47 protein-coding genes (2 of these 47 running past the window's edge) are annotated in these 57,671 nt (G+C 40.0%); 18 read left to right on the top strand and 29 right to left on the bottom strand.

The window, feature by feature from the left end; all coding sequences use genetic code 11:
- The 9 genes from argJ to EGN73_RS12660 form a co-directional block, all read right to left on the bottom strand.
- Positions 1–13, bottom strand: the beginning of a protein-coding gene (gene argJ, locus EGN73_RS12700) for a bifunctional glutamate N-acetyltransferase/amino-acid acetyltransferase ArgJ (protein ID WP_219290338.1). 1,202 nt of this gene lie to the left of the window's left edge; only the first 13 of its 1,215 coding nucleotides appear in the window; it begins with the start codon at positions 11–13; the stop codon falls past the left edge of the window.
- A gap of 11 nt (positions 14–24) precedes the next feature.
- Positions 25–1,068, bottom strand: a complete 1,044-nt coding sequence (gene argC / locus EGN73_RS12695; protein WP_219290336.1) for an N-acetyl-gamma-glutamyl-phosphate reductase — start codon at positions 1,066–1,068, stop codon at positions 25–27.
- Positions 1,065–2,261: an aspartate aminotransferase family protein gene (locus EGN73_RS12690; protein WP_219290334.1), complete on the bottom strand. Its 1,197-nt coding sequence runs from the start codon at positions 2,259–2,261 to the stop codon at positions 1,065–1,067. The genes argC and EGN73_RS12690 overlap by 4 nt, the downstream gene beginning before the upstream one ends.
- Positions 2,262–2,264: 3 nt before the next feature.
- Positions 2,265–3,089, bottom strand: coding sequence for an acetylglutamate kinase (gene argB / locus EGN73_RS12685; RefSeq protein WP_219290332.1), 825 nt, complete (start codon positions 3,087–3,089; stop codon positions 2,265–2,267).
- Between the two features lie 495 nt (positions 3,090–3,584).
- Entirely contained in the window at positions 3,585–4,457 is an 873-nt protein-coding gene (locus EGN73_RS12680) for a pirin family protein (protein WP_246611568.1), read from the bottom strand.
- A 79-nt stretch (positions 4,458–4,536) separates the two neighbouring features.
- Complete coding sequence (locus tag EGN73_RS12675; RefSeq protein WP_246611567.1) at positions 4,537–5,067, bottom strand: Crp/Fnr family transcriptional regulator; 531 nt, start codon at positions 5,065–5,067, stop codon at positions 4,537–4,539.
- Positions 5,068–5,184: 117 nt separating this feature from the next.
- Entirely contained in the window at positions 5,185–5,595 is a 411-nt protein-coding gene (locus tag EGN73_RS12670; RefSeq protein WP_219290326.1) for a hypothetical protein, read from the bottom strand.
- Positions 5,596–6,133: 538 nt separating this feature from the next.
- Complete coding sequence (locus EGN73_RS12665) at positions 6,134–7,006, bottom strand: alpha/beta fold hydrolase (protein WP_219290323.1); 873 nt, start codon at positions 7,004–7,006, stop codon at positions 6,134–6,136.
- A 110-nt stretch (positions 7,007–7,116) separates the two neighbouring features.
- Positions 7,117–7,695 (bottom strand): Crp/Fnr family transcriptional regulator, encoded by a 579-nt coding sequence (locus EGN73_RS12660; protein WP_219290320.1) that lies wholly within the window; start codon positions 7,693–7,695, stop codon positions 7,117–7,119.
- 720 nt (positions 7,696–8,415) lie between these two features.
- Here EGN73_RS12660 and EGN73_RS12655 point away from each other — a divergent pair.
- The 3 genes from EGN73_RS12655 to EGN73_RS12645 all read left to right on the top strand — a co-directional run bounded on the left by EGN73_RS12655 (position 8,416) and on the right by EGN73_RS12645 (position 15,375).
- Positions 8,416–10,830, top strand: coding sequence for an ABC transporter permease (locus tag EGN73_RS12655; protein WP_219290318.1), 2,415 nt, complete (start codon positions 8,416–8,418; stop codon positions 10,828–10,830).
- A gap of 377 nt (positions 10,831–11,207) precedes the next feature.
- Positions 11,208–12,602, top strand: a complete 1,395-nt coding sequence (locus EGN73_RS12650; protein WP_219290316.1) for a S8/S53 family peptidase — start codon at positions 11,208–11,210, stop codon at positions 12,600–12,602.
- A gap of 1 nt (position 12,603) precedes the next feature.
- Complete coding sequence (locus EGN73_RS12645; protein WP_219290313.1) at positions 12,604–15,375, top strand: CHAT domain-containing protein; 2,772 nt, start codon at positions 12,604–12,606, stop codon at positions 15,373–15,375.
- Positions 15,376–15,520: 145 nt separating this feature from the next.
- Here EGN73_RS12645 and EGN73_RS12640 read toward each other — a convergent pair whose 3' ends face one another.
- The 5 genes from EGN73_RS12640 to EGN73_RS12620 form a co-directional block, all read right to left on the bottom strand.
- Positions 15,521–17,107 carry a PQQ-dependent sugar dehydrogenase gene (locus EGN73_RS12640; protein ID WP_219290310.1) on the bottom strand — a complete coding sequence of 529 codons (1,587 nt, stop codon included), beginning with the start codon at positions 17,105–17,107 and terminating at the stop codon, positions 15,521–15,523.
- Positions 17,100–17,837 (bottom strand): ThuA domain-containing protein, encoded by a 738-nt coding sequence (locus tag EGN73_RS12635; RefSeq protein ID WP_219290308.1) that lies wholly within the window; start codon positions 17,835–17,837, stop codon positions 17,100–17,102. The genes EGN73_RS12640 and EGN73_RS12635 overlap by 8 nt, the downstream gene beginning before the upstream one ends.
- Positions 17,838–17,906: 69 nt before the next feature.
- The gene (locus tag EGN73_RS12630; protein ID WP_219290305.1) at positions 17,907–18,626 is read right to left on the bottom strand and encodes an HAD family hydrolase; all 720 of its coding nucleotides are present in this window, start codon (positions 18,624–18,626) and stop codon (positions 17,907–17,909) included.
- Between the two features lie 54 nt (positions 18,627–18,680).
- On the bottom strand, positions 18,681–19,769 hold the full coding sequence (locus EGN73_RS12625; protein ID WP_219290302.1) for an MBL fold metallo-hydrolase: 1,089 nt from the start codon (positions 19,767–19,769) through the stop codon (positions 18,681–18,683).
- A 113-nt stretch (positions 19,770–19,882) separates the two neighbouring features.
- Entirely contained in the window at positions 19,883–21,790 is a 1,908-nt protein-coding gene (locus tag EGN73_RS12620; protein WP_219290299.1) for an ATP-binding protein, read from the bottom strand.
- Positions 21,791–22,136: 346 nt separating this feature from the next.
- On the opposite strand from EGN73_RS12620, the gene EGN73_RS12615 reads away from it, so the two are divergent.
- Positions 22,137–23,267: a Gfo/Idh/MocA family protein gene (locus EGN73_RS12615; protein WP_219290297.1), complete on the top strand. Its 1,131-nt coding sequence runs from the start codon at positions 22,137–22,139 to the stop codon at positions 23,265–23,267.
- 16 nt (positions 23,268–23,283) lie between these two features.
- Here EGN73_RS12615 and EGN73_RS12610 read toward each other — a convergent pair whose 3' ends face one another.
- The 11 genes from EGN73_RS12610 to EGN73_RS12560 form a co-directional block, all read right to left on the bottom strand.
- Positions 23,284–24,300, bottom strand: a complete 1,017-nt coding sequence (locus EGN73_RS12610) for a response regulator (protein WP_219290294.1) — start codon at positions 24,298–24,300, stop codon at positions 23,284–23,286.
- A gap of 5 nt (positions 24,301–24,305) precedes the next feature.
- Complete coding sequence (locus tag EGN73_RS12605; RefSeq protein ID WP_219290291.1) at positions 24,306–24,737, bottom strand: response regulator; 432 nt, start codon at positions 24,735–24,737, stop codon at positions 24,306–24,308.
- Between the two features lie 112 nt (positions 24,738–24,849).
- The gene (locus tag EGN73_RS12600; RefSeq protein ID WP_219290288.1) at positions 24,850–26,046 is read right to left on the bottom strand and encodes an MFS transporter; all 1,197 of its coding nucleotides are present in this window, start codon (positions 26,044–26,046) and stop codon (positions 24,850–24,852) included.
- A 22-nt stretch (positions 26,047–26,068) separates the two neighbouring features.
- Positions 26,069–26,470, bottom strand: coding sequence for a response regulator (locus EGN73_RS12595; RefSeq protein ID WP_219290285.1), 402 nt, complete (start codon positions 26,468–26,470; stop codon positions 26,069–26,071).
- Between the two features lie 22 nt (positions 26,471–26,492).
- A complete protein-coding gene (locus EGN73_RS12590) occupies positions 26,493–27,842 on the bottom strand; it encodes a sensor histidine kinase (protein ID WP_219290282.1) in 1,350 nt (449 codons plus the stop codon).
- Positions 27,839–32,230, bottom strand: coding sequence for a PAS domain-containing protein (locus EGN73_RS12585; RefSeq protein ID WP_219290279.1), 4,392 nt, complete (start codon positions 32,228–32,230; stop codon positions 27,839–27,841). Before EGN73_RS12585 ends, EGN73_RS12590 begins: the two co-directional genes overlap by 4 nt.
- Positions 32,231–32,338: 108 nt before the next feature.
- Positions 32,339–32,908: a YdeI/OmpD-associated family protein gene (locus EGN73_RS12580; RefSeq protein ID WP_219290275.1), complete on the bottom strand. Its 570-nt coding sequence runs from the start codon at positions 32,906–32,908 to the stop codon at positions 32,339–32,341.
- Positions 32,909–32,957: 49 nt separating this feature from the next.
- Entirely contained in the window at positions 32,958–34,628 is a 1,671-nt protein-coding gene (locus EGN73_RS12575) for an amidase (protein WP_219290272.1), read from the bottom strand.
- 92 nt (positions 34,629–34,720) lie between these two features.
- Positions 34,721–35,146 carry a (4Fe-4S)-binding protein gene (locus EGN73_RS12570; RefSeq protein ID WP_219290269.1) on the bottom strand — a complete coding sequence of 142 codons (426 nt, stop codon included), beginning with the start codon at positions 35,144–35,146 and terminating at the stop codon, positions 34,721–34,723.
- 57 nt (positions 35,147–35,203) lie between these two features.
- Positions 35,204–36,604 (bottom strand): aldehyde dehydrogenase family protein, encoded by a 1,401-nt coding sequence (locus EGN73_RS12565; RefSeq protein WP_219290266.1) that lies wholly within the window; start codon positions 36,602–36,604, stop codon positions 35,204–35,206.
- Positions 36,601–38,241: an acetolactate synthase large subunit gene (locus tag EGN73_RS12560; RefSeq protein WP_219290263.1), complete on the bottom strand. Its 1,641-nt coding sequence runs from the start codon at positions 38,239–38,241 to the stop codon at positions 36,601–36,603. Before EGN73_RS12560 ends, EGN73_RS12565 begins: the two co-directional genes overlap by 4 nt.
- Before the next feature lie 313 nt (positions 38,242–38,554).
- Between EGN73_RS12560 and EGN73_RS12555 the strand changes: the two genes are divergently transcribed.
- Complete coding sequence (locus EGN73_RS12555; protein ID WP_219290260.1) at positions 38,555–38,719, top strand: DUF1328 domain-containing protein; 165 nt, start codon at positions 38,555–38,557, stop codon at positions 38,717–38,719.
- A gap of 300 nt (positions 38,720–39,019) precedes the next feature.
- On the opposite strand, the gene EGN73_RS12550 is transcribed toward EGN73_RS12555, so the two are convergent.
- Together EGN73_RS12550 and EGN73_RS12545 are read right to left on the bottom strand one after the other, a co-directional pair.
- Complete coding sequence (locus tag EGN73_RS12550) at positions 39,020–39,844, bottom strand: fumarylacetoacetate hydrolase family protein (protein WP_219290257.1); 825 nt, start codon at positions 39,842–39,844, stop codon at positions 39,020–39,022.
- A 55-nt stretch (positions 39,845–39,899) separates the two neighbouring features.
- The gene (locus EGN73_RS12545; RefSeq protein ID WP_219290254.1) at positions 39,900–40,361 is read right to left on the bottom strand and encodes a YdeI/OmpD-associated family protein; all 462 of its coding nucleotides are present in this window, start codon (positions 40,359–40,361) and stop codon (positions 39,900–39,902) included.
- Between the two features lie 87 nt (positions 40,362–40,448).
- Here EGN73_RS12545 and EGN73_RS12540 point away from each other — a divergent pair, with 87 nt between their 5' ends.
- The 11 genes from EGN73_RS12540 to EGN73_RS12490 all read left to right on the top strand — a co-directional run bounded on the left by EGN73_RS12540 (position 40,449) and on the right by EGN73_RS12490 (position 51,212).
- On the top strand, positions 40,449–41,717 hold the full coding sequence (locus EGN73_RS12540) for a hypothetical protein (RefSeq protein ID WP_219290251.1): 1,269 nt from the start codon (positions 40,449–40,451) through the stop codon (positions 41,715–41,717).
- Between the two features lie 6 nt (positions 41,718–41,723).
- Positions 41,724–42,281, top strand: a complete 558-nt coding sequence (locus EGN73_RS12535; RefSeq protein WP_246611566.1) for an SAM-dependent methyltransferase — start codon at positions 41,724–41,726, stop codon at positions 42,279–42,281.
- A gap of 174 nt (positions 42,282–42,455) precedes the next feature.
- Entirely contained in the window at positions 42,456–43,349 is an 894-nt protein-coding gene (locus EGN73_RS12530) for an NAD-dependent epimerase/dehydratase family protein (protein WP_219290248.1), read from the top strand.
- Between the two features lie 177 nt (positions 43,350–43,526).
- The gene (gene hisH, locus EGN73_RS12525; protein ID WP_219290245.1) at positions 43,527–44,120 is read left to right on the top strand and encodes an imidazole glycerol phosphate synthase subunit HisH; all 594 of its coding nucleotides are present in this window, start codon (positions 43,527–43,529) and stop codon (positions 44,118–44,120) included.
- Positions 44,121–44,308: 188 nt separating this feature from the next.
- Positions 44,309–45,022 carry a 1-(5-phosphoribosyl)-5-[(5-phosphoribosylamino)methylideneamino]imidazole-4-carboxamide isomerase gene (hisA, locus tag EGN73_RS12520; RefSeq protein WP_219290242.1) on the top strand — a complete coding sequence of 238 codons (714 nt, stop codon included), beginning with the start codon at positions 44,309–44,311 and terminating at the stop codon, positions 45,020–45,022.
- Between the two features lie 218 nt (positions 45,023–45,240).
- Positions 45,241–45,996: an imidazole glycerol phosphate synthase subunit HisF gene (gene hisF / locus EGN73_RS12515; RefSeq protein WP_219290240.1), complete on the top strand. Its 756-nt coding sequence runs from the start codon at positions 45,241–45,243 to the stop codon at positions 45,994–45,996.
- Between the two features lie 26 nt (positions 45,997–46,022).
- A complete protein-coding gene (hisIE, locus tag EGN73_RS12510; RefSeq protein WP_219290238.1) occupies positions 46,023–46,634 on the top strand; it encodes a bifunctional phosphoribosyl-AMP cyclohydrolase/phosphoribosyl-ATP diphosphatase HisIE in 612 nt (203 codons plus the stop codon).
- Position 46,635: 1 nt separating this feature from the next.
- Positions 46,636–47,052, top strand: a complete 417-nt coding sequence (locus tag EGN73_RS12505) for an OsmC family protein (RefSeq protein WP_219290236.1) — start codon at positions 46,636–46,638, stop codon at positions 47,050–47,052.
- Positions 47,049–47,288 (top strand): hypothetical protein, encoded by a 240-nt coding sequence (locus EGN73_RS12500; RefSeq protein ID WP_219290233.1) that lies wholly within the window; start codon positions 47,049–47,051, stop codon positions 47,286–47,288. The genes EGN73_RS12505 and EGN73_RS12500 overlap by 4 nt, the downstream gene beginning before the upstream one ends.
- Before the next feature lie 133 nt (positions 47,289–47,421).
- A complete protein-coding gene (locus EGN73_RS12495) occupies positions 47,422–48,318 on the top strand; it encodes a PDC sensor domain-containing protein (protein ID WP_343207107.1) in 897 nt (298 codons plus the stop codon).
- Positions 48,315–51,212, top strand: a complete 2,898-nt coding sequence (locus EGN73_RS12490; protein WP_219290227.1) for a PAS domain-containing hybrid sensor histidine kinase/response regulator — start codon at positions 48,315–48,317, stop codon at positions 51,210–51,212. Before EGN73_RS12495 ends, EGN73_RS12490 begins: the two co-directional genes overlap by 4 nt.
- Before the next feature lie 83 nt (positions 51,213–51,295).
- Here the strand turns inward: EGN73_RS12490 and EGN73_RS12485 are convergent, their stop codons facing one another.
- Entirely contained in the window at positions 51,296–52,600 is a 1,305-nt protein-coding gene (locus EGN73_RS12485; protein WP_219290225.1) for a dihydrolipoamide acetyltransferase family protein, read from the bottom strand.
- 83 nt (positions 52,601–52,683) lie between these two features.
- On the bottom strand, positions 52,684–53,949 hold the full coding sequence (locus tag EGN73_RS12480) for a competence/damage-inducible protein A (protein ID WP_219290223.1): 1,266 nt from the start codon (positions 53,947–53,949) through the stop codon (positions 52,684–52,686).
- Positions 53,950–54,360: 411 nt separating this feature from the next.
- On the opposite strand from EGN73_RS12480, the gene EGN73_RS12475 reads away from it, so the two are divergent.
- Both EGN73_RS12475 and EGN73_RS12470 read left to right on the top strand, forming a co-directional pair.
- Positions 54,361–55,149, top strand: a complete 789-nt coding sequence (locus EGN73_RS12475) for an SDR family NAD(P)-dependent oxidoreductase (protein WP_219290220.1) — start codon at positions 54,361–54,363, stop codon at positions 55,147–55,149.
- Between the two features lie 644 nt (positions 55,150–55,793).
- A protein-coding gene (locus EGN73_RS12470; RefSeq protein ID WP_219290217.1) for a glycosyl hydrolase crosses the window boundary here: on the top strand, positions 55,794–57,671 show its 5' portion. The gene runs 1,272 nt beyond the window's last position; 1,878 of the gene's 3,150 nt are visible here — the first part of the coding sequence; the start codon lies at positions 55,794–55,796; its stop codon lies beyond the right edge, outside the window.

Below are 57,671 nucleotides of genomic sequence, written 5' to 3'. Positions count from 1 at the left end.
TATTTTTAATCATACTCATGGATTTTAAGGCTTGAGAGGTATCTGTTTTAGTCCTGTCTGCTGGTCTATACCCAGCATCAGGTTCATATTGTGCACGGCTTCTGAGGCAGCACCTTTTAGAAGGTTGTCAATGACCGCTATGGAAATTATCCTTTTTGTTCGGCTGTCCCAAAATGGATAAATGTCACAATAATGGCTTCCCCTGACATCTTTAAGAGAGGGGGCCTTGTCCCGGATCCTGATGAAAGGATGCTCTTGATAGAAGTCATCGTACACTTTTCTCAATTGCTCTGAATCGATTTCATTTTTAGGCTTGGCATACGATGTTACTAGAATGCCCCTGTCTACCGGAAGTAGGTGGGGGGTAAACTGTACCGTCACTCCTTCTTCGCAGAGGGTTGAAAGTTGTTCTTCTATTTCTATAGTATGCCTATGGCTGCCTATACCATAGGGCTTGAAATTTTCATTGACATTGGAAAAATGAGTGGTATCACTGGCCTTGATGCCCGCACCTGTAAGCCCTGATTTTGCATCGATGATCAGCGTATCATTTTCTACAAGCTTATTGGCAAAAAGTGGAGCAACACTTAGGATAGAGGCAGTTGGGTAGCATCCCGGATTGGCAATCAATTGGCTGCTCTTTACTTTCTCTCCGGTCAACTCCGGTAAACCATATACTGCATTTGAAAAACCTTCCTGAAAGCTGTGTTTTTTTTGATACCAAGCTTCATAAACTGCAGGGCTTCTTAATCTGAAATCACCGGAAAGATCAATGATTTTTGCATTTTTATCTTTCCATCTGCCTACAAATTCCATAGATACCCCATGTGGCAGGGCAAGAAAAATGATATCCAGATCAGCAGTGTCTATAATATCAGCTTTTTCCAAAGTAAGGTCCACAATATTCAAAAATTGGGGATGAAGTTCCGAAAATGCTTTTCCGGCATGACTTTCTGAAGTAATATGTTTGATCTCTACTTCCGGGTGGGAAGCAAGTAATCGGGTGAGTTCAGATCCTGTAAAACCGGAAGCGCCAACTATGGCTATCTTATGTTTATTTCTTTTCATGATTTGGGGATTTGAAATTTTTTGATTTCCACACTTAAGATCTCTATGAATTGCTCGAGATCCTCCATAGGGATATTCAAGGGGGGGACCAGTCGAAGGACATTTATAGCAGTAGCATTGGCAATAATGCCAGCCTTGAGAAGGTTTTGCACCAGTTCGGTAGCAGGAATTGCAAGCTCTACGCCCAGCATCAGGCCTTCTCCCCGAACTTCTTTGATCACTGGGTTTGTCAGCTTCAATTCCTCCAGCTTTGCTTTGAGCCAGAGTCCTTTGTCATGAGCACTCTGGAGGAGGTTTTCTTCCACTATTACTTTTAAAGTAGCCAAGGCGGCTGAAGTCGCCAATGGATTACCACCAAAAGTAGTCCCATGGTCCCCAAACTGTATGGCTTTTGCAATTTTCTCATTGCATAAAAATGCCCCTATGGGTGTACCTCCACCAAGTCCTTTGGCCAAAGTCATGATGTCAGGTTGGATTTCATATATGTCTTTTGCAAACCATTTTCCAGTACGTGCAATACCCGACTGGATTTCATCAAAAATCAGGACAACATCTTCTTTTTCACAGAGCTCCTTTACCGATTTAAGGTAAGAAACATCAGCCGGCCTGATACCACCTTCCCCTTGGATCGGTTCTATGATTACTGCTGCCAGATCTTTGGAGATCTCGTTTTTAAGGGCTTCCAGATCATTGAATGGAACTTGGACAAACCCTTGAGGCATTGGTCCGAATCCTTCCTGATATTTGGGTTGCCCTGTAGCGATGGTTGCCAAGGTTCTTCCATGGAAGGAGTTGTGCATGGAAATAATTTTACCGCCCCGACCTATGCTGTGCGCATATCTTCTGGCGATTTTGATTGCCCCTTCTACTGATTCAGCTCCACTGTTGGTGAAAAATACCCTATCAAGACCAGAAAGATTGACCAATAACTCTGCGAGGGCCACTTGAGGTGGACTCACAAAGAAATTTGAAATATGCATCAGATCAGCTGCCTGTTCCTGAATGGCTTTGACCACCTTTGGATGACAATGCCCTACATTGTTGACGGCAATTCCTGCCAGCAGGTCTATGTATTTTTTGTTTTCAATATCCCAGAGATTTGATCCTTTTCCTTTGATGAAGGTGATAGGAATCCTTTTGAAGGTAGGAAGGTAAAACTGTTGATCTTTGGTATGTAAATCTTGGTTATGCATAGCTTAGTGAGTTAGTGTGGTTCCGGTGATTTCTCCTTTTGTAAAGAAGTCTGCTAATTTTTCCGGTTTGGTTCCATTCAGAATAAGGACATTGTGTACTCCTTTTCTTAAAGCCCTTTCGCAGGACTGTACCTTAGGAATCATACCTCCCTGTACTGTGGATCCGTATAAAGAAGGAATATCTTTGAGACAAAGGGATGCGATAATGGAATCAGGATCCGGATAGGAGGCGTATAGCCCATCCACATCTGTCAATGAAATGTAATAATCTGCTTTTAGCGCAGCTGCCATTTCTCCAGCGAAGTCATCGGCATTTACATTCATGGATTCACCTTCGTAGTTGGAAGCAACACAAGCAATGATGGGGGTAAATCCAGTTCCAAGCAGGTTGTCCACTAGTTTGGGATTGATTTCGGTAATTTCACCGACCCTGCCCAAATCCACTTTTTCCAAAATACCTTCAGTGGTTTCAACTTGAAGCGTTTTTGCTTTGGACCTGACCATTCCTGAGTCAAGTCCGGAGAGGCCGACTGCATTTATTCCTGCATGACTGAAAGTATTGACCAGATTGGCATTTACTTCCCCAATAAGTGTTTTTTGGATCACCTCCATAGCATCAGGTCTTGTTTTTCTTTGACCTAAGACAAATTCAGATTCGATATCTGCTTGGTGGAGTGCTTGGTTGATAAATGGACCACCTCCATGAACGACGCATACTTTGTGGCCTTTTTGTGTCAATTGGTAGATGACGTTTGCAATTTGCTTTTGTAAAGAAGCATTGATCATTGCGTTCCCACCATACTTGATGAGAAGCTTTGAGGCTTTCATAATTTTTTAGGTTTTATTTAGCTTTTGATTGAATATTTCATTCTTTTTATCAGAATAAAATTTTGAAAAATCGTTATATACATTTGTTTAATATCTTTTAACAAATACTATTCCATGGAGGGGAAATAAAGTTGCAAATATTGGGTTTGGGGCAAATTCCTTTAAATGATTTAATTCAGTCTTAAAATATAACTATTTCAGAATGAAGATCTTCATACTTTTGCTATAATGGCAGGTTTTGGAATGGTAATTACAATTTTGACATGCTGTCCAATCCTCAATTCGGGGAAGAGCTTGAAAAAACCTGAGTTTATACAAATACAAAAAATCATTCAAGTAAACACAGTCTTCAAAAATAGAAATAGCCCAACTGATTGGGGAAAAAATAGGGTCAGGGATTGAAAATTACCTGACCCTAAACCTTGGCTGATTTTTATCCTTTCAAAGATATTAACTGTTTTCCAAGAGGTCTTTTTGAATGAGACAGTTCTCCTGTTACTCTTCCAGATATCCGAATTTGCCCATATTGAAATCATCGATTGCCTGTCTGATTTCGTCATAGGTGTTCATTACAAATGGCCCGTGGGCTGCTATAGGTTCATTCAATGGTTCACCGCTGAGGATTAAGACCATTGACTTTTCCAAAGCCTCTACTGTGAAGTCTGTACCTTCATTTTCAAACAGGACAAAATGGTCCGTGGGTACAGTTTCTTGCCCATTGACTTTAATACTGCCTTCAATGACCAGAAGTCCGGTATTGAAATGCGCGGGGAAATCAAATTCAGCTTTTCCTCCAAATTCCAATTTGGCATTCATCATGTGGACAGGGGAGAAGGTTTCCGCGGATCCATTTACCTCTTTATATTCTCCTGCGATCACCTCAATGAAGCCACTTCCATCCGGTAATTGATATTTGTTGATTTTATCATTGGAAATCCCTTGGTATTTTGGTTTGGACATTTTGTATTGAGCAGGCAGGTTTACCCACAATTGCACCATTTGAAAAAAGCCGCCTTCCTGGCTGAATTTTTCCTCATGGTATTCTTTGTGAAGTACACCGGACGCTGCTGTCATCCACTGTACATCTCCTTCCCCAATGACTCCACCGCCACCGGAACTGTCGTGATGTGCCACTTTTCCCTGATAGGCCACAGTGACTGTTTCAAATCCTCTGTGTGGATGAACACCGACTCCTCTCGGGGTTTTGGTAGGCGAAAAGTAATGTTTGGAATTGTAATCCAACATGATGAATGGATCCATTCTCTTCATATCCATCCGATATCCGGAAGGTATGAAATTATGTACCCTAAAACCATCTCCAACAAAATGTGGGTCCTTAGGTGCTGCTACAATTTCTACTTTTTTCATGATAACCTCCATTTTTATTACACTTCAAAATTACATCAAGTAATAGCCGATTACATTGATGTATGGTAAGATCGGAAGGTTACCGAAAATTTTTATGGGCAAGTTGTTTTCTTACCCTGCTCAGACTTTCAGGGGTGATACCCAGATAAGAGGCAATCATCCATTGGGGAATTCTTAAAGTCAGGTCAGGGTAAAGTTTGATGAAGTCCAGATACCTTTCCTCAGCATTTGCCCCGATCAAAAGGTTGATTCTGTTTTGCAGTTGGCGGATATGGTTTTGAAGAATATATTCATTGTGAACCCTGAATTCAGGGCTGATGGAGGAGACTGTTTGGATAAAATTTAGATCGAAAATTACCAATTCACTGTCTTCCAAGGCATCGATGTAATAGCTCGATGGCAGACCGAAATAAAGACTGCTTCTTTCACTTATCAACCAATTTTCAGGTGCAAATTGGATGATATGCTCTTTGCCACTGGCATCTATGGAGAAAAGTCTCAGCAATCCCGACTCCACAAAAAAAATATTTTGGCAAATCTCTCCTTCACCCAAAAGTACATCACCTTTTTTGATCGATTTTCTGCTTATTTGAGCTTCTATCAAATCCATGTGTTCGGGTTTGATTTTGACTTTTTGTATTAGGTAGCTTGAAAATGGACTATACATAATTTGGTGAATATATTGATCTACTTCGGATCTAACTCAGATACAAAAATTGATATGTTGTTAATTTATAAGATCTTTTTCCCTCATCTCAATCAACAATTCCTGTCCAAAAGTGAGTTTTTTTGCTGTGGAGGAGTTTGGAGGGATGGCTTTCCAAAAAGGAGTGATTTCATCAATGCTCTTACCTAATTGAAGTTCTTCAAAAGCCGCCTCAGCTACGATTCTTAAGAATATTCCAGTGGTAACAGGACAAGTGTATTCTGCATGATATTCCAAAGCCAAATCTTTCCGTATAGTTTTGATATCGACAGAAGTTCCTTCAGGAATCTGCTTCAGATAGTCTGCAATTATTTTAGGAGAGGCGATTAGCATTAAGGCATTTTCCGGAATATCGGCGAAAGCTTTTTCGATCCTTTTTACTTCCGGTTTCTTATCAACCTTAAATTTTTCAATCCAGGATTTCTTTGCCATGTTTTTTGACCACTAATTGTACAAATGAATATGAATCAATGTCCTTTTGATAATACTATCAGTTGAATTTAAATTTTTCCAAAGTTTTATTGAAAGTAAACACAATTTACAAAACTGAACTTTGGAAAAGTTACCCTATCTAGGGCGTGCTGAAAAACGCCAACTGGAGAATAAATGCTTTAAATTTTGATGAATATCCCGTTTGTCAAGTATTTTCTTTTTAAGTAGGTGCACGCTTATTCAATGATATAACTTGATTTCCGTGCTCCTTAAAATTTCAAAATTCGAAATTTTAAGGCTAGTCTCAGGCATACCATCTTCTTCATTGGGCTCACTCGAAGTATAAGCATACATCTTCATTCGCCCGCTTTGAATCTGGCATACCTGAGACTTTTTCAGCAAGCCCTATCTAAACGACATTTAAATATGAATTTAAATCTAGTAAAAATTAGTGTTTTTAATGACCTAAAAAAGAAGTAGAATTTTGGATAAGAATTACTCGAAAGCGTAGAAAGGAATTTTTTTCGGACCTTTAGGTTCAGTTACATTTAAATCTTCGAATCGCTGCCACTACATCTTCCGGCCGCTCTTCTTGTGGGAAGTGACCTGAACCTTCAAGTTGATAAACATTTGCTTTAGGGAATCCTAATTTGAATTTTTCCAGATTTTTGGGTGTGATGATTGGATCTGCCAAACCCCAAATAAAGAGCATTGGTTTGTCTAGTAGTTTTTCTTTTTGCTCCCACAAGGTTTCGAACCAGTCCTGGTCATTTAACAATGACATCGCAAACGCCAGTGTTCCATTTCTTTCCGAAGATTTGGAAAAAGGTTTTGAGTAGTGCTTTAGTATTCTTTTCTCAGGCTTGTTGTTGGGACCAAAAGATTTGGGGAGGATATACCTTGGTGAAAAATTAAGTTTACGGTATAAGAAAGGAAGTAGTGGACTCCTGAGAATCTTGACAAATTTTTCATATTCAGGGTCTCCTTTAGAACTCCATAGCCAAGAATTCAGGATTATAATCCCCTTCACCCTCTCAGGATATTTTAATGCAACTGCGATTCCAATCGGACCACCAAAATCATGGAGTACCAATGTGATATTTTGTAAGTCTTTCTCAACAATAAATTGTTCCAGAGTCAAGGCATGATTTTGTGTGCTGTAATCGTAATCCTTTGGCTTGTCGGATAGCCCAAATCCGATATGGTCTATTGCAATACACCTTGCATCTCGTTGGAGTTCTTTGATGACCTTCCTGAAATCAAAACTCCAAGAAGGGGTGCCGTGTACAAATAGCATGACTTCTCCTTCCCCTTCATCAATGTAGTTCATGTGATGTTCATTGATCTGAAATTTACGGGGAGTAAACGGGTATTCGGTTTTATCCAGCCAGGGATGCTGTGCAACTGCCATAGGGTTTATAATTAACGTGATAAAAAGGACCAATAGACTGTATTTCATGTTTTGGTATTTACATGCAAGGTCTTATCAGAATAGGGAAAAATTCTTGGTTTATACCAAGATTAAATTTTGATCGAATTGATGAGTTTGCTGAAATTGGTGGGGTCTATGCCTAAATAAGAAGCCAGGTATTTTTGAGGGACCAGTTGTAAAAGATGAGGGCTCCGGGTGCAAAAAGATCGGAAACGTTGTTCCATATTCTCAGATTGCATTGCCAATTGCCTGTCCAAAACACCTGCTAAAATCAATTCCGTCATTTTTCTAAAAAGTGTTTCGATATCCCTATGATTCAAAAAAAGTGTCTGAAGGTCTTTGTAGCTAAGTGCTAAGACCTCCGTGTCACTCAGACACAAAAGGCTGTATTTGGAAGGTTTTTGCAAAAGAAAAGAATCGGGAATTGCACAAAAGTCAGATGGATAAGTAAAAGCCATGACATGCAATTTTTGACTGTTCTCAAAAAATGCCATCTGTACTCCTTTTTTTATAAAATAAAGCTCATTTTGAATGTTTCCTGTAACAAGAAGGTTACTTCCTTTTGAGAAATTTTTGTGTACAAAAAAAGTACTCAAAGTGTCAAAACTTACTTTTGAAAGTCTTGAAACGCTGTTTAGCTTTTCGAATAAGGGAGGATTATTGTTCATGGAGTTTTATTTGTAAACCCACCTCAACATATGTATTTTACATTTGAATTCATTCTGATAATCTGAATAAAGACCGTTTAAATCATTTTTCTCCTAACAATTTTACCTAATTAAAAGAAAATAATAAAATTTAATAATGTAACCAATTTGTTATTTTTCATATTTGTATCCATAAGATATTCAAGATTCCAACAATAGAAAATCAAGCATAACCTATATGACAATGAGGGAGTTAACTGTCAATTGTGCGAGATTTTACCTGCCCATTTTAATCCATTTATAAACACATGAAAAATAACCTTATTTCCATAGTCCTAATGACTTTCATTTTATTTGTTTGTAGGGATTTATGGTCAGATGATCAATTGGTGGGCACTTCCATTTACCTATGGAATAGGTGCAGGATTTAACCTAATTGTGGGTTGGCTATTAGCTTCTATGGTTTCTGCAAAGTGGATATTGAAATAGTAAATGTAAGGCTCAAACAATATGGAGTATTATGGAAAAGTAAAATGGATAATTTAGGAGAGGCTATTTTCTTAATGAATCCCTAGATCCATCCGATTTTCAAATTGGACCGAGACAAATCTGACCGACTGCGGACAATTTTGTTCGTTTTTTCCTGGGAAGCTTTGTGGTAAAAGTGGTTTTCGGGCTTTATCAGGTTGTTTTTGAATGGCACAATGATCGATATGGTAAAAATGCCCAAATCATCCCGTTATGCTGAAAAATACTTTCCTTACCGCAATTAGAAGTTTTCTGAAAAATAAGACTGTATCCTTAATCAATGTAACCGGACTTGGAGTAGGCCTTGCTACCTGTATTCTTTTGTTGCTGTATATATGGGATGAAGGAAGTTTTGACAGACACCATAAGCACGGAAAGGAGGTTTATAGGATTGGGATCAATTTTGGGGACTTCACTGCTGCATCCTCACCTGCACCAATGGCAGAAGGCTTTAAGTCAAACTTTCCTGAAGTTCTTCAATCGACCCGACTTTTCAAATACCCCATGTTGGAGTCTATGGTACTTAAAAGTGAGATTGATGGAGAGTTGAAGATTTTCCAAGAGCCTTTTGGATATTATGTGGATTCCACTTTTTTCGATGTATTTTCTTATTCCTTTATCGTAGGTGATCCAGAAAAAGCACTACAGGAGCCTAATACCATCGTACTTTCAAAGACGCTTGCTGATAAGCTATTTGTTGGAGAATTTACTTTGGATCAAACAATCACATTAGGATTGCCGGAAGGGGAGTTCGATTATAGGGTTGTGGGCGTTTTTGATGACAAAGGGCTTAAATCCCACATCAATGCCAACTTCCTGTTGTCCATGCAGAATACGGACATCGGAAGCTATGTGGAGCAGGAGAATTCCTGGAAAAATAACAATATGTTTCACACCTATATCAGGGTCAGCCCGGGTGTAGAGTCCCATACTGTTGAGTCTAAGCTGAACGGTTTTTACCAACAAAAGATGGGTGAGGATATTCAGGCATTGGGTTTTTCCAGCAATCTGTTCTTGCAGCCATTGGAAAATATCTATCTAACTTCTGATTTGGGCTTTGAAGTTGGGCCTACAGGTAGCCGCACCTTGTTGTATGTTTTTGGCTCTATTGGCATTTTTATTCTTTTGATTGCCTGCATCAACTTCATGAACCTTTCTACAGCCAAGTCCGGATTAAGGGCGAAAGAAGTAGGAGTTAGAAAAGTAGTAGGAGCTGATAAGAAGCAACTCGTTTTTCAGTTTTTGATGGAGTCATTGGTAATCAGCCTTTTCTCTCTTCTTATAGCTTTGATTCTGGTTTTGATACTTTTACCGGTTTTCAATCAGATTACAGACAAAGCACTTCAGTATGCTGACAACTGGAACGTGATGATTTTTGCATTGGGACTGACCATTGTGACAGGAATAATTGCCGGTCTTTATCCGGCGTTTTACTTGTCTGGATTTAAGCCGCTACAGATCCTTAAGGGAGTTACGCTCAGCAGTCAATCCACTGTTTCCATAAGAAAAGGTTTGGTTGTATTTCAGTTTGTAATATCAGTAACTTTGATAGGTTTGGTATTGGTAGTACAAAAACAAATGAGCTTCATGCAGCATTCCAGTTTGGGTTTTGATAAAGATCAGCAACTTGTACTGCCACTTCAGAGCAATGAAGCCATGGAGAACTTTTCTGTATTGAAAAATCAACTTCAAAACCAACAAGGAGTTTCTATGGTAAGCGGAGGGTCAGTGTATCCAGGAATTGAGGTTTTGCAGGACTGGTTGCTTTATGAAGAAGGAAAAACCGAGGACGATGTAGTGGATGTAATCATTGGAAGGGCTTCAGAGGATTACCTTGAAACATTGGGGATGGAATTGATCCAAGGGAGATCTTTTACTGCTGCGTATCCCGAAATGGGAAATTACCTCATTATCAATCAGTCTGCTGCGAAGGCATTTGATTTGGAAGAAGAAGATGCTATTGGGAAAATTTTGATCATGGAATGGCAGGGGCAAAAAAATGAATTTGAAATAGTGGGACTGGTAAAGGATTTCCATTTTCAAAGTCTCCATCAAACCATCAAACCTTTTGCGTGGATTCCTACCCAAAAGCCGAATTATTTGGTTGCCAAATTTGAAACAAATCAAACCGCCACGTTGCTTGCTTCCATAGAAAGAATTTGGAGAAACATCAATCCTTCAACCCCATTTTCCTACACTTTCTTGGACCAGGATTTTAAAAGAAACTATGAGAAAGAGCAGAAAACAGCCACGGTGATATTTTATTTTACAGGTGTAGCCATTTTGATTTCCTGTATAGGACTGTTTGGGCTGGCGGCCTTTACAGCAGAGCAAAAAACCAAAGAAATTGGAATCAGAAAAGTGCTTGGAGCAAGCACCTATAATATTACAGCCTTGGTTTCCAGAGAGTTTGTGGTGCTTGTTACTATTTCTGTATTGATCGCTGCTCCAATAGCATTTTTTGCCTCAGGCAAATGGTTAGAAAATTTTGCCTACAAAATAGATCTTGGTTGGAATATTTTCCTGCTCTCCGGAATCATAGCAGTCTGTGTAGCATATGCTACAGTGAGTTTTCAGGCTATAAAAGCTGCCTTGACCAATCCCGTGGATACACTTAGGTCCCAATAACAATTTGATTGAAATATAGCGTTTTCGTGGAGTCAAATCAATTACCTAATCTCAAGTTGAAAATCAGTATTTTTTTTAACTGCAAAGCAGAAGGAAACTGAAGACATGGTAACAAAGCGGAACTTGTCGGATATATTTTTGTCCTTTGAATAGAGTACTCACTAGCATCAATGGGAAGGGGAATCATGGGGGAATTCAAGACAGTTGGATAACAGAGTTAAATAAATTTTGGAGGACAAGAAACTGCTCAAGGGATTTCCTTGAGTTAAAAAATTAAAATTTATATATTGATTTATAATTTTAATTAAATTCCGAATGAAAGGGATTATTATTATTTTAATTTCATTTTTATCTAAAACCACCAAAATTAAACAATCATGAAAAATCCGATCAATGTCTCATTGCTTTACTTTGGGAGTGCCCTTCTGTGCCTGGTAATAGCCTGTGAGCCCCCCAAAAAAGAGGAACCGAAAGATAAATTAAAGGGTGTTGAAATCCCTTATCAAAAAAATGAGCTCGTGTTTTCTTATCAAAATGAAAAAAATGCCCATTTCCTTAGAGACTCTGTAGAAAGTTACATTTACAGTAAATTTACTGATGCAGTTAAAGTGGTCTGTAATGATTGTATCAATTTGGTAGAGCTATACAGAGCTGAAAATCTTGAACATTACATTGAAGAGATTCTGGGAATCTTTACAGATGGGCACGGAGAAATAAAAACAGCCCGACCCATAAATGTTGCAGGAACCACAGGAGATGGAAGCTTAGCAGTATCTTTAAATTATTTATTTGAAGTTGAGCAAAAAGAAAATAATACGGGTAGAAATGTTTTAAACCCTTCATACTTTACCTCTAGGAAAAACCTTGTAATAGCAACTTTAGATTCAGGTTTAGATACTGACTTTTTCCCTAAAGATTATTTGAAAAAGGTGGAAACACTGGGCAATTGTTATTCTGAAAATTCCTTGGGCTGGAATTTTACCGGCTCTGAGTTCAATGATGATTTTCACGATGAAACCGAATCCAAGCATGGAACAGTAGTGAACCTATATATGCTGGAAGAATTAATTGCTGGTAAGTCAGAAATTCCGGAGTTTTTGCCCATCAAGGTACTGGACAAAGATAATAAGGGTTCTCTATTCTCATTATTGTGTGGATTACACTTTGCCAAAAGCCAAAAGGCCGATTTGATCAATATGAGTTTAGGATTTTATGACAACATGGAGTATCAGGATTTTCCTGGCAGCAAACATCCAATTATGGGGCATTTAACACGAGGTTTTTTGGATGGTCATCAAATGTTGATGGTGGCTGCTGCTGGAAATGTTATTGAAGAAGGTCAGGAGAGAAATTTGGAAAGGAATCGTTTCTATCCAGGTGTACTAAGTAATATGGGGGAAAAAGATACTTCCAATGTTATCACGGTAACCACTACTGGAATTGATCGTCAAAATGTTAGCCCCAACCAAAATTATTCCAGTAAATATGTGGATGTCGCTATCCGATCTGATGAGGGTTATGGCTATAGGTTGCCATTTGTAAATACCCAAAATCATGAGGAACTGATTGCAGGGTCTTCCTTCGCCACGGCAATCATGACTGGTAAAATCGCTGTGCGATGGGATGATTCTTTCCGAAATATTAATTTTCAAAGAAGCCCGAAAACCGATTGGATAAATGAAGTTCTCCCTCCAGAAGGTCCTGTGAATCCTCAACTTAGCAATCAAGTTAACAGAGGAATTTCTTATATTAGGTTGAACAACCGGCAATAATGTGGACTTTCTAAGAAGCGTATTATTTATTGTTTTTATTTTTCAATTTAAAGCAGGTTTCTCACTGGCTCAGGCCGGGCAGGAACCTGCTTTTTGGTTGGATAAAGTTAACAAAGTCAATAATGATCCTACACTTTCCTGGTCTGAAAAGCTGGAAAAAGTAGAGGTAATCCGTCAACGGTTTTTGAAGGATAACCAAAAAGATGGGGTTTATGCTAAAATCATTCACCGTATAGCTGATTACAAAAGAATCTTGGGTGATTTCTCAGAAGCCATCAGCCTGATGCAGGAAGCTATCGCCATCAATAAATCCGGTGCTCCCCATGCCGAGGAGCATTACCTCTCCTTCACTTTCTGTAATATTGGGATAGCCTATCAGGAACTGGGACTACAAGAAAAAGCAGAAGCGTACTATGACAGTGCGTTTAACCTGCACAAAAAATACCCTGAAGAAACTTTTTCCCCAGCCTACATTTCATTCGACAGAAGAACCGTCTACAGCTTTAATAAGGGTGAATATCAGCGCACGGTGGACTTATTGGATTATGCACTTGGGGCAATTTACGGTCTGGAAGGCACTATTCAGGAAACTTTGTTAAAAATAAAAAAAGGCAGAGCACTGCTCGAGCTTGGAGAAATCGAAAAGGCAGAAGAAATTTTCCAAAAGAGCATCGGGATTTTTGAAAATGAACTAGCTTCGGGAGAATTGTTGGGTTTTGCCTACAACACTTACGGCATTTATCTGGCAGCTGTTAACAGACCCGAAGAAGCTGAAACTTATTTTTCCAAAGCTATAAACTTGTACCTGAAAATGGGATATCTGGGAAGTGTGCTTACTTCACTGGATGAGCTTTATTACACTTGGGCAAAAAAAGATGACCAGAAAGCCCTCACTTATCTTTACAAATCAAAAGAATATCTAGAGCCATATCCTGATTCAAGGCAAAATATGTCAGCACTCAATAACATTGGTGCTACTTTCACACGAATGGGGCGCTATGAAGAGGCAATGGAGTATTTTCAAAGGGCCCTGCAAATTGCCGTGAAAGGGTTTGAACCTGATGATCAATACCAAAGCCCCACCCTTGCCCAAATTAGAGAGACGGATAACTATTATGAAGTCGCCATGATCCTAAAAAATAAAGGGGAAACAATGTCAAAGCTGTTTCAAATGGAATTGTTTCAACCCCAAGTTCTGGATCATGCTCTTGCCTTATATAGGCTTAATGACCAGGTAATTGATTTGATGAGGTGGAACCAACAATCCGAAGGCACTAAGGCTTTTTGGAGGGGCTACACAAAACCCATTTATGAGAATGCAATTCAGGCTTCCATGATAAAGAAAGACTTTGAAGGGGCTTTTTACTTCATGGAAAAAAGCAGGGCTGTGATGCTCAATGATCAACTTAGCGAAATGGGAGCTTTAAGGTTTATCAATGAAAATGACCTTTATAAAGAGAAAGAATTAAAAACCGATGCCTTAGCCTTAAAAAATGTGCTTTTGGAGAAGGAATCTGAAAGTGAGGATTTTCAGAAAGCAAAGGTGGACTGGTTTGAGGCCCAATCAAAATACGAAACCTTCATCAAAGAACTGGAACAGAGATACCCCAGCTATTATCAATACAAATACGATACTTCCGTCCTTTCATTGCAACAGCTTCAGGAAGAAGTGTTGGCCAGAGACCAGGCTTACCTGTCCTATTTTGTGGGAGAAGAAGCCAGCTATGTTTTATTTGCGGCAAAAGATAAAGCGGGACTCAAAAAGATTAAAGCAAAAGACCTGGAGGAAAGTTCAAATCAGCTTCTGGAACTGATGTCCAACAAATCCAAACTCAACAGTGATTATGGAACATTTAAAAATACCTCTCATGGTCTGTACAGGGAATTGATCCCTGAAGAAATCAAGGGATACCCTAGGGTAGTGGTTTCTCCAGATGTTTTTTTCCTTCCTTTCGAGTTTTTGATCACAGACTCGTCTGATGACAATTCCTTTATGTTGAAAAGTCAGGCTTTGAGTTATACTTATTCAGCAGGTTTTCTAGCCAAAAACCAAAAGGGTAATAAAAAGCATTCCCTATTTGGACTAGCCCCAGTAAATTACAGTATTGACATTCAGCAGGCAAGTCTTCCCGGCGCAGATCTTTCACTAAAAAAAATCAAAGGCTTTTTCCCAAAAAATAACCTTCTCACCCATGAGCGTGCCACCAAACAGAACTTTCTTGATCACCTGTCTGATCATTCCATCATTCAGCTTTATTCACATGCAGTAGCTGATACAGAAGGACAGGAGCCTCGTCTTTACTTCTTTGATACATCTTTGCCACTTTCGGAATTGCAGCTTTTGGGAGGATTACCCGCACACTTGATTGTATTGGCAGCATGCAATACCGGTGTAGGTAAATTGGTGAGGGGAGAAGGGGTGTTTTCCCTGGCAAGGGGCTTCGCCGCAGCCGGTATTCCAAGTAGCATCACTACGCTATGGGAGGTGGAAAACCAGGCAACTTATGAACTCACAGAGTTGTTTTACAGATTTTTGAGTGATGGCCTTCCTAGCGATGTGGCCTTACAACAAGCTAAATTGGAATTTTTGGAAAATTCAGAAGGCCAAAGTTTACCCTATTTCTGGGCAGGGCAGGTTCTTGTAGGCAGATCGGATGTTTTGCAACCAGCTTCAGGCTTTGGGTCAAAAATCCTTTATCTAGCTCTTGTTTTGGGGGTGATGGTTGTATTCATTTTACTTTTCATAAAAAGAAGAAAAATAACAGAAAGCTGAGGTAACAAATCATGATTTGTCGGATATCCTTATGAAAGACGGTTAATAAAGAGTAAAGCTTCCGTCCTTCATTTGGGGGTGAACACAACTTTTGGGAAAACCTGGACTTCTGCCGCTGTTATTTTTTAGCGGCAAACCTCCCCAATCAATTAGCCGATTTTCGTTCTTCCAACACCTCTCCTGCGATCACAGCAGATGTCTTATTCCCAAAACTATTTCTGATAAATGTCAGGATTTCAGCCACCTCTTCATCTCCCAGATGTTCAAATGCTGGCATCTCCTGCTGATATTTAACACCTTCTACCTCAATTTCATCAGATATTCCAAATAAAGTTACCCGTATCAGGCGGCCTTTGTCACCCGTCACCCAAGAAGTTCCGGCAAGCGGTGGAATCAGACCATCTGCACCTTTTCCTTCAGGTCCATGACAAGTGAGGCAGTATTGTGTATAAAGCCGGGCCCCTTCGGCCAGATCATCCGGTACATCATAACTCCAGTTTTCATCCAAAAGCTCAATAGATTTTGTTTCCCTTTCGTAAACAGGGAGCTTGTCAATGAGCTTACTGCCTCTGGGCAAAAGTCTCATGATGATGATTCTGTCCGGAACCTCAGGAAGGCTATCGTAAAGCCAAGGCTGGAATCTTGGGTGCCAGTCATGGTTGCTGGTGCTGAAATAGATCATCCCATTGGAATCCACTTCTATGTCTCTTATCCTTCCGAATACCTTCTGAAGGTAAATGCCTTCTTTTGTAACCTTGGTTCCTTCTTCATCAAGTTGAAGCACACGGAGGGAACGGCCCTTCATGCTGGCCTGCAGCAGACTGTTTTCCCAATCCGGGATCTTGCCTTCACCGATATAGGCAGTCCCTGCAGTAGCAATGGTAGGGGTCCAGGCAATTAAAGGATCGAGTGTGTTATGTTGCTGTGCATAGGCATTCTCTTTATCACTATCTGCAAATCCCTGTATCTCAGGCCATCCATAATTACCCCCTTTGACGATAAGGTTTACCTCATCGTCATTGAGCGGACCATGGTCAGAAGCATATAATTTATCTCCTTTGCCAAAAACCATTCCTTGCGGATTTCTCAGTCCCATAGCCCAAACGGGGTTGTTTTCAATGAGGTTGTCGTGGGGAATGCTGCCATCGAGATTTAGTCTGAGGATTTTTCCTCCCAAAAAATCCGGATCCTGAGCCAGGTCAGTTCTTCCAACATCCCCAAGTGAGAAATAGAGTTTTCGGTCAGGACCTATGATCAAGCGCGATCCATTGTGAAAAGTAGCTCCGGGAAGACTGTCCAGAAGTATCTGAGGATTTCCTGTCCCATCTGAAGTTATATCATATTTGACCAATCTGGAACTGATCAATTCCTCTCTTCCTTCTCTGGGAATAGAAAAGGTGTAATGAACAAACAGCTGTTTGCTTTCAGGATCCACACACATGCCCAAAAGCCCATAGGATTTTTTTGCCAATACATCCGGAATGTCCAACATGAGTTGTTTTTCCTGTTTCTTGAGGTCATAGCGGTACACTTTTCCTTCCAGTTCAGTAAACCAGATTGCCCCTGACTCTGCTGTTTCTATATCCCAAGGTACGTTGAGACTGTCTACTAAAGTGCTGATTTCAAGAATGTCATTTTCAAGTTTGAGGTAGGCAATGACATTCTCCTTTCTTTCACCTTGCTTACAGGAAAGACAAAAGAATACAATGAAGTAAATCCAATACTTATTCATTTTTCAATGTCCATTTGATTCCCTCTTCCAAGTGTTTTAGAAATTCAGAGTTTTGATAATGTTTGATATCATGCCCTAATGCAGTATAAAATATTCTGGCCTTTCCAAAGTGATGATACCATGCCAAAGGGGTAAATTCACCGAATACCGTTCCAGGATAGTCTTCTTTTTTATCGTCTTCAATGGTTTGTAGGTCAGCAGCCAAAAGAATATTGATAGCAGGATTGAAGTGGTCAAAATAATAACATTCGTCTTCCCACTTCCAGACCTTGTCCAAAAAGGCAGTGGATGGGTGGCTGTCATCAATTACGTGAATGTCAAAAGCCTGAAATTCCGGATGACTCCTGAATTTCCCTCCCTGCATTTTCCAAAACCATGGCCAGTTCCTCTCGGATCCTGTACTGATATGTATGCCGACAAAAGCACCTCCATTTTCTATGAAGCTTCGAAAGGCTTCTCTTTGTGCATCGGAATAGAAAGCTTCGTTATTGGTGTTGTTGAAGATGATCAGATCCAGATTTTTGAGCTTACTTTCAGTAAAAAATTCAGGATCATCACTTACAGACATTTGGAGGCCATTTTCTTTTCCGATTTTCAAAAGCGCTTTTGTACTGGCTGTTAAATTGTCATGTACATATCCTTCTCCATTGTGGGTATAAATCAATACCTGCTGGCTTTGAATGGTGCAGGAAAGTAAACATAGGCAAAAGAGCAGCAGGATTTTTTTCATAATTGAAAAATAGCCCAAAAAATAAAATGACCCAAAGGAAAGTTTACTAATGGGTCATTTTTGCCAGGATCATGCTTCGCCGTCTGTCAGACAGTTTTCCCCTTTGAGCATTGGGATAAGTTCTCCTAAGTTTTCAACTTGAAAGTAATTCTCATGCTCTATCTGATAGTCAATGGTCTCATGTTCCCAGGTAGTGTGGTAAGGGACATGCACAGCAGAACCGCCCGCTTGCAAAACAGGTACTATATCGGACTTCAAAGAATTGCCAACCATTAAAAACTCTGAAGGCTGACAGTCTAAGTGTCTTATCAGTTTCTGGTAGTCTTCTTTGTGCTTATTGCTCATGATTTCTATATGGTGAAAATGCTTCGCCAGACCTGATTTCAAAAGTTTTCTCTCCTGATCCAACAAGTCTCCCTTGGTAGCCATGACTATCCTGTAGTCACCATTGAGCAACTTCAGGGTATGTTCTACCCCATCCAGAAGGGTGACAGGTTTGCCGAGTATTTCCCTGCCTATAGCCATGGCCTGTTCTACGAGATGCAAGTCTCCTTTCATCTCGGTGATGTTCATGATGGCCTCTATCATACTGAGGGTAAACCCTTTGACACCATATCCATAAAGGGGGAGGTTATTGACTTCAGTTTTAAACAATTCCCTGTAGGCTTCTTCCTTCGGTAGGTATTCCTTTATCATTTCGCAGAATTTCTCTTCTGCCTCCCGGAAGTAGGGTTCATTTATCCATAAGGTGTCATCTGCATCAAAGGCAATTACTCTAATATGCTTCATTTAAGATTGGATTTATTCGTTGTTTTTAATGTACGGAGTGAATAAAGAAAGGGATTAGTTTAACTCCTCTGCTAAAAGAAGATTTTGTCCGATAACCGGTTCTATCAAAAGACCCTCGATTTTTTCCCTGTTATCTATCAGGATGTCCCAAGGTTCCATCCTGGGCTCATCCGAAAGGTCAAAAGTACCAAAGTGCATTGGAATAAAATACTTTCCTCCCAAAAGATTAAAAGCATCAATGGCATCTGTGGGGCTGATATGAGATTGATGCATGAACCACTCGGGCCGGAAGGCTCCCACTCCCATCAGACAAAAGTCAGGGGTGCCCAGTGCATTCTTGATATCTTCGAAATGGGGACCTTTACCCGAATCACCCATGAAATAAATTTTCCTTCCCCTTTCCTCAATAAAAAAACCACCCCATAGGCTTTTGTTGTCGTCCCAAAGCCATCTTCTGGACCAATGTCTACTTGGAACAAAGGTGATGTTGGGACTGTCATTTCCTGTTTGAAACCTTTGAAACCAACCTGCCTCTTGAATTTCCTGCCCATCTGTCCAAGAGCGGATTACCTTTCCTACACCTAAGCCAGTTAGAAACACTGCCCTGGGATACTTTCCTGAAAGAAACTCAATACTCTGCTTGTCACAATGATCCCTGTGATTGTGGGAAATCAATATGTAATCTACTGGAGGAAAGTCTTCCAAAGGAAATGGAAGTTCGCTGTCTCTTTTCAAAAACATATTGTCCATCAAGATAGGGTCAATCAGAGTGGTTATACCGGACAGTCTGATCAAATAACTCGCATGGCCAAGCCAAATCAGGTAATCACCCTTTCCGCTCAGGGTAGCCGGATCAAAATCAACTACAAGCTTTCTGTTTTCCCTTTCTTTGGCTTCTTTGTAGGGGTTTTTACTGGTTTGCCACTTTAACAAATCACCAAAACTGGATTCAAAGGGATGATAAAGGTTTTCGAACTTTCCATTAGGGTTCTTTGGAGTGCCCGGCCATTCGTCCGAAGGGGCTATGGTTTCCAAGTCATTATTGGAGACAAAAGTCATTTTTTCATTATTGTTATTGATGGCCATAGTCCAGATAAAAACAGGTAATGCAATTGCGAAAGAAAGGCCTAAGATTCTTTTCATTTGAATTATAACCCCCAAATTCAATCCATAGTTTTAGGAAGCGCTCAAAATATAGCTGATGGCATCAGAGGGACTTTTGATTTTCTGAATTTTATCTTCCTGGAGTTCTTTAATTAAGAAAAATTAATCTTTTCCAAAGGAAGTGAGAAATAAACAATAGTTCCTTTTTCTTCCTGTGATTCAATCCAAATTTTCCCTCCCATTAATTCTATAAATTCTTTACAAAGAATCAGACCTAAACCAGTACTGGGTTCTCCACCGGTTCCTTTCCTTCCTGTTTTTCTGTCCAGATTGAATATAGTAGCAGCCTCCTTACTGTCCATGCCGATTCCATTGTCTTTGACTAGAATCAACACATCATTTGTCCTTTCCACCGCCATGACTGACACTGCACCTCCTGGTCGGGTAAATTTCAGCGCATTGGAAATCAGATTTCTGAAAACGGTATTCAGCATATTTCGGTCCGTAAAAACCTGAATATTTTCCAATATATCCTGTTGGAGGTCTATTCTTTTTTGCTTGGCGGTTTCGGATAGTAAAGAAATGTTTTCTCTTACCAATTGGTTGAGATTGATGGTTTCAGGATAATAGTCCAACCTTTTGGTTTTGGATAGGGTCCAATGCATCAGGTTAGTGAGTAGGTTCATGGCTTTTTCTGCCGATTCTGAAATCAACTTAGAGGTTTTTCCAATTTCAGCATAATTTTGGTTTTGCACTTCATCCTCAAGTATCTTACTGAATCCGATTATGGTGGCAAACGGCCCTCTTAAGTCATGCGCTATGATACCGAAAAACTTATCTTTTTCTGCATTGATTTTTTCCAGCTCTTGATTTTGCTCTGAAATCATAAGGTTTTTCCTGTTCAGTTCTTCCATTAGAGCCTGCTTTTTTTTGTTTCTTCTGTTGAGGATATATGTAAAGCCACTGAAACTTAATACAATAAGAAAGGTAGCTATCCAGACTATCCAAAGCTGGTTTCTCCTACTTCTCAATTCTATTTCATTTTGAGCCAATTTGTACTCTATTTCCTGGGTTTTGAGTTTTATTTCCAATTCATCAGCAGTGAAAATTTTCAGATTTTCAAGGACCTCAAGGACACTTTCGTACGCATTCTGGTATTCTCCCTGGGCTGCGTAAGCTTGGTGAAGTACATTGAATCCCATATATTCATAGGCCTTTATGTCTAAATTTCTGGATTCTTCTATAGCCATTTTTGCAAATTCCATTGAAGTTTCAGGTTGGTTTAGGTAATTGGGGAGGTGAAGCATGGCAAGATTATAAAAAACCAAAGGCAGGTCTTCATATAAGCCGCTATCTTCGATGATTTCAATAATTCCCTGAAACCTTCTTACTGCTTCTTCATATTGAGCGGTATAGGTAAAATAAGCTGCATGTATGATTTCAGTAGAAATTACCAGATCATACCTTTGTTTGCTTATGGCAAGCTCATTGGCCAGATGGATATAATTCATCAAAGAATCCTTATACTGTTTCCAGGCCGGATCTTTGTCAAACATCAGAGAAGTTTTTGAGTCGGGTTCTCTAAATTCCTTTTTCACTTCCACACCTTCTGTTTCCAAAAAAATTATTTCAAATAGAGTTGCAGCCATTCTATTATAAATTCGGGCCAACATCACACTATCTTTTTTTTCTAAAAAATAATCAAGCGATTCCTGTAGAGATTTCATGGCTAAAGGATAGTTTCTTGCCGCTCTATAGGTTTCACCCAGAGACCTCTTCGCGGCGTTTACTCCATCAAGGTTGCCCAAGGACTGATACATTTCAAGAGATTCGTTTAGTCTTTCGGAGGCTTTAAAATGATCTCCGTATGCATTATAAGCCATCCCTGATCTTTCAAGTGCGAGCGCTTTTTTCTCTCTGTTGCGAAGTGAATCTGAAAGCTGTATGGCTTTTTCACTGAGCTGAAGAATTATTGCAGTATTGTAATTTTTGTCCAGAAGCTTGAAAATCAGTTCCAGTCTTTTTTCAGAGGACTTTTCCTGATAAATATAGGTGTCCAAGCTATCCAGACTTTGCTTGGCCGTAGCTTTAAGAGGTTGTAATAAAAAAAGTATGATAAAAATTGCTGAGCATGCCAATCCGGCTGTTTTCGGGTTGCAATTTTTTGTGGAGATCGAGACTGATTCCCTCATACAACTTTGAGATGGATTAGATTTAAATAATGGGCTTTAATTCTCAATATATGTATAATATGCTGAGAAAATTAAGTTTTTTCTATGAATTTTTGATTCAGGCATATTTGATTTTATTCAGATATACTGAAATCAACAATGCCGAATTTTATATTTAATAAGTATATTAATGCCTTTAAAAAGTTTTCTCTAAACCAATAAACCTTATTCAACCATGAAATCAAGAAGAACATTTTTGCAGCATCTGACAATGAGTGCGGGGATTTTGCCATTAGCTTTAAGTCAAACGGGTATTCTTCAAGCCATGCCGAAACCTTACATTTCCCAAGTGCCAGATGGTCCAGTTTTAAAAGTCGCTCTAATGGGGCTTGGAAGTTATGCCGACAGAGTCGCCAAAGCCATGCAAGACTGCAAAAGAGCCAAAATCACTGGACTGATCTCAGGCACTCCTTCAAAGCTGGAGTCTTGGGGAGCTGAATACAATGTGCCAGAAAACAGCAGGTACAACTATGAGAATTTTGATGCGATCAAGGACAACCCGGAAATAGATGCCGTCTACATCATCACCCCCAATGCCCAGCATCATGGGCAATGCTTAAGGGTAGCCGCAGCCGGAAAACATGTCATATGTGAAAAGCCAATGTCCATTAATGCAAAAGAGGGGCGTGAAATGGTTGAAGCTTGCGAAAAGGCAGGAGTAAAGTTGCTGATAGGATACAGAATGCACTTTGAGGCGAATACACTCAATGCTGTCCGAATGCGAAAAGAAGGTGAGTTGGGAGATATACGTTTCTTTCAGGGGCTTAGCGGATTTAGAATAGGAGATCCAAATCAATGGAGACTGGATAAAGACCTTGCAGGTGGAGGAGCCATGATGGATATAGGAATTTATGCCATCAACGGTGCCCGGTACATGGTAGGGGAGGAGCCTATTTGGGTCACTGCCCAAGAGGTGAAAACAGATCCGGTAAAATTTAAAGAGGGGGTAGACGAAACAATTACTTTCCAAATGGGATTTCCAAGTGGTGCCATTGCTTCTTGTCTATCAACCTACAATATGAATTATTTGGATAAATTTTTTCTCAATGGAGAAAAGGGTTTTGTAGAAATGCAACCGTCTACTGGATATGGGCCCATAAAAGCTAAATCCCATGAAGGTGACATTACCAAGCCCCATGTGACGCATCAAACTACTCAGATGGATCAAATGGCCGCCATCATTCATGATGACATGGAACCTGAGATCCCGGTAGATGGACAGGAAGGATTAAAGGACATGAAAATCATTGATGCCATTATGCTGGCGGTGTCTTCCGGAAATAAAGTAAAGTTGGACTTGGTATAATGATATGATCGGTATGCTAAAGACCCGCATCGATTTCACTGGATTTTTCTGAAATTTCCCGGATAATCTTATCTACTTCCTGAGCAGAAGCAATTACATAGTCCAAAAACTCTCCATTTTCTGAAGCATTGTCTTTATTGCTTTTGATCAGGTCTATGAGCCCCATCATTCGGGCCAAAGGTGCCCTGACTACGTGGGATTGTATCCATGCAATCTCCCGTAGTTTGGCATTTTGTTGCTCAATGGCATTTAGATATCTGATTTTCAATGTGATATCGTTGGCAATTATAAGCCGTGCTTTCTTTCCTTCAAATTCAATTAGGTTTGAGTGAATTTCTACAGTAATAGGAGTTCCATCCTTTTTCAGATGTTCATAAATTCCCATAAATTCACCCTTATGTCCGTTGCTTGAAGATTTTTTTAAGGTATCCAGAATTCTACCTTTTTCTTCAGGGTTTCTGATATGTAAGATATCCATTTTCAGAAATTCCTCCCGACTATAACCGTATGTCCTGATAGTAGCCTCATTTACTTGTAAAAATTTCAAAGAATCCTCATCAAAAATATACATAGGCTGCGGACTGAGCTGAAAAAGCTCAGTGTACCTTTGTTCAGTAAGCTGGATTCGTTTCAGGTTTTTATGTCGTTCTATATTGTAGGTGATGGATTTAAAAAGAGTTGTGGCATTCAGCTCGTCTTTGAGTAAATAGTCTGAAACACCAAGAGATAGACTTTTTAAGGCAAAAGATGCATCCGTATAACCTGTCAGTACGATGAGTGGATTTTTTCTGGCCAATTTGACTGTTTCTGTGATAAGGTCTTCACCGCTTTTATCGGGAAGACTAAGATCAAGCAATACCACGTCATATTGTTTGGAAGTTGATGCCAATAAGGATTTGGCTTCCTTGAAGCTTTGGCAATGGTCGACCTGAGGGCGGGCTATCAACTCTTCCAGGTAATCCTGAACTAACATAAAATCACCCAGATTGTCCTCGATCACCAGAATATGATAATCTGATGAATCTTTCTTCATTGGTACTAGACTTTAGGTAACTTGGCAGTATTCAGCCAAAATTCTTCAATAGAGGCAATAGCCTCCTGAAAACTGTCGACTTCTAAAGGTTTGGTGATAAAGCTATTGGCATGCTTGTCATAAGATGCAAATATATCCTTTGATGATGAGGACGTGGTAAGCATCAGGACAGGGATGTGCCTATATTTTTTGTCAGATTTGATGGTTTGTAGCACTTCATGGCCGTTGAGTTTGGGAAGGTTGATGTCCAAAAGAACCAAATCAGGCTCTTTTACATGTTCAAATTTCCCCCTTTGATATATAAAATCCAGGGCCTCTTCACCATCTCTGGCAACACTGAGTTGGTTTTTGATATTTCGTTCGTCTAAGGCCTCCTTAGTGAGTAGGATATCCCCCTCATTGTCCTCGACAAGCAGGATATGTATTTCTTTATTCATTGTGGTAAATATAAAAGAATATGTCAATTTTTGTATGGAATATTAAAATACTTTTAGTAGAAAATTTTGCCATATCTCATCAATCCGGTTTCTTCAGTCTTATTTATTAAAGTCACTTACCTTTATTGATGCTCTTACCGAATTTAATAAAATGAACCAAACCCAATATGGGGCCAATGCTCAAAGTAACCAACAAAAACATAGGATGTACTGCGGTTTGAACCCAATTCAAAAGCTGTATGCTGAAGATGGTAATCCCAAAGCCAATACAATTGACAATGGTCAAGCCTGTACCTTTGTTTTGGGCTGGGGCACTTTGGGCGACTAAAGTGGAAAACATAGGGGAATCAGCTGTCACTACTGTACCCCAAAAAACCAAAAAAACTAAAAGTAGAATAGGTGATTGTTGCCAAAACATCAATGGAGAAAGGAAACAGCATGTGCCGGAAAGAAACAATGCTGTTTGGGCGATTGCCTTTGGACTGGATCTTTCAGAAAGGATTCCCCCCAGTGCGCAGGAAATCCCCCCAACCGCGATGATCACAAAAGACCAAAAGGAAAGGTCAAACCCTCTGCCGTGTATATCACTATAAGCTGTAAGAAAAACTGGAAGGAATGCCCAAAAAGCATATAATTCCCACATATGTCCAAAATAGCCGAAAGCAGCTTTTCTGAAATTGTATTCCTTGAATACTGTCATAAATAAACTGAAATCGAATTCTTTGGAAGGGCTCCGATAGGGGCCATTGGGAACAAACAATAGCATACAGGTTCCCCCGATAAGTGAACCCAAACTGGTAAGGTAGACGACGTAATGCCACTCTAGTCCCGCAGTAAATGACCGGATGAAATGTGGGAAAGCTGTGCCCATTACCAATGCCCCTACCAATAATCCAAGTGATTTTCCCAAGCCTTTTTGGTAGTAGTCTGATGCGATTTTCATTCCTACCGGATAGATTCCTGCTAGGAAAAACCCAGTACCAAACCTTGATGTCAAAGCTGTGATAGCATTAAGGGTATCAAGACTTAGAATGAAATTACAGACAGAGGCCAGAACAGAGCATAAAAAGAACAAAGAAGAAGGAGGAAATCGGTCTGCCAGCGTCAGGATGGCAAAGAGCAATGTACCGCTTATGAAACCAAGCTGAACAGCGGATGTAAGGTGTCCCAGATAGCTTGGGGCTAGACCGAAATTGGCCACCAATTCAGGTAAAATGGCGTTTCCGGCAAACCAAAGAGAAGTACACAGGAACTGGGAAATGACGATAGTGAAGAGGATATATGGAGGCGTACTTTTTTGGGATTGCATTGCTTTACCGATAGACGACAGCTTACTTCCGGATGCTTTTGATTACCTTTTCAAGGTCTATGACTTCGAGAGGTTTGGTAAAGTAAAAATCTGCCGACAACTTTTGTGCATCCATTTTATCTTTGGTGGAGGATGATGTGGTGAGAATGGCTGTTGGAATATGCATCAACTTCGGATCATTTTTTACGGCCTTGAGCACCTCCAATCCGCTTCTTTTGGGCATATTGATATCCAGAAAAATCACGTCGGGAACTTGGGCATTTTTATAAGGACCTTTTTTAAACAAGTAATCAACTGCAGCCGCACCATCTTTGACTACTGTGAGGGGACATTGATAAGGACTTTCCTCTATCAATTCCGAAGTCAGCAGAATATCACCATCATTGTCTTCGGCCAATAAAATGTGGACAATCATGTCTTTCATTCGGAGACGTTTTTTTACAATATCACAGATTTTTAGTTAAAGAAAAAGAAAAATTAGTCCCATTTCGGACATCTGACTCCAAAATTATTTTGCCGCCCAGGTTTTCCACACATTTTTTTACAATAGCCAGACCTATTCCTTGTCCTTCAAAATCTTTTTTGTGATGTAGTTTTTGGAAAAGATTGAAAATTCTGGATTGGTCCTCTGGTCTGATTCCTATTCCATTATCTTTCACAGAAAAGATCCAGGAGTCTTCGGATTCTGCGCAGGAAACTTCAATCCTTGGAGTTCTTTCGGGATGCCTGTACTTGAGCGCATTGCCTATAAGATTGTGGAAAATCTGAGAAAGCGGAACCGCATAACTTTCAACTACCGGAAGTGGATGTATGATGACTTCAGCATTTTTTTCATGGATAGATTCATTGAATATTTTCACAGATTCTTTTACCAGCATACCTACATCTATTATGGATTTCTTTCCATCAAATCTTCCTACTCTTGAGTATTCCAAAAGACCGGTAATCATTTCTTTCATCCTTGCGGCTCCGTCACTAGCAAAATAGATGTATTGCTTCCCTTTTTCATCCAATTGCTCATAATTGTGCTTTTCGAGCTGCCTCAAAAATCCTGTAATCATCCTCAAAGGTTCCTGCAGATCATGTGAGGCAGAATACGCAAATGTTTCCAATTCGGCATGTTTATTTTCCACCACTTTAAGTGCTTTCTCCAAGTCGGCGTTTTTTTGATCTAAAGTCGTTTTTAATTTTCTTTCATTATTGATGGATTTTTCTAAAAGGTCAAAAACCTTTGGGAATAATGCAGATATAAAAAAGCCAAGAAATACAAGGTTTGAAGCTACAGTGATAAACTGTGGAATATTGTGGATGGGCTCATCTTTCCAAATCATTATCTCTAAAGTGATGAGAAAGGCGAAAATTACAGAAATCAGCAAGTTGATAAAGGCAGGGTAATATGCATACTTTACGGGGAAAATAATGGTGCAAAAAACCGATGCCGCCAACATATACAAAAATCCCGGCCCTGAAAGCCCAATGATAAAGAGTAGTCCAACCCCTACAGTGTAGAGCGCAGCTATAAACATGAAATTTCTGGCAGCAAGTGAAATCCGAGGTGAAAAACCTGAAAGTAAGACCAAGCTTAAAGCTATGCTGTCAATGAGAACGACACTGGGATAATTCTCCTGTATGGCGAAAAACACCCCCGGAATATAGGCAATCAATGAAAGCGGAATAATAAAAACCAATGAATAATAGGTCAGAACCGATCTCCATTGTAAAGTAGTATCCCATCCCTCTGATTGAACGCCCAGGTTTCTTTTGATCAGTCCGGTATATCTTTTCCAAATGTTCATGTATTGTTTTTTGGATGGGAGAAATAGAAGGTACTGCCCTTGCCATATTCGGACTCTACACGGACTTCACCATTGAAATTCTCCACCAGCTTCTTGACTATACTAAGGCCCATTCCGGTGCCTCCGTATTGGTCCTTGCCATGTAGTCTCTGGAAAATAATGAAAATTCGGTCAAAATATTCTTTTTCGATCCCAATTCCATTGTCCTGAACAGAAAACTCCCAGCAATCATCGAGTTCTTTTACTTTTATGGACAGTTGGAGAGGAATGTTATCATTTGAATATTTGAAAGCATTATTGATCAAGTTATAAAACAACTGAAAGAAGGGAGTTTTGTAGCCTTTTAGTTTAGGAAGATGGTCTATATGGATTTGGGCTTTTTTCTCTTCTATGCTTTTTCGGTGCATGAGCAGTGCTTCTTCCACCACTTCATTGAGATCTATCATGACCTGATCTCCTTCGTTTTTTCCTACTCTGGAAAAATCCAATAGATCCAGAATGATCTGCCTCATTCTTTTTGCCCCATCCACAGCAAAATGTATGTATTGTTTGGCTTTTTCATCGAGTTTGTTGCCGTATTTTTTTTCCAATTGCAATAAAAATGAACTGACCATTCGGAGAGGTTCCTGTAAATCGTGGGAAGCCACATAAGCAAACTGCTCCAGTTCAGCATTTGATATTTCCAATGCCTTTGCTTGCTTCTTCAGGTCTCTGTTGAGACGCTGAAGGGATGCCTCGTATTCCTTTCTATGGGTGATGTCTGACATGGCACCTACAATACGGACTGCTTCGCCTTTTTCATCCCTTACTATCAAGCCTCTATCCTCTACATTTGCGTATGTACCATCGGCCTTTAGGTATCGGTATTCTTCTTTCCAAAACTCTGATGAAGTGTCCTTAAGGATTTCTTCCCAACTGTTGGACACTCTTAGTATGTCTCTTGGATGGATTTTTTCAATCCAACCACTTAGCATCGAATTTTCCACTTGGGGATCATATCCAAAAAGAACCCTATATCCCTCAGTCCAGTAAAGTGAATCAGTTTTGACATCATAATCCCAAATGGCATCATTGGTAGCCATGGAGGCTTTTTCAAAGCGCTCATTGGATTTGACCAATTCTAATTCCGCAACTTTCCTTTCAGAAATATCCTGAATACTTCCCGAGATTTTAACAATTTGTCCGGCCTCTCTTTCTGCTTTTCCTATTACCCTTACCCATTTTTCTTTGCCTGTAAATGTGATCAATGTCACTTCAAGATCGAATGGAATTCCCTTATCGATACAATCTGTAACAGCCTTATGGAGTTGTTCTCTGGAGGGGCCTTCTTTATATAAGTTAATGCCGGCTTCTAATGTGGGAATAAAATTTGCCGGTACCTCAATGATTTCACAGGTGATCACTGACCAAAAATTGCGGCCCGTTAGGAGGTCTACTTCCCAACTACCAAGCTTGGCCAATCGGTTGCTGTCTTCAAGTAGTAAGTTCAACTTAACCCTATCAGTGACATCTCTCCCAAAAGCATAGGCTACACCATCATCTCCAAACAATTTTGAAGATTTCCAGGAAATCCATTTGTAGTCACCTTTGAAGGTCCGGTACCTGTTGACAAAATTGTCTGCTTGTCTCAGTCCAGAAATGGTTTCCCTGTATTCCTTATTGGTAGTATTCAGGTCATCCGGATGCAAAAAATCGACAAATGGTTTTTCTGTAAGTTCTTTATCTGAAAAACCCAAAAGCTTACAAAACGAAGGGTTAACCTTTCTGAAATACCCACTGGAATCTGCTATAGCCAGTATATCAGGAGAATTGATGAAAAATTCCGTCAATTCCTCCTGTTGTTGTTTTCTTATTATCTCTGCACCCAAGTAATATTCAAGATGACTGAAATATACCTGATAGTAAAATTCCTGGCTGGCCTTATTTTTATTTCCCAGTAATATGACGCCTATTATTTCATTATTATTGAACAAAGGAATACTGGTAATCTGGGTCACTTTCAGCACTTTCAGCGCATCAATTCTTTTGAATTCGGTAGTGCCAGACTTAACTTGCCACTTGTAATTACATTTATTTTGCCATACTAGTCCAGGTAACCCCTCACCGGAAGAAAATTCAAGTTTGGTTCCTGTCTGATGATAAAAACTCTTCAGGGAATCATTGCCGTCATAGAATGTAAAGAGCTTGATGCTCTCTCTGGAATGGTTTACCAACCAGATTTCACCCAGAGTAGACTCGCTCATTTCAACTATGTAATTCAATACTTTTTCGAGAATTGACTTGGTTTTATACCCATCTTTGAAAAACTGCCCTATTTCTGCTAAAAAATTATTCTTGATCAATGCCACTTTTTTATGGGATTGCTCTCTCAGAGATCCAATCATCCTAATTGGATTGCCCTCTTTATCCCGGACAAGATAGGCTACTTCCTCTACAAATTGATAGGTGCCTTTGCTATCCAAAAATCTAAACTCATTGGTCCATTGCACTTGGTCTGATCGTTCCATGAATGCATTCCACCTGGCCTCTTCTTTATTGGCATCAGCAGGGTGAATCAGTGCCAACCAATCAGCAATCCTAAAGACACGGTTTTTATAATCATGACCGAATAATTTCTCAAATCCCTCGCCCCAAGTAAAATCATCGTTGATGATATCCCAGTCAAATATGGCTTCTTTCGTGGCTTTCTGTATAAAATGAAATAGCTCATTGCTTTTTTCAAGTTCTTTTTGGGTAAACACCAGATCTGTGATGTCTGTGCTGTTGACCAAAATCCCTCCTATATTAGGATCTTCAAACAAATTGGTGGCAGTACTTTGAATCCATCTGTATCCGAATGCCTTATGTTTGACCCTATAAGGATGAGAGGTTACTCTTTTTGTTTGGCTGAGAATTTGAAATTTTGACTTTACCCTAGTGATATCATCAGGGTGAATCAGATCAAAGGCCGTGAGTTCAACCATCTCCTCAGTTGTAAAACCCAAATAAGTCTCATGGTTGGGACTGATAAACTTGTATTTGCCTTCAAAGTCCACTACAGCAATCAGGTCAGACCCCTCCTGAACCAAGGTCTTAAATTTTTTTTCACTTTCTTGGATCTGTCTTTTGGCTTTTCTTTCGAAGGTTACATCCTTTGCAGAAAGAAAAATCCCTAAAATATCTCCAATTTCATTTTTGGCGGGTTTGTGTGTGAATTCATAAATCAAGGATTTACCTTGTTTATTGGTGACCTGTGTTTCTGTAACAAAGGTTTCCCCCTCAAGGACTTGATGGTACATCTCTGCCAGTTGGGTTCTTTTTGCAGGATTGGTGTAATTGAGGATAGAATCAAACTTCACCACATTTTTACCAAAAAACTCACGGTACTGTTCCTGGAATCTTTTATTAGAAGAAATGATTTTTAAAGATCTGTCTATCAATAAGAATGCCTCATCCGTATTGTTGAGCATCATGCTGATCTCAAAAAGATTTTGCTTTTGCTCTGTAAGGTCCACACCTACCCCATACAGGCAGGGTTGGTTTTGAAAATGTATAAATGAAGCCTTGAAAAAATGAGGTTTGAGTGTGCCGTTTTTATGAAGAATATTGGCCTCAAGGCTGGATTGTCCATGTAATAAGGCTATCTGTATTTCAGAAGTGACTTTCTTTCTTTCATTCTCCGGAAAGCAGGAAGTGGCATCCATTACGGCTATTTCCTCATCAGAATTCCCGGTGACTTCGTTGACTTTTTTGTTCCAAAGAAGCATTTTGCCATTTTGGTCAAAGACAAAAAACACGCCTTGTAAATTGTCAATCAATTCTTGGGTAAAATTGGAGTCAAGTTTACTGAAAATGGGGGTTTTGAATTTCCCTTGAAAGATCTTTTTAAGGTGGTTGCTGATTTCACTCCTTTCCAGAATAGCATCTGCAAGATCTGTTTGGATCGATAGGTTGTCTTCAAAAGCCTCTTCCCCTGCCTCTTCAGCTAAAATATATGCGTTTTTGGTTTTAAGAAATGAAAGTTTGGGAATTAACTTTTTGGTATGGCCCCTGAGTACTACAGCCAGAATTTTGATATTTTTTAATATTTGGTTTTTTTCTACTTCATGGATAAATTTCTCTGAAGGAAGTGTTAAATGTGGAGAGTCTGAAGTTGATTTTAAACTGTAATAGACCGTGCCTTTTTTTGGAATAGAATCATGATTGAAGGGCTGAAAATCCAATTCACCTGCATCTCCTAGATTTTTGGAAAGGTTAGTTTGTTCGCTTGAGGATATAGGCTGATTTAAAAAAAAGTATTGGTTTTTACACTTTTTGAGGGAAACAACCAAATCAATCAAATCCGAAAGCCTTCCCTTAGAATAGTGAATGAACGTAATAAAGGAAGTGTCTTGACTCCATCTTGCCATCTCGAAGGTATTTTGGGTACAGCTTAGTAGATGGCTAAATTATCAAATCAAATGGTTATTTATAGAAAATGAACATTCATTTTTGATTTATTGTCGTTTACTTCAACTTTATTTCTTGAGATACTTGTCATTGAGCCCCTTTCCTTCAAGAATCAAAGGTTTTACTTTTTCCAGTCGTGCTTTTTGGGTGACTTCCTTTTTAGCACCATTGACATGTTCGAGGTATTCTTTTTGTTTGGAAAGACTGAGTTTTTCAAAAGAGTCCTTGAAATTTTTATCTTTTTCGATTTCTTCTGCCAATAGTCCGTTAATTTCCAGGTCAGTGATTTTTTCGGGGATCCATTTTTTCCCTTCTTTTTCGTTTTGGATGGCCTCTTTGATGTAGGCTAGAATCAGGCTTTCATCAATCTCTTGCATGTTGGCAAATCTCCACTGCCTCAACGCTTTGGTTTTGTTTTCTTGGGCATTGATAAATTTGCCGGCCGGGTCTGACATAAAGACTCCGTTGTAAAACCAGATCCCGACGTAATTTTTGAACCCACAGATCCCGACCACATTGCTGCCTTCATGAGTATACACATCTATGCCCCATTTGATACTGTGTTCAAGTCCGGAATTTTGCATAATTCTGTTCAAATATGCTATTTCTTCATTCCATGCTGATGCTTCTTTTTTCATAGTTCCTTTTTTTCAAATTTACAGGTTAAAGATACAAAGTGTATCGGAATCATTTCGCTGAAGACTCTTTGTAGGCACTTGGTCTCTTTTTATGATAGTCAAACTGCTTTTGGTAGGCATTTGCAAGGTGCAATATTTTTGCTTCTTCAAAATAATTGCCAATCAAGGTGATGCTGGTAGGCCGGCCCTGATCATCAAATCCATTTGGAATGCTCAAGGCCGGATGGCCTGTAAGGTTGGTGATGAGCATTTGTCTGCCCCCATAAGTGGATGAGAGAATCACATCGTATTCCTTAAACAAGGCATGGATTTCATCAATCAGCTTTCTTCTGTACCGGTTTGCCTGCAGGTACTCTACCGCAGGAATCAATCTGGATTGTCTGAGTGAATTTGCCCTAGAGCTCTCGTCTTGTTCCACGAGGTCCCTATGGCCACCTTCACGGACAAGAGCATCAAAAAAGGCTCCTGACTCTGCCCTAAGGATAATGTCAAAAGCTTCGAAAGGGTAATCAGTAGGGAGCTCTATGGGTTGGATTTCCAGGTTAAGGGCTTTGAATTCATCTAGGGTCTTCAAATAGGCAGCTTCTTGAGTAGGGTTTAGTGATGATGAATTGAATTTTAATTGAGCTATTTTAAGTTTCTGAATATCAGGATGTAAGTTGTATTCAAATGAACTTGGTTTGGAGCTTCTGTCTTTTCGGTCCTGTCCTCTGATGTGGTCATAGACAATTGCGCAATCTTCAACGCTTCTACAGATGGGCCCTACCTTATCCATACTCCAGGAGAGGACCATAAAGCCATGTCTACTTACGGTTCCATAGGTCGGTCTAAGACCTGTAACGCCCGTCCTTGTAGATGGTGAAATAATAGAACCTAAGGTTTCTGTTCCAATTGCAAATGCTGCCAATCCAGCTGAAACAGCGCTTCCAGAACCAGCAGAAGAACCTGTTGCACCTTGACTTAGGTCCCAAGGGTTTTTGGTTTGCCCACCAAACCATACATCGCCTCTTGCCAAACTTCCCGTAACCAGCTTTCCCAAAAGTATTGCGCCTTGGTCCTCCAGTTTTTGGATAATGCTGGCTTTTTGGTCAATTACCTGATTTTTGTATGGAGCGGCTCCCCAAGTAGTGGGATATCCGGGAACTGAAGCGAGATCTTTGACTCCATATGGGATGCCATGAAGAATTCCTCTATATTTTCCAGATGCAATATCCTCATCAGCCTGATCAGCCTGGGCAAGTGCCAATTCTTCTGTCAAGGTGATAAAAGATAAAAGTTGGGGATCGTACTTCTTAATCCTATCCAGATAGATTTCTGTCAGTTGCCTGGAACTGATTTTTTTATTTTTGATCAAATAAGCCAGTTCAGGAATCGATAAATAAGCAATGTCCTCCTGGTTTTCGGGCAAATTTACCTGCACGGGCAACTTCCAATCCAAAACCGATGTTTGTGTTGGAAAAATATAATCCACTGGGAAGGGATCAAATGCCATTGCAGGGTCTATGTGATTTTCCAATGGAAATTCCCTCATTTTCTCATAGCCTTTCAGGTTGCCACGGAGGTAATCCATCATGGTGTCAATCTCATCTCTATTAAATTCGACCTGAATCAAACGAAGTGCTGCCCGCACATCCGCTCTTTTAAAAGTGTTTCCAGATTGGGCTACCAAAAAGCCCAAACAAAAACCTGCCAATAGCAGCACCCATCCAAATTTTCTCATGGAGAAAAATAAAGAAAAAGAATGAAAACCTGCCTTTAAAAAATCTACTAGGGCAGTTTTTTGGTATCAAAGGTTAAGATGAGGGGGCTATACTAATCTTTGAACTCAATATTTTTATGTGTTCCATCACAATAAGGCTTTGTTTTGGAGCTTCCACATCTACAAAAAGCAGTGGTCTTAAATTTCTTCTCTACTTCTCCATTGGAGAGCTTGACCTCTATATTGCCATACACCATCAATGGACCATTAGGCATGACCTCACAGGTTTGGGACGATGGTTCTTGCCGGGTTGCAGGTTTTTCCTCACCCTCCTCCATATATAACCCTAATGCTCCTGATGGACATTGCTTCACCTGATGTACAAGGTCTTCGGTACTAGCTCCTTGAATGTTGATCCATGGTTTTTCTTCAGGTTTAAAGACTTTAGGAAGTCCTTTAACACAAATACCTGAATGAATGCATTTCTCAGGCTGCCATATCACCGTTACTTCACCGTTGCTATATTCTTTCTTTTTCATGTGGTTATATATTTAATAGAAACAGGTCCTGCCTTTTGGGCAAGACCTGTCTCCAATTTACAAAAATTTACTTTTAAACACCATTAACTTCACACGGGTCATTTCATGCATAGAATAGGGGATACCGCCAAGTCCCTCGCCAGAAGCATCTCTCCCGCCAAATGGCATCCAATCTGCCCTAAAAGCAGTGTGGTCATTCACCATGATGGCAGTAGCGTTCAACTTTTGAACAGTATCCAGTGCGGTGTCTACGTTTTTGGTGAAAACCGCCGCTTGAAAATGGTATTCGAGGCTATTGGCCAAGCGCACAGCTTCTTGCCTTTCTTTATAGCTATAGATACATACTACAGGGCCGAATATTTCTTCTTTGGATACTTTGCTATTTTGGTCTGGGTTCCAAAGTATAGTAGGCTCATAGCAGGATTGGGAAATTCTTTTTCCACCACATAGGATATCTGCACCTTCTTTTTCGGCTTCTTTCACCCATTTTTCAACCCTGTCCACTTCTTCTGTCCTGATCAAAGGACCTACTTCGGTTTCTTCATCAAGAGGATCTCCTACTTTTAGGTCTTTGGCTTGTTTGGCCATTTCATCTGCTACTTTTCTGGCTATTGACTCATGCACAAAAATCTTTTGAACCGACACACAAACCTGGCCAGCATGGTAAAATCCCCCTTTGACCAATCCGGGAATCATATCTTCTAGGTCTGCATCAGCTTCGACGATTACCGGTGCTGTTCCCCCATGTTCCAATGCACATCGGGTGCCGGGAGCTAATTTGGATTTCAAAGACCACCCTACTTTTTCGGATCCTATAAACGACAGGTAATTTACACGCTTATCAGTGGCCAGCTTTTCAGCAAGGTCATTTTCTATCAAGACCATTTGCACCCAACCTTTAGGTACACCTGCTTCTTTAAGTATTTCTATAAAGGCTTTACAGGAAAGGGGAGTGGCTGACGCAGGCTTGACAATTACCGGACATCCGGCTGCAAATGCAGTCACTGTTTGATGTACGATCAGGTTGAGGGGGTGATTGAATGCCGAAAGGGAGGCTACCACTCCAATGGGTTCTCTTGTAGTAAATGCAAGTCTGTTGGTTGTAGAAGCAGTCAAACCCATAGGAATCTGCTCACCTGTAAGTCTAGCAATTTCTTCAGTAGCGATCTTGACTCCGTTGATGGCTCTGAGTACCTCAACTTTGGAATCCTGATAAGGCTTACCCCCTTCTTCGGCTGCTATTTTTGTGAGTTCTTCCACTTTTCCTTCCATGATTTTCCTCACTTTCTCCAGCAGAGATATCCTTTCATGGGCAAGGATCCAGTTTGATTGATCCAGGAACAAATCATAGGCAGTTTTCAATGCCTCTTCAAGCTCATTTTTATCCATGAGCGGAAGTTCTTTGATCAGGCTGTTGTCATATGGTGAGTAAACTTTCAGTGTTTTGTTATTGCTCATAATTTCTCTGCTTTTTCTTTTAACATTACGTTTAAAATGGGGTGGTTTAAGGAGTAATCTACAGGCAGATCTATCAGGTGTACTGCCGGGGTATTCAGACAATGATCCAGTATTTTCTGAAAATCAGCATCACTCGAAGGCCTGTGCCCTTTTGCACCATAGCTTTCGGCATATTTTACAAAATCCGGGTTTTTGTAATCCAAACCGAAATCATCAAATCCCATATCTTCCTGTTTCCATTTGATCATGCCATAGGCTTCATCATTGAGGATAATTACGGTAAGATGAAGCCCTAAGCGTACTGCAGTTTCTACTTCTTGGGAATTCATCATAAATCCCCCGTCCCCACATACCGATACCACGTTTTTGTTAGGATGGAGCACTTTGGCCATCATGGCAGAAGGAAGTCCTGCTCCCATGGAAGCGAGTGCATTGTCCAAAAGGAGGGTATTGGGTTGATGACAGGTGTAGTTTCGGGCAAACCAAAGTTTATATATGCCATTGTCCAAAGTAATGATGTCTTCTGAGGCAAGGCTGTTTCTTAGTAAATTGACCAACCTCTGAGGCAACATGGGAAACCTTTCATCATGAAAGTACTTGGATAGGTGTCCGGCAACTTCCTCCTTTACTTTTTGGAAGAATGAAAAATCCCAAGAATCTTGTTTTTTTACTTGTTCTCCAAGTTTGAGTACACTGCTGGTGATGTCTCCGACAACATTCAGCTGCGGAAAATATACCGGATCAACTTCGGCAGGGGAAAAATTGATATGGATCACCTTTTTTTCTCCCTTTTTCATGAAGAATGGAGGTTTTTCGATGACATCATGACCTACATTGATGATCAGGTCTGCTGCATCAATTCCCGCATGTACAAAATCATTTGAAGAAAGTGCTGCAGTTCCCAAATATTGAGGATGCCTCTCGTCGATGACCCCTTTACCCATTTGAGTGGTGAAGAAGAATATGCCCGTTTTGTCCACGAACTTCCCCAATGCATCGCATGTAACTTTCCGATTGGCACCTGCCCCAATAAGCAAAAGTGGAAATTTTGCCTGACTGATCATTTCCACTGCCTTTTCAATGGCCTTGTTATCAGGCTTGGGAATGACATGCCCGACCACATCAAAAACGGAATCTTCACATTCTTCCTGAGCTATATCTTCAGGAAATTCCAAGTGAACGGCTCCGGGTTTTTCTTCTATGGCCAAACGAAATGCTTCCCTGACCTGAGAAGCTATGTTGTTGGAATTAACGATCTGTTTGGTGTACTTTGTGACAGGCTTCATCATGTCCACGACATCTATGATTTGAAACCTTGCCTGCTTACTTTTTTTGATGGGTTTCTGCCCTGTGATCATCATCATAGGCATTCCGCCAAGTTGTGCATAGGCAGCAGGAGTGACCAAATTGGTAGCTCCAGGGCCTAATGTAGAGAGGCAGACTCCTGGTTTCCCGGTAAGCCTGCCATAGGTAGCAGCCATGAAGCCAGCTCCTTGCTCATGTCGGGTGATGATGAGCTTGATGGAGGATTTTTTGAGTGACTGTAAGAGGTCAAGGTTTTCTTCCCCTGGTACTCCAAAAATATATTCTACCCCTTCATTTTCCAGGGCTTTGACAAAAAGATCGGATGCTTTCATATTATATGTTTAAAGTTAAATCTGAATGGCTGGGAATCTACAAGAACCAAACCCTGTACCACCTTCCGAAATTGCTGAAAACTACAGGTTTTGGGGAATTGATGGAATGCCTACTTATATTTTTGGCCTGTTTATTGGCTTATTTCTAATGTGCAGTTGAAAGATCACCATTCTTTTAACAGGAATCATACGCAATTGATTTGAAAATGTGAAAAAGAAAATCTGGACAGATCTACAATTCTGCACAAATATCAAGACAATGTTCTTGAATTAATTTTTAAAAAAAATCTTTAACTACTTAACCAAAAACATCATGTTATCATTTGTAATTACAGCTCTTGTTATCGCCTTATTGGCTGCGATCCTAGGTTTTACCGGTATTGCCAAAGGCATTGCAGCGATTGCCAAATTTGTGTTCTATATTTTTTTAGTGATCTTTTTGATCACATTGGTAATTGGTCTTGTCAGCGGATTTTAGAAAAATCACGAATTCTAAGAATATTAAAAGCCGGCTTCAACCGGCTTTTAATATTTCAAAAACTGCGACAGATCACGCCCGATTCATTCTTGGAATCCCATAAGAAAACGAAGTGACTTTTAGTGGCCGCAGAGCACATAGGCTAACCATTACAATTGTTCGATACATCACTTCTTTGTACTTGGTACTCCGTACTTCGACCTACTCTCTAGGCTTAAATACGAATTCCGATCCCCAGTAACTACTCCAACCCTTCTTAAATCTTTCGTCTTATATCTCGTTTCACGCTTCTCCTTTTTCTCATGCCACTACATTACTCAGTGTTCCAATCCCATCAATAGTTATTTTGATGAGATCTCCGGATAGCAAGGTAAAGGAATCATCTGGGACAAGGCATGTACCTGTCATAAGATATACTCCTTTAGGAAAACTCATTTCTCTGCAAAGGAATGAGCTAAGCTCTTCATGACCACGCTTCATTTGAGAGATGGAGATTTCCCCAGCGAAAACCTGCTTATCTTCTCTTAGTATTTCCATCTGAATTTTACTTTCCGCATCGATAGGTTTGCCCGGAACCCAAAGACATGGACCGATGGCTGCCGACATGTCATAGCATTTAGCTTGGGGAAGATATAGGGGGTTTTCCCCTTCAATGTCTCTTGAACTCATGTCATTTCCGACGGTATATCCTACGATTTGATTGGAAGAATTTATAAAGAGGGTGAGTTCAGGTTCGGGTACATTCCATTTGGAGTCTTTTCTGATTTTCACTTCTCCATCTGGATGGGCTACCCTATAATAGGTGGATTTGAAAAAAAGCTCTGGACGCTCGGCTTCATAAACTTTTGAATAAAAGACATCGGCACCGCTTTCTTTGGACTCCTCCATACGTGCTTCTCTACTTCTGTAGTAAGTGACCCCAGCAGCCCAAATTTCCTGTGTGCCTATGGGAGCACTTAGATTTTTTGGTGTCCAGTTCACTTCTGTCCAAGGTTGGATTTCCTCTTGAAGTTTTTGGTAAAGGTTAGGTTGATTGACCAGGCTATCCCAGTCTTTGGTCTGTGCCATGTGGAATTTGCCATCAGCTTCGATGATGATGTCTTTTCCGGATTTGTAGATTTTCATGTTATTCGGTTAAAATAGGTTCAGTTTGAAAATTAGGGTTTATTCATCAAAGAAATTACAGATATTTTAATTTTTCCATGTATGTCACGATTTTTTCTACACGTTTTTCATCACTTTCATAGGAAATGATGGTGTTCAGGTCATTTTCTTGGATGGATTTAGGTAAGTTTTGGAAGTTTTTCCAGGCAACCGGTTCTTCTTTGATGCAGGATATCACTTGTGCATGTGTGAATGCTGTTTCTTTACCTTCTATTGATGGGATTTGCAGTTCCAGTTGTACCTTATCCCCAGCCTCTTTAAGGATAAGTTTACGGATTTTTGCATTTACTGGAAAAAAAAGCTTCCCATTTCCAAAAGGCATCAAAGTGATAGTGCCAAGATCATGTCCATCAAGCTTTATTTCGGCTTTAAGCATGCCAAAGTAGGTTTTGGGTTTTTCAAAATCATGCAATAGAATGTAAGTCCAGCCACCTTTATACTGAAATTTTTCTAAGTAGTACTCCCCTTCGATTTCCATAATTAAGAGCCGCAAAAAAAGATACATCTGATATCAAGTTAGTGATTTCGACTTGAATTTTATATTTTCAATTGTAATATTCCTGATATGTCGAAAAATCATGCTGAAACTCCCAAGCCTAAAGTCCCCAAGTGGCTGAAAAATGTACAGCGCAACTCATGGGAGCCTGAAATTTTGCTATCGGGGCTGGTGTTGATCGGGTTGATACAGTTGCCCTCTAAGATAATGAGTTTCTCTCTTTACTTTGCTACAGAAGTTTCGTACAATTCATGGGCAGGTCTTTTTCAAGCGATTCAACTTGCAGTTTATTTTTTGATTTTTGGATTGGCCCTTCACCTTTTTTTGAGAAGTGTGTGGGTAGGGTTGATAGGCCTGACATATACTTTTCCCAAAGGTATCAAAGTAGAGAAACTTGGTTATTCCTCACCATTTGACAAAAGGGTACAAAACCTTCCTACATTGGAAAGTCAGATCATCAGATTAGAGAAAATATGTAGCAGTATCTTTGCTGTCTGCTTTTTTATAATGATGGTGATCATTGGGGTAGTAGTTTCTTCTTTGGCTTTTATTTTTGTCTTATATGGTTTGGACTGGTTGTTTGAATCCGTTTTCAGATGGAATTTTCTTTATTTTATAGAACCGTATTTTGACCTTATATTATCATGGTTGCTGATTTTCGTGGCAATTGATTTTATTACATTGGGTATTTACAGGAAACATAGAATTACAGCAAAGCTTTTCTATCCAGTACATAGGTTGGTAGGTTGGCTTACTCTTTCCAGAGTCTACAGGCCTATTTATTATTTATTTGCTTCAAATGTCAGGAAGATATTCTTGATCCTTTTTCTGGCTGCTTTTATTTTGTCTACACTTGTGGGACAGCAAATTCTCAACAAAAGACCGGATGGTAGCTTTTTGAGTCAATTGTCATTTTACTCTTATGAGTCTGAAAGACTTTTCTTTTCAGGATATTATGCAGACAGAAATGAGGCTTGGGAATCTCAGATATTGGAAATCCCCTCTGCGATATTAAAAGGAAGATTTTTGGAAGTAAGGGTGAAAAATAGAATGAGTTTTGAGAAAGTTCTTGCAGGGTATTGCGGAATTGACCCTGCTAAAGCGGATGTTGAAACTAAATTGACATGTATCAATGATGCATTTAAGATTTTGATCAATAATGAGCAGGCCGAAAAAGCAGAATGGATGTTTTATTTTTTTTCAGATTCAAAAAGAAAGGGATTTGTAACCTTTTTGGATACAGAACATTTGGAATCAGGGAGGCACAATTTAGAAGTTTTTCTAAAGGGAGAAAATGAGATGAAGTTGGCAAATATTGTTTTCTTTAAAGAAAATTGATTGACGATGAAAATATTCAAAATGAGATCAGGGATTCTTCTATTTCTGGCCATATTCTTTGTTTTTGAGACCAGTGCACAGGAAGACTCACCTGGTTTTGCAGACTTGGTGCCTTTTGTCACCACTCCGATGAAAGTGGTGGATGAAATGATGGACCTAGCCCAGATCAAAAAAGGGGATGTCCTATATGACTTGGGTTCTGGAGATGGGAGAATTCCTATTCAGGCTTCCCTGAGGTATGGTATTCGATCGGTAGGTGTGGAAATAGATGCTGAATTGGTAGCGAAGGCCAATAAGGCAGCAAAGGAACACGGAGTGGAAGACTTGGTTACCATTATCCAAGGGGATTTATTTGAGTTGGACTTTTCAGATGCAACGGTTTTGGTGCTTTACCTTTTTCCTGACATCAACCTTAAATTAAGGCCAAAAATATGGGAAATGCCAAAAGGAACCCGAGTGATTTCACATAGATTTGATATGGGTGACTGGACTCCTGATGAGATCAGAAAAATTGTTTTAGATGATGGGAAAGAACATTTGCTTTATTTTTGGACAGTGCCTTGAGAGGTATAGAAGGGTGATTTGGCTATTTGTGGAATTGAGTAATTGATGAATTGTAGAATTGATTAATCAATCAAACCCTTTCACCCTCTTAGCACCATTCCTTTTGCCAATTCCAACAATTAACCTTTATTTGGGTTTTGTCTCAAGATTTTATCATTCATAAAAAAAATAATCATGCGCATTCTTTTTACAGGCGGATCTGGAAAAGCCGGGAAACATGTCATTCCGTATCTTTTGGAGCAGGGGCATAGGGTATTGAATATAGACTTAAAACCTTTGCAGCATCCGGGGGTGGACAACCTCACCGCTGACATCACAGACTCAGGTCAGATGTTCAACGCCATGACTTCCTATGCTGGCTTTGATGAACTTGAAGCAGGCACAGGTGTTCCTATATTTGATGCCGTAGTACACTTTGCAGCAGTTCCAAGAATTTTACTCCAAGCGGACAATGAAACTTTTAGGGTCAATACAGTAGGAACCTACAATGTATTAGAAGCTGCCGTCAAGTTAGGGATCAGAAAAATCATTATTGCATCCTCTGAAACAACTTATGGAATCTGCTTTGCAGATGGCAGGGTCAACCCCAAAGTGTTACCCCTTGAAGAAGACTATGATGTGGACCCAATGGATAGTTACGGACTTTCCAAGGTACTTAATGAAAAAACAGCAAGAAGTTTTCAGCTACGCTCAGGTTTTGATATTTATGCCCTCAGGATTGGTAATGTTATCGAACCTCATGAATACCAAGAGCTCTTTCCGGGTTATTTTAAAAATCCGGAAGTAAGGAGAAGGAACGCCTTTTGCTATATTGATGCGCGTGACCTAGGACAGATTGTAGACCTATGCCTTCAAAAAGATGGTCTGGGATATCAGGTTTTTAATGCAGGAAATGATGATAATGGTGCTATAATCCCAACAAAACAATTGGTCGAGGAATTCTTTCCTGGTGTTCCCCTCAGCAGGGAAATGGGTGAGCATGAAGCCCTTTTTTCGAATAAAAAAATCAAAGAAGTACTGGGTTTTAAGGAAGAGCATCCCTGGAGAAAATATGTGGATGCGGGCTGAGCTTGGTTATATTTTATCCCAGACAATTGCCAATCAAAATGATTTTGCCGCAAGATCTTCAAAATAAAGGCTACTGGCCGGGATTTATTTATAAATTTGCAGCCTTACTATTGTTAAGCCGATAAACGTAGGTTTTGGATTTTATTTTACCTGAAGCCTGAGTTTCGAAATTTATCCATGCAAGTAGCCATAATTAAATACAATGCAGGCAACGTCCAGTCTGTACTTTATGCTTTGGAGAGATTGGGAGCAGAAGCCATTCTCACTGATGACCTTGAAACAATCTCTAAAGCGGACAAGGTTATTTTTCCCGGCCAGGGAGAAGCAAGCTCTGCGATGAAGTATCTCAAGGATAAAAAACTTGATCAGCTTATTCCACAGCTCAAACAGGATTTCTTTGGTGTTTGTCTAGGTCAACAACTGCTATGTGCCCATTCCGAAGAGGGCAATACCACATGCTTGAATGTCTTCCCTGTTGAAGTTAAAAAGTTCCGTCCTGAAAATGCGCTGGACTTTAAGGTCCCTCACATTGGCTGGAACAACCTTCAGGATCTGAAGTCGCCTTTATTGCAAGGGCTGGATGATTCTGCTTTTGTCTACTATGTGCACAGCTATTACTGCGAACTCAGTACATACAGCATTGCTACTACAGATTATGTTTTGCCTTTTTCAGCCCTTATGCACAAAGATAACTTCTTTGCCATGCAGGCCCATCCTGAGAAAAGTGGACTGGTGGGGGAGAGAATACTTGAGAATTTCTTGAAACTTTAAGAGGATAGATGTTAGAAGAGAGACGTGAGATATGAGAGGGTTGGAGTGAGTACCGTGCCTCGTAAATCGCAACTCGTAGTTCGTAAATTGAAAAAGAGACTTCAGATATGAGACATTAGATGGGTTGGAGTGATTACAAGGTCTAGTAAATCTTAAATCTAAAATCTTAAATCATAAATAAAAAAAGAATGTATATCATACCCGCAATAGATATCATAGGTGGCAAATGTGTACGCCTCACACAGGGAGATTATTCGAAAAAGAAAGAATACCACAATAGTCCTCTGGAAATGGCCAAGAGGTTTGAGGATGCAGGAATCAAAAGATTACACCTAGTGGATCTGGATGGGGCCAAAGCCAAAAAGATTGTAAATAAAGAGGTTTTAAAGGATATTGTGCAAGGCACATCGCTTCAGGTGGACTTTGGAGGTGGGGTACAATCGGACGAAGATATCACTTTGGCATTTGAACTGGGAGCCCACCAATTGACTGGAGGCAGTATTGCGGTGAAAAATCCCGAAATGTTTGAATCCTGGATTACTCGGTTCGGGGGAGAACGGATTATTCTGGGCGCTGATGCCAAAGACAGAAAAATCGCCATATCCGGATGGGAGGAGACTACTTCTATGGATTTGATTGAGTTTATTAAAGACTACTATGCCAAGGGGGTTTCTTATGTGATTTGCACTGATGTGGCCAAAGACGGACTCCTTCAAGGCCCTTCAGTAGATCTTTATAAGGAAATTTTACAGGAAATACCCGAGATCAAACTTATAGCAAGTGGTGGGGTGTCCAAGCTCCAAGACCTTGAGGAATTACAAAAGACAGGGGTATATGGAGCCATAGTCGGAAAAGCTTATTATGAAGGAAAAATCAGCTTGGAGGACTTGGCGAAGTTTTGAAGTGAGTTGTGAGACCTGAGATATGAGACAAGAGAAGGTTAAAGTATGTACAGGGCCTCGTAAACCGTAACTCGTACTTCATAAATTGAAAAAGAGACGTGAGATATGAGACAAAAGACTATATACAAAAGATTTGGGAGAGTGAGTTTCACGCTTCGTAAATCTAAAATCTAAAATCTTAAATCTCACTTCGTAAATCGTAAATTAAAATCATCAGCATGCTGACCAAAAGAATTATACCCTGCCTTGATATCAAAGAAGGCAGGACTGTCAAAGGAGTGAATTTTGTGCAATTAAGGGATGCAGGCGATCCGGTAGAGTTGGCCAAAATTTATTCCGACGAAGGAGCAGATGAATTGGTGTTTTTGGACATTACAGCCACTGTTGATAAGAGAAAAACCTTGGCAGAACTCGTGACCAAAGTTGCCAAAGCCATCAATATTCCCTTTACGGTAGGAGGAGGAATATCTTCTGTGGAAGATGTCAAGGTACTTTTGAATGCGGGAGCAGATAAAATTTCAATCAACTCTGCCGCAGTCAAAAATCCGGAGGTAATCAACAAAATGGCGGCAGAATTTGGCAGTCAGTGTATAGTTGTGGCTATAGATACCAGAAATGTGGATGGAATTGATTTTGTCCATACACATGGGGGCAGAAAAGCAACTTTGCTCAAGACTCAGGAATGGGCTAAAGAGGTCAATGAAAGAGGCGCTGGGGAAATTCTACTTACCTCCATGGACCATGATGGTACCAAGTCAGGTTTTGCCAATGAAATTACAGCCGAAATTTCTTCCATGTTGAGCATTCCTGTGATAGCTTCTGGGGGTGCAGGAAAAATGGTACATTTCAAAGATGTGTTTACCTTTGGTAAGGCAGACGCAGCACTTGCAGCCTCTATTTTCCACTTTAAAGAAATTCCCATTCCTGAATTGAAACAATATTTGTCCACAGATGGAATTTCAATAAGACTTTAAGGGTTTACTTATACAAATCAATAAGCATGGATGTTTTAAATATAGATTTTGAAAAGGTAAATGGGCTTGTTCCTGCCATCGTTCAGGATGAATTGACCAACAAAGTATTGATGTTGGGTTACATGAATCAGGAAGCAGTGGACAAGACCATTTCTTCTAAAAAAGTCACTTTTTTTAGCCGGACCAAGAACAGACTTTGGACAAAAGGTGAGAGCTCCGGGAATTTTATGGAATTGGTATCCATCAAGTTAGATTGTGACCGTGACACTCTTTTGGTAAAAGCCAACCCTGTGGGTCCAGTGTGTCATACAGGGTCTGATACCTGTTTTTTTGAAAATAACAGGAGTAAGACTCATTTTATTGATGAGTTGAAGTCCATAATAAAAGACAGAAAAAACAACCCTTCAGAGAAGTCCTACACTGCCTCGCTTTTTGCCAAAGGCATAAATAAAATTGCCCAAAAGGTGGGAGAAGAAGCTGTGGAAATAGTGATAGAGGCAAAGGATGAAAACAAAGATCTATTTTTGGGGGAAGCTGCTGACCTTCTTTTTCACTATTTGATTTTGTTGGAAGCAAAAGAGATTGAACTGGATGAGGTGATGGAAGTTCTGATCAGTAGGCATAAAAAAATGAGATGAAATGAGCAAAAGAAACGTGACAGTCCGCATGAAAGCGGATCATGAGTATGAAGCGAGCAATCCTCAGGGAAATGTGGTACAAATAGATATGTATGATCCTGCGGACAAAAAAGCCCAATCTCCTATGGAACTCCTACTCTCTGCTTTAGGGGGATGTTCAGCAGTGGATGCAGTACAAATGATGAAAAAGAAAAGAAGAACAGTTACAGAATTTTTTATTGAAGTTGAGGGGGAAAGAAATGATGGGATTCCTGCTTTTTATAAGACTATTCACCTGCATTTCGTGTTAGTTTCCCCAGATGCCAAAGAGGAGGAGTTTGCCAAAGTGGTTGCACTTTCAGTAGACAAGTATTGTTCTGTGGCTTCATCCCTCAACTCTGCTATCAGCTATACTTCCGAAGTAAAGAGACCAATATGAGAGTAGTCCGCGAATTTATCAAAGATGAAATCAGGGTATCCATCTTTTCTTGGAACAATAAATATCTGATCAAGTTTGAGCATGGACCTTTAGAACAGACTTTCAAAGTGTCAGAAATGGATGTCTTGAATGAAATGGAGTTGGATACCTTTTGTGAGGGGGATTTTTTTAAAAGTGTGCAGCTTAGGTTCAAAGAAATGGGGGAAACTTTGCGTAAACAGATGGAAAATTTATAGCTTTAGGAAAAACCCTATAGCTAAGATGAATCGGTATGCGCTTTTTTGTCTGATACTTTTGCAGTTCTTTTTTGCATGTTCCAATCCGAATAAAGAACAGTCACAAAAGGTCTCGCTTGAATTGACTTCATTTGTGAAGTTACTGGAATACGATCTCCGTAACCTGGAAAATGAGATTACTGCGCTCACGGATACCATTAAGTATTTTTACTCCAAAAAAGAAAGTCTTGTCTCCAATGCTGATAAATCTCTTTTTCGTTTTGAGAATGGGATAGCTAATCCCCTGCCAAATGCGGATTTGAATCTGAGTACCCTATACATTTCTGAATTGGCCAAAGACAAGAATGAGGCAATGGATTTGGTGTATGTTACCAACCCCATCGATCCCTTGTTCAAGGCCCTATTTGAAAAGTATGAAGTCATCTCACAGGTATATTTTAATAGTATTCCGCAACTCAGCAGGCTCTATCCTCCATACGAAGCCCTTTCTGTGTTGGAGCCTGATTTGGATATTACCTCATTTAATTTCTTTTATGAAGCAGATGCAGTGAATAACCCTGAGAGAGGGAATGTCTGGTTGAGTGAAATCTACATTGATCCTGCAGGAAGAGGGTGGGTGGCCTCACTTATCCGTCCAGTATATATTGATAACGAGTTGCTGATGGTAGTAGGTTTTGATATCACTGTCAACGACCTGATTGGGATTTACCTCAATAATACCAGCCGCAATATTGTGATAGTGGATGGGCGGGGGACTGTCGTAGCAGGTAAAGCCAAGGCCATAGAGGGATTGTCTTTGCCACCATTGAAAAACCATACATATTCTCAGACCATTACCTCTGATAGTTTTAGGGCAGAGGATTTCAACCTATTTAGGAGTAAGAGTAAGGAAGTCAGAAATCTAGCATCCCGTATAATTTTGTCTGAAGAGAAATACCTTAGTCTAAAGGATGAAGATGAAAGTTTCAATGTGATCGTAGAAAGAATGGAAAATATTGACTGGTACGTGCTAGATTTAGTTTTTGAATGAAATTAAAAAACGAAATATTATCCAGGCCAAAAAAAGGCGGCTTAAGGTGGATTGTAGGTATCGGAATATTGCTGGTATTTTTGATTCTAATGCTGGGGGTAAGTTTTTTTATAGCATTAAGAGAAAGTCAAATCAGTTCCAGACAGTTATCACTCAACAAACAAGTTGAAATTGCCGGCAAAGACCTACAGAAAAGCTTTGATGCCATGTATGAAGACATGGTGTTTTTCGTAAATAACTTGGAGCCATGGACATATCAAAGAGATGGAAATGAGCAGCTCGCTTTTGAAAAAAGAGCAAGAAGAATATTCAATAACCATCGGGAGTTGTTAGATTCTGTGATTGTAACCTTTCCTGAGGATTTTGTGTCTTTTCATTTTGACAGACAAAACGTATTTGTCAAAAGTACCTTTGGGTCAAGGGAAGATCTTCCCAAAATCGGGAAGAACAGCATCGTTCTTCAAAATGCCAACAAGGGGGTAGGGATTCATGTCATCTTAAACCTAAACAGGTTCTTCAGGGGTGAGCTTGGAAATTATTATTTGGGCTCTTCTGGAGAGAAAGTAGTATGGTGTGCTGGGGAGTTTCAATTGTTTTCGGACAACTTTGACATTTCCCAAATTGAACTGGAGCCTGAAATTGCCTTAGCCATCCAAAACGAAATTAATGATGGACTTAAAGGATACATGGTAGGAGAAGTGTATTCACCAGGTGATCTAGGGTCAAAGTTTAAAGCTACTATTCACTATTATCCATTTTCTCTACAGGCCATTTCTGAAAGATTTGCTGTGGTCTTTATCCAGGACATCAGTAATATCGGGTTCGATGTTTATAATACTTATTTCTATTTTTTGCTGGGCCTGACCTTGCTCCTAGCTGCTGTAATTCTACTTCTTTATCAGTTTATCAAAAAAGTTCAAGGTACCAACAGGCAGCTTAAGGAATATTCAATTGAAATACAGGAACTTTTCAGAAGGCAGTCTTTGCTACTTCAGGAATCCAACGGTTTTATATATTTTCAGGATGAAAATGGAAAAATGACTTCAGTAGGTGAAGAGGTGACTGAGGTACTCGGTTATGAGAAGGGAGATTTTTTGAGAAATTTCAAATCGTATATAGACCCCATGGATATACAAAGTCTTCAGATTCAAATCCAGAATGCTGTAGAGCGGAAATTGGATGTTTTCGAAACTGACTTTAATTTCATTAAGAAGAATGGCAACTGGATAAGGGTCAAAATTTTTGAAAAATTCATCTATGATGAAAATGGAGACTTTCTTGGCAATGTGGGGATTTGTACAGATATCCAAAAAAAGTATGAAGCCCAACAAGAGCTAATTGTGAGTGAAAATAGGTTAAGGGCTGTATTGGACAGCCTGCCGGATTTGATATTTATTTATGATAATAATGGGATTTTTCTTGATTATTATGTTCAGGACAGAAGTCTCCTACTTTTTCCTCCGGAGTACACTCAGGGAAAAAATTTCAGAGAGATAATGCCTGAACCTATCAAAGGACAGTTGGAGGTTATTTTCGAGAAAATTATCCGCACCGGAAAAAGTCAGATCCTTGAATTTGAAGTAATGCTTCCCATAGGAAAGCGGATTTTTGAAACCAGATTATTTAAACTTGACGACAAGAGAATTATTTCCATGGCAAGAGATGTCACTGCCCAGAAGCTTTGGGAAAAGGGGCTTCGTGAAGCAAAAGAAGCTGCAGAGCAGGCAAATAGGGCAAAATCCGAATTTTTGGCCAATATGAGCCACGAAATCAGGACGCCAATGAACGGTCTTCTGGGGATAATCGGACTTTTGGAAAATACCAAACTTGACCAAAAGCAATCGGAATATATCCGAGTTATTAAAGATTCGGGTAAATCTCTGACAGCTATTATCAATGATATTTTGGATTATTCTAAAATCGAATCGGGTATGATAGAGCTTTTTCCATCAATATTTGAGCTGAAAAAAGAATTCTCCAATACGCTAAAACTTTTTGAAGGAATTATCAAAGAGAAGCAAATCAAATTTGAAGTTCATTTTTCCGAGAGCTTGCCAGACAAAGTAAGCTTGGACAAAGAAAAAATCAATCAGGTCCTATACAATATTGTGGGCAATGCAATGAAATTCACTCCTAATAATGGTGTGGTTTCGGTTCGTGTCGATATTGAATCATTTATGGATGAAAATTTCATGCTGGAAGTTTCAGTGAGTGATACAGGCATGGGAATTCCTCCAGAGAAGATCACACATCTTACCCAACCTTTTGTTCAATTGGACAGCAGTACTACTAGGGAGTATGCCGGAACCGGATTAGGATTAGCCATATCCAAAAAATTGGTTGAACTGATGGGGGGAGAGTTAAGTATAGAAAGTGAATTGGGCAAAGGGTCTACATTTACGTTTAGTATTTTCGGTTCTATCAGTCAGTCGGAAAGTACTGGAGAAATTCCTGACATGCATCAGGGAGAAGGCGCTGGGTTTTCTTATCAAAATATGGCAGAAAAAATTCCTATAAGCATCCTTTTGGTTGAGGACAATGAGATCAATCTGACCTTTATGCGTATGACGATGGAGCAGTTGGGTTACCACATTGAAATAGCGAAAAACGGGTTGGATGGGGTCATGATGGCCGGTAAGAAGCATTATGATCTGATTTTTATGGACATTCAGATGCCTAAAATGAATGGTTTGGAGGCTACCAAAGCAATACGCAAGTTTGATGAGGCAGGAAATCCGGTTATAATAGGTCTTTCTGCTAATGCTTTTAAGGAAGATGTGGATACCGCGATCGACGCTGGTATGGACGGTTATCTGACCAAACCAATCAGTATAGAAGACATAGCCAGAGTGATTAAAGATACTTTTGGAAAGCATAAAAAAAGGAAGCTTTAGCCTCCTCTTTTTTAATACATCTATCATCCCTTGCATACTGCTTTAAAACCTTTGTTCTTTTACAGCAGATGCCTGTAATCCATTTAAAGATCTTTGTTTAGGTCAAAAGCCTCCAGGTAATCCGCTACTCTTTTGACAAACATTCCTCCCAATGAGCCATCAACTACTCTGTGGTCATAAGAGTGGGAAAGGAACATTTTGTGTCTTATTGCGATCACGTCACCAGTTGGCGTTTCTACCACAGCAGGTTTTTTCTGAATGGCTCCTACAGCCAAAATGGCCACCTGAGGCTGCATGATTATAGGAGTTCCCATTACATTGCCAAATGAACCTACATTGGAAACAGTATATGTTCCACCACTTAGTTCATCAGGACTGAGTTTGTTGACCCTGGCACGGTTCGCAAGGTCATTGATTTTTTTGGAAAGTCCCGAAAGGTTAAGCTGGTCTGCATTTCTGATGACCGGAACGATAAGGTTTCCTGAAGGTAAAGCTACTGCCATACCTATATTGATATCTTTTCTTTTGATGATTTTGTCTCCATCTACAGAAATATTGATCATCGGAAAGTCTTTGATCGCTTTGGCTACAGCCTCAATAAAAAACGGAGTAAAGGTCAATGGCTCGCCTTCTTTCTTTTTGTAAGCATCTTTTACTTTGTTTCTCCAAAGAACTATATTGGTAACATCTGCCTCTACAAAAGAAGTGACGTGTGCCGAAATCCTTCTGGAGTCGACCATTCTTTGCGAAATCATCTTCCGCATCCTGTCCATTTCTATGATTTCATCCTGACCTGAGATGGAAATCTCCACCCTTGGAGCAGAAGACGGACTTGAGGTACTTGCAGCCGTAGAGGCTTGGGAAGCCTGCTTTCTGTTTTTGAGGTAAGAAAACATGTCATTTTTGGTTACCCTCCCTTCTTTTCCTGTACCAGGAATTTGGGATAGTTCAGCTTTGCTGATACTTTCTTCTTTGGCTATACTGAGCACCAATGGAGAATAAAACCTATCATCTCCCTCTTCCGAATCAGAAGTTTCCGGTGATACTAAAGTTGCTGTCTGAGCAGGTGCGGCTGCTATCAATTCCTCTTTTTCAGATTTTCCGGGTTCTTCCTTTTTTGCTTGAGGGCTTTCGGTGCTTTCTTCACCTTCAGTCTCTATAATTGCAATGGGTGCTCCTACAGCTATTACATCGCCCTCTTTGGCCAAAATCTTTTTCAATACACCCCCATGAGTAGCCGGGACTTCCGTATCTACCTTATCTGTAGCAACTTCCAGGACTGATTCGTCCTGTTCTATGATGTCGCCTTCATTTTTAAGCCAAGTGAGTATTGTTCCTTCTATGATACTTTCTCCCATTTTGGGCATCAGCATTTCTACGGTTGCCATAAGTTTACTATTTAATTGGGTTTATTTCTGAGTTTTAAAATTAAATTTTATTTTTTCTAATACAAAATAGCCTTAGAAAATTTTTATTCTGTTTTTCCGTAAATCTCTATTCGGAGCATATTCAGGACGGCTACTGCTGTCAACTGAATATTCAAGATTCTGTCTTGGGTCAATTGTAGTTTTTTGGTAATGGTCCTATTGGCAGAAGCACAGGCTATCCAAACTGTACCGACCGGCTTTTCTGCCCAACCTCCTCCAGGTCCAGCTATTCCTGAACTCGCCAGGCCGAAATCTGCCTCAAACAGTTCCCTGACATTTTCAGACATTTGAATCACTGTTTCCTCGCTTACTGCTCCTTTTTGGCTCAAAGTTTCATTGTCCACCTTCAGGAGTTTATTCTTGAAATGATTGTGATAAGGGATAATTCCCCCCTGAAAATAGGATGAACTACCCGGGACACTCGTAACAAGGTGGGAAATATAGCCACCAGAACAGCTTTCTGCAAATGCTACCTTTTTTCCGGATTGCTTCAAGAGCCTTCCGATGACTTCTTCCAATGTTTCATTGCCGAAGGCGTAGACATATTTTTCTATAAGAGGCATCAAGCGACTGATCTGTAATTCTACCTCATCTTGAAGGGTTTCTATGCTCGCTCCAAATGCTGTTAGTCTTAATCTCACCTGTCCCAATGAAGGCAAATAGGCAAGCCTGATATGTGCAGGAAGTTGTTTTTCCCAGTCTTTAATCAAATCTGCCAACCAGCTTTCTCCTATGCCTACCGTTTTGATGATTTTGTGATATATGACAGGAAGGAGATACATTTCCTTGATTTTTGGCAGGACAAAGTCCTGCATAAGTTTTTTCATTTCGTGAGGTACCCCAGGCATGGACATCCAAACACATCCATTTTCCTCAAACCACATCCCAGGAGCCGTTCCAATTTCATTGGGTACATAAGTACATTTGGTCGGAAGGTGTGCCTGAAGTCTGTTGAGTTCGGTAAGCTCGCGGCCTCTTTTCTCGAAAAATGTTCTCACAGCTTCCAAAGCATCGGGAACCAAAGCAATATCACAATCAAAATACTCTGCCAAAAGAGGCTTGGTGAGGTCATCACTTGTGGGGCCAAGTCCACCTGTCATCAAAATGATATCTGCCCGTTTTTCTGCGGCTTTGAAGGCAGATAAAATAGATTCTCTATTATCCCCCACAGTGCTACGCTGTACTACTTTTACCCCGATCTTATCGAGCTCTTGACTGATCCAATGACTATTGGTGTCGATAATCTGACCATAGAGCAATTCATCTCCTATGGCTAATATTTCTGCGGTTACGTTGGTATTTTTGGTCATTCAATTGGTTTTCGAAAGCTTAAATTAATCAAAGTATTCTGTCCAGCTTAGCCTAATCCATAAAAAAGCTTTTATACGGATGAATTTGTATGATTTCCGTTATTTCTGTCTTTGTGTCCATTAGAGAAATTGTGGGCATAAGAGATTTAATTGGGTATTGGATGGAAATGGAAGTTTGTAGAGTGGAATAAAACAGGATTCTCATGCCGATTTCCAAACATACAATTTTGATCTCCGTAAAAAGGAGGGTATAGTTTAATTTCCGGGTTTTTCAATACTTTGAAGCCATTGTTTTTATAGAGTCATCGATTTCGATGATGTCATTTTGAATACGGAATGATAGTATTTTGGCACACAGCCCGGTTACATTTTACTTCATTAAACTTATTTTCAACCTAAAAATTTATTGTTATGGATTTACAATTAAAAGAGAAAATAGCATTGGTAACAGCTTCGTCAGGAGGGATTGGGTACTATATAGCAGAGATTTTGGCCCAGGAAGGAGCTAGTGTAATCATCAATGGGCGTTCTGAAGAATCAGTGAAAAAGGCCATTTCTTCTCTGGAAGAAAGTACGGGCAACAAAAAATTTAAAGTGGCAGTCGGGGATCTTGGTAAAAAAGAAGATTGTGAGGCCATCATTAAAAAGCATCCGGAGGTGGATATTCTGGTTAACAATGCAGGATATTATGAGGCATCTTCATTTTTTGAATCTTCAGTGGAAGATTGGAAAAATATTTTTGATGTAAACATCATGGGATCAGTATTGATGAGTCAGCATTACGCCAAAAAAATGATAGATAAAGGAGAGGGAAGGGTGATATTTGTTTCTTCAGAAACCGCAGTCAATCCTGACCCCAATATGGCGCATTATGGAGCTACCAAAACCATGATGCTGTCCGTTTCCAGAAATTTGGCAGAATTGACCCGGGGAACCAATGTGACTGTTAATGCAGTTTTGCCGGGTTCAACAGACACCGAAAGTGTGAGAGAACTGATAAAGAAACAATATCCTGATGAATCTATTGAAGAAGGAATGAAAAAATTTATAGAGGAAAACAGGCCAACTTCGATTATCTGGAGACTTCTTAGACCAAAGGAGGTGGCGGATTTAATTGCTTTTGTCTGTAGTCCCCGGGCATCCGGAATAAATGGCGCTACTCTAAGAGTAGATGGAGGTATGGTGAAAAGCATTTTCTAAACCTTTTATCAGGACTTTAGAATTTCTGTTGGTTGATATTATATCAAAAAGGTTTTATATCTTCTTTATGCCAACCCTTGAGGTATTTCAACCCTCGAGGGTTTTTTTATTCGCCATTAGATGACGCTGATGCCGCAGATTTTTTAGATTATATCCTGATATAAAATTGATGTCCATCAGTATCCATCAATATTCAGAAATCCCCCGCCTGAAATGCAGTAAAAATTAGTGAGCTCCCCAAAACTTTGACAAACAAAAGCCTTTTAAAATCCAAGGTTCAACAGTTAATTCATTCAGCAATTTAAACTTCCCCAATCAATTAACCTTAACAACCCCCACCTTATCAGTTGATCAATTAACCGAATACACAATTCAAACTTACTCCCTTTTCACCAATTACCATTCCTGCTCTCTTCGTTTCCCATTTTCACCTTTCATTCTGTTCAATTATGTACATTTTTTGAAAATGAGCCTTTGTGTACAAGTGACAACTTAGAGGAAAAATCAATGGCAATACAGTAGTATTTAACCGCTGAAATATTATTGTTCAGGCTGGGAAATTATCTTTTGTACCTTCAATCTGTCATCCTAATAAGGAGGAACCCCTCAGCATAAACCCAGAATTTTCCCCAAATATATCCGCTATGAGAAAAACTTTACTTGTAATTTCTATTTTCCTATATGCTGTATCTGAATCATTTGCGCAGGTAGATTCCCGATATTTTAATCAATTGGATTTCAGATTTATAGGTCCTGATGGCAACAGGACCATAGCTGTTCGTGGAGTTCCGGGAGACATGCTTACCATGTATGTGGGAATGGCTTCCGGAGGACTATTCAAATCAGAAGACGGAGGGGGTACCTGGGCGTCTATTTTTGATGATCAGGATATATCATCTGTATCTGCTTTGGCTTTGGCTCCGAGCAATCCTGACCATGTTTGGGCGGGTACCGGAGAGACATTTTTGATACGACCTGCACATGCCATGGGGAATGGAATCTACAGGTCGACGGATGCAGGAAAGTCCTTTCAACATAAAGGATTAAAGGAAACCGCAAGAATCAGTCAGATTGAAGTAGATCCCAGAAATCCTGATGTGGTATATGCTGCGGCTTTGGGACATACCTATGCGCCACAAAAAGAAAGAGGAATCTTCAAAACTTCCGATGGCGGAGATACATGGGACCACGTGCTTTTTGTGGATGAGGGAACTGGTGCAAGTGACCTTGCCATGAACCCTAAAAACCCGGATATTTTGTTTGCAGCATTTTGGTCTATAGATATTAAAACGTATGGCCTGACCAGTGGTGGTCCAGGAGGAGGGATCTACAGAAGTAAAGATGGAGGGGAAACCTGGGAGCCAATGAAAAATAATGGGCTTCCCGGCGGAAAAGATAATCCTGTAGGCAAGTCCTCGGTGGCGATTGCTTACAGTAACCCAGATGTAGTGTATGCCCTTTTTGAAATGGACAGCCCACAATTGTGGAAGTCTATAGATGGGGGTGATTCATGGGAACTGACCATGATAAATCACACCATCAATGAAAGGGCTCCGTATTATACCAGATTAAGGGTCTCTACAGATGATCCGGATGAGGTGTATTTTGCATCCGTACGCTTCAGTACTTCCAAAGACGGTGGTAAGACCTTGGCAGATGCCGGTTATAGGGCAGGTGGCGACAACCATGACATTTGGGTAGATCCATTAAATCCTAATAGGATTATGGTTGCTCATGATGGAGGGATGGGTGTTACACTAAATAAGCAAAAAACCTACAGGCAATATGTTTTTCCTAATGCCCAGATGTACCATGTTTGGACAGACAATCAGGTTCCATACAATGTCTATGGCAACAGGCAGGATGGCTATTCTTACAGAGGTCCCAGCAATTCACGACAGGGAAGTATTTCTCTTGGCCTTTGGCATGCAGTGGGAGGGTGTGAAAGTGGCTGGGCGATACCTGATCCCGAAGACAATAATATCATTTGGTCAGGTTGCTATGACGGTGGGCTACAGGTATACGACCTTAGAACCGGACACGCAAGAGATGTGAGGGTTTGGCCTGAAGCAGGTTATGGTTGGGCTCCAGCGGACCTCAAATATAGATGGCATTGGTCTTTTCCTATATTTATCAGTCCGCATAACCACAAGAGGGTATATGTGGGAAGTCAATTTGTTCATCAGACGGAGGACTACGGGCAGAGCTGGAAAATCATCAGCCCTGACCTTACCCGAAATGACAAATCCCACCAGCAAGCTTCTGGGGGAATAGCTATAGATAACCTGATGACATTTGATGCTTCCGTTCTTTTTGCCATAGCCGAATCCCACTTGGAAGATGGGTTAATATGGGTTGGCTCCAATGATGGTCTCGTTCATCTCACCAAAAATGGAGGGGAAAACTGGGAAAATGTTACGGATAATATTCCAGGTAAACCTGAGTTGGGTACCATCACCAGTATAGAGCCTTCAAGGCATCAACCCGGTACTGCTTACATCGCCGTGGATGCCCATCAGCTA

The sequence above is a fragment of the Arthrospiribacter ruber genome (genome assembly GCF_019343195.1).
Lineage (GTDB): Bacteria > Bacteroidota > Bacteroidia > Cytophagales > Cyclobacteriaceae > Arthrospiribacter > Arthrospiribacter ruber.
This window is presented reverse-complemented; position numbering and strand designations above follow the sequence as displayed.

Bases quoted from the DNA above. Each gene is read 5' to 3' on its own strand.
- argC (WP_219290336.1), bottom strand. From the start codon at position 1,068: ATGAAAAGAAATAAACATAAGATAGCCATAGTTGGCGCTTCCGGTTTT.
- EGN73_RS12690 (WP_219290334.1), bottom strand. From the start codon at position 2,261: ATGCATAACCAAGATTTACATACCAAAGATCAACAGTTTTACCTTCCT.
- argB (WP_219290332.1), bottom strand. From the start codon at position 3,089: ATGAAAGCCTCAAAGCTTCTCATCAAGTATGGTGGGAACGCAATGATC.
- EGN73_RS12680 (WP_246611568.1), bottom strand. From the start codon at position 4,457: ATGAAAAAAGTAGAAATTGTAGCAGCACCTAAGGACCCACATTTTGTT.
- EGN73_RS12675 (WP_246611567.1), bottom strand. From the start codon at position 5,067: ATGGATTTGATAGAAGCTCAAATAAGCAGAAAATCGATCAAAAAAGGT.
- EGN73_RS12670 (WP_219290326.1), bottom strand. From the start codon at position 5,595: ATGGCAAAGAAATCCTGGATTGAAAAATTTAAGGTTGATAAGAAACCG.
- EGN73_RS12665 (WP_219290323.1), bottom strand. From the start codon at position 7,006: ATGGCAGTTGCACAGCATCCCTGGCTGGATAAAACCGAATACCCGTTT.
- EGN73_RS12660 (WP_219290320.1), bottom strand. From the start codon at position 7,695: ATGAACAATAATCCTCCCTTATTCGAAAAGCTAAACAGCGTTTCAAGA.
- EGN73_RS12655 (WP_219290318.1), top strand. From the start codon at position 8,416: ATGCTGAAAAATACTTTCCTTACCGCAATTAGAAGTTTTCTGAAAAAT.
- EGN73_RS12650 (WP_219290316.1), top strand. From the start codon at position 11,208: ATGAAAAATCCGATCAATGTCTCATTGCTTTACTTTGGGAGTGCCCTT.
- EGN73_RS12640 (WP_219290310.1), bottom strand. From the start codon at position 17,107: ATGAATAAGTATTGGATTTACTTCATTGTATTCTTTTGTCTTTCCTGT.
- EGN73_RS12635 (WP_219290308.1), bottom strand. From the start codon at position 17,837: ATGAAAAAAATCCTGCTGCTCTTTTGCCTATGTTTACTTTCCTGCACC.
- EGN73_RS12630 (WP_219290305.1), bottom strand. From the start codon at position 18,626: ATGAAGCATATTAGAGTAATTGCCTTTGATGCAGATGACACCTTATGG.
- EGN73_RS12625 (WP_219290302.1), bottom strand. From the start codon at position 19,769: ATGAAAAGAATCTTAGGCCTTTCTTTCGCAATTGCATTACCTGTTTTT.
- EGN73_RS12615 (WP_219290297.1), top strand. From the start codon at position 22,137: ATGAAATCAAGAAGAACATTTTTGCAGCATCTGACAATGAGTGCGGGG.
- EGN73_RS12610 (WP_219290294.1), bottom strand. From the start codon at position 24,300: ATGAAGAAAGATTCATCAGATTATCATATTCTGGTGATCGAGGACAAT.
- EGN73_RS12605 (WP_219290291.1), bottom strand. From the start codon at position 24,737: ATGAATAAAGAAATACATATCCTGCTTGTCGAGGACAATGAGGGGGAT.
- EGN73_RS12600 (WP_219290288.1), bottom strand. From the start codon at position 26,046: ATGCAATCCCAAAAAAGTACGCCTCCATATATCCTCTTCACTATCGTC.
- EGN73_RS12595 (WP_219290285.1), bottom strand. From the start codon at position 26,470: ATGAAAGACATGATTGTCCACATTTTATTGGCCGAAGACAATGATGGT.
- EGN73_RS12590 (WP_219290282.1), bottom strand. From the start codon at position 27,842: ATGAACATTTGGAAAAGATATACCGGACTGATCAAAAGAAACCTGGGC.
- EGN73_RS12585 (WP_219290279.1), bottom strand. From the start codon at position 32,230: ATGGCAAGATGGAGTCAAGACACTTCCTTTATTACGTTCATTCACTAT.
- EGN73_RS12580 (WP_219290275.1), bottom strand. From the start codon at position 32,908: ATGAAAAAAGAAGCATCAGCATGGAATGAAGAAATAGCATATTTGAAC.
- EGN73_RS12575 (WP_219290272.1), bottom strand. From the start codon at position 34,628: ATGAGAAAATTTGGATGGGTGCTGCTATTGGCAGGTTTTTGTTTGGGC.
- EGN73_RS12570 (WP_219290269.1), bottom strand. From the start codon at position 35,146: ATGAAAAAGAAAGAATATAGCAACGGTGAAGTAACGGTGATATGGCAG.
- EGN73_RS12565 (WP_219290266.1), bottom strand. From the start codon at position 36,604: ATGAGCAATAACAAAACACTGAAAGTTTACTCACCATATGACAACAGC.
- EGN73_RS12560 (WP_219290263.1), bottom strand. From the start codon at position 38,241: ATGAAAGCATCCGATCTTTTTGTCAAAGCCCTGGAAAATGAAGGGGTA.
- EGN73_RS12555 (WP_219290260.1), top strand. From the start codon at position 38,555: ATGTTATCATTTGTAATTACAGCTCTTGTTATCGCCTTATTGGCTGCG.
- EGN73_RS12550 (WP_219290257.1), bottom strand. From the start codon at position 39,844: ATGAAAATCTACAAATCCGGAAAAGACATCATCATCGAAGCTGATGGC.
- EGN73_RS12545 (WP_219290254.1), bottom strand. From the start codon at position 40,361: ATGGAAATCGAAGGGGAGTACTACTTAGAAAAATTTCAGTATAAAGGT.
- EGN73_RS12540 (WP_219290251.1), top strand. From the start codon at position 40,449: ATGTCGAAAAATCATGCTGAAACTCCCAAGCCTAAAGTCCCCAAGTGG.
- EGN73_RS12535 (WP_246611566.1), top strand. From the start codon at position 41,724: ATGAAAATATTCAAAATGAGATCAGGGATTCTTCTATTTCTGGCCATA.
- EGN73_RS12530 (WP_219290248.1), top strand. From the start codon at position 42,456: ATGCGCATTCTTTTTACAGGCGGATCTGGAAAAGCCGGGAAACATGTC.
- hisH (WP_219290245.1), top strand. From the start codon at position 43,527: ATGCAAGTAGCCATAATTAAATACAATGCAGGCAACGTCCAGTCTGTA.
- hisA (WP_219290242.1), top strand. From the start codon at position 44,309: ATGTATATCATACCCGCAATAGATATCATAGGTGGCAAATGTGTACGC.
- hisF (WP_219290240.1), top strand. From the start codon at position 45,241: ATGCTGACCAAAAGAATTATACCCTGCCTTGATATCAAAGAAGGCAGG.
- hisIE (WP_219290238.1), top strand. From the start codon at position 46,023: ATGGATGTTTTAAATATAGATTTTGAAAAGGTAAATGGGCTTGTTCCT.
- EGN73_RS12505 (WP_219290236.1), top strand. From the start codon at position 46,636: ATGAGCAAAAGAAACGTGACAGTCCGCATGAAAGCGGATCATGAGTAT.
- EGN73_RS12500 (WP_219290233.1), top strand. From the start codon at position 47,049: ATGAGAGTAGTCCGCGAATTTATCAAAGATGAAATCAGGGTATCCATC.
- EGN73_RS12490 (WP_219290227.1), top strand. From the start codon at position 48,315: ATGAAATTAAAAAACGAAATATTATCCAGGCCAAAAAAAGGCGGCTTA.
- EGN73_RS12485 (WP_219290225.1), bottom strand. From the start codon at position 52,600: ATGGCAACCGTAGAAATGCTGATGCCCAAAATGGGAGAAAGTATCATA.
- EGN73_RS12480 (WP_219290223.1), bottom strand. From the start codon at position 53,949: ATGACCAAAAATACCAACGTAACCGCAGAAATATTAGCCATAGGAGAT.
- EGN73_RS12475 (WP_219290220.1), top strand. From the start codon at position 54,361: ATGGATTTACAATTAAAAGAGAAAATAGCATTGGTAACAGCTTCGTCA.